Below are 56,474 nucleotides of genomic sequence, written 5' to 3'. Positions count from 1 at the left end.
GTATGCCAGACCGAAAAGTACCAGTCCGACGAGCCCCAGGGGCTGTCGAAACCTACGCGATGAAGTGGGTTGCGATGGGGAATGATGGGAGGGAGTATCGGCCACGTTTGTTATTGTATTCATTGCTGACTCCTGGAAATGGGCATGCAGGACGCCGCGGTATCCGATGAAATCGATACCGTTATCCGTTGAAAAGTGGGCTGCCCTATGTGCACGCAGGGCAATGTAACGATGCGGTTCTCCACCCCTTGCGCGGGGGTGGAAAACCGCTCACTTCACAGCTTTCCCGCGATCCGTGCGGTGCGGTCTACCGCGATACGGGTCTTGTCCACCAGTTCGTCGAGTTCCGCGCGCGTTGCTACCAGTGCCGGCGCCATGATCATGCGGCCGAGTGTCGAGCGAATGATCACACCCTCTTCAAAACCAAAGGTGCGGCACTGCCAGGCCAGGTCATTTTCATTGTCGAAGCGCTTGCGTGTGTCTTTGTCCTCGGCGAACTGCATGGCCGCGAGCAGACCGGTTCCCTGGATCTCGCCGATCATCGGATGGTTGCCAAACACTTCACGCAGGATCTGCTGCAAGTACGGCCCGGTATCTTCCTTCACCGTGCGAACAATGCCTTCATCACGCAACGCCTTGAGGTTGGCGAGTGCAACCGCCGCCGCGACCGGGTGCCCTGAATAGGTCAGGCCGTGGGCGAACACGCCGCCCCGCTCCACCAGCGCATCCGCAATGCGTTTGCTCAGCACCAGGCCGCCCATGGGGATATAGCCGGAGGTCAGGCCCTTGGCGATCGACAGGGTGTCGGGTTCGAAGCCGAAATACTCGTGGGCAAACCACTCGCCCGTGCGACCAAAACCGCCAATCACCTCATCGGCGCACAGCAGCACATCGTATTGACGGCAGATGCGCTGGATTTCCGGCCAGTAGCTTTGCGGCGGGAAAATCATCCCGCCTGCGCCCTGGAAGGGTTCGGCGATAAAGCCCGCAACATTTTCGGCGCCCAGTTCGAGAATCTTCTCTTCCAGTTGCAAGGCGCAGCGACGACCGAACTCGGCCGGAGTCAAGTCGCCGCCCTGTGCGTACCAGTAGGGCTCATCGATGTGCGCCACGTCAGGAATCATGCCGCCCATCTCGTGCATGAACTTCATGCCGCCCAGCGCAGAAGCCGCCAGGGTGGAGCCGTGATAGCCATTCCAGCGACCGATCATGATCTTTTTCTTGGGTTGGCCGACCACTTGCCAGTAGCGGCGAACGGTACGGATCAACACCTCGTTGGCTTCGGAGCCGGAGTTGGTATAGATCACGTGACTGTAGTGGCCCGGCAGCAGGCTGAACAGCAGCTCGGACAGCTCAATCACCGCCGGATGAGTGGTGTGGAAGAACATGTTGTAGTACGCCAACTGGTCCATCTGCGCGGCGGCGGCGGCGGTCAGGTCCTTTCGCCCATAACCGAGCTGGGTGCACCACAGACCCGACATGCCGTCCAGGTAGCGCTTACCTTCACTGTCCCACAGATACAGGCCCTCACCACGCACCATCACGCGTGGGCCTTCGGCATTCAGCGCCTTTTGATCCAGAAACGCATGGATGTGGTGGGCCGCGTCGGACTTCTGATAGTCCTGGGTCTGGCGTTTGGGTTCGAATGGCAGGTTCATGTTTTCTCTCTCTTGTTAGTCGTCATCCGCTCAGCGGATCTTGTTCATGTAGCTTTCAAGGGGGTCCTTGCTCAGCACGCCCTGTGCCTCGGCCAACGAATCGATGAACAGCGAAAACAGTTCCGATTGCGCACCGATATCGAGCTTGCTGTAGATGTTTTTGCGGTGGGATTTGATGGTGTCTTCCGATACACCCAGGCGCTCGGCAAGCGAGCGGGTGGAGTGCCCACGCAGGATCAATTGGGCGATACGACATTCGCGCTCGGTCAGGATCGACGAGCCAAAATTGTTCAGCGCCGAGTGAATACGCTGCTCCAGCAGGCTTTCAAAGCGCGAACCCTGCGCTTCCAGACCCACGAAGTGTTTGCCCAACACCGCCAGCACCCAGGGCGCTATACGCTTGAATTGTTGGGTGGTGGCCGCGTCCAGCTTCTGCGTAAATGCCAGTGATACCGCCAGACTCAACCCGTTATTGGACTGCAGGATGTAGTTCAACTCATCCTCCAGGTGCGAATGTCGGTAAAACGACTGGAAGTACTCGCTGAGCTCGAAATGATCGGGGGCGACATCGGCAAGGTCGTAACACCCGGAGCCGACACCCTCTACGCACGCGCCGTAAAACGGATCGAGCAAATAGAAGCCCGACAGGTACTGACGCACATTACCCTGCGGCAGCCATGGGCCTTCCAATTCAAACAATGCGCTGGGCATGCCACCGTGCGGATACAGGTAGAGCGTGGTGGCCTGGATCGGGCAGATACAACCGAGGGCCTCGAACAAAGTAGCGGCGAAGCCCGCTTGCCCGATGCTCTCGGTTACCTTGGCGATCTGTTCAAACCATTGCGCAGAAGAAAGCCGGTCGTTTTCCACTTTGAAGACTCGCTGTAAGAACGTTAGAGATGGTCCCACACCCGGGAAACCATCGAAATCACCCGATAGGGTGAGCCTGCATCCGATATTTATGCTCACTTCCCAGCTTAATAATATTTTATTAATAGCCCCCCTCCCCCTAGCCTTGAAGTCATGCACGAACTGAATCCAACTGCATTACGCAAGGACAGACACATGACTGAAGCAATAACAAAAACAGACACCCTGGTAGTGGGAGCCGGTCAGGCTGGCGTGGCCATGAGTGAGCACCTGAGCAAACAAGACGTGCCGCATCTGGTGCTGGAGCGCAGCCGCATTGCCGAGCGCTGGCGCACCGGGCGCTGGGATTCGTTGGTGGCTAACGGTCCGGCCTGGCATGACCGTTTTCCAGGCCTGGAATTCGATGACGTCGCCGCCGATGGCTTCGCCCCCAAAGAACGCGTCGCCGATTACTTTGAAGCTTATGCCCGCAAGTTCAATGCGCCGATCCGTACCGGCGTGGATGTACTCTCGGTGGTGCGTAATGTCGGCCGCCCAGGCTTTACCGTGCACACCAGCGAAGGCGTGATCGAAGCCAACCGCGTAGTGGCAGCCACCGGGCCGTTCCAGAAACCGGTGATTCCGCCGATTGCACCTGAAGACTGCGCGCTGCATCAGATCCACTCTGCCGATTATCGCAACCCTGCCCAACTGCCGGCCGGTGCCGTGCTAGTGGTAGGTGCAGGCTCTTCCGGTGTGCAGATCGCCGATGAGTTGCAACGTTCCGGACGCCAGGTGTACCTGTCGGTCGGCGCCCACGACCGCCCGCCCCGCGCCTATCGCAACCGGGATTTCTGCTGGTGGCTGGGGGTGTTGGGCGAGTGGGACCAAGCGGCGATGAAACCCGGCCGTGAGCACGTAACCATTGCAGTGAGCGGCGCACACGGCGGCAAGACAATCGATTTCCGTGAGCTGGCCCAGCAAGGCATGACCCTGGTTGGCCTCACGCAATCCTTCAGCGGCAACCTCGCCAGCTTCCAGCCCAACCTGGTGGAAAACCTGGCGCGTGGCGATGAAAACTACCTGGCCTTGCTGGATGCGGCCGACGCCTACGTGGAGCGCAACGGCCTGGACTTGCCGCTGGAGCCTGAAGCCCGTCGCGTGTTTCCCGACGCCGACTGTATCAAGAACCCGATTCTGGAACTGGACCTCGACAAAGCCGGCATCACCTCGATCATTTGGGCCACTGGGTTTGCCGTGGACTACAGCTGGCTGAAGGTCGATGCGTTTGACGCCGCCGGCAAGCCCCAGCATCAACGCGGCGTCTCCAGCGAATCCGGGATCTATTTCCTCGGTTTGCCGTGGCAGTCGCGCCGTGGCTCGTCGTTTATCTGGGGCGTGTGGCACGACGCCAAATACGTCGCCGACCATATCGCCATTCAGCGCCAATACCTTGAGTACCGCGACGCCGCCCCGGTGGTTCGTCAGTTCCCTGTCAACGACTGATCCCTTTTTTCCGGAGTTTTTTTGATGCCTACTCACACTCGTATCCGTATGTTCAACACCAAGGAAACCTACCCTAACCAAACCCTGGACAACGACCTGTGCCAAGCCGTACGCGCCGGTAATACCGTGTATGTGCGCGGCCAGGTGGGCACTGATTTCGAGGGCAACCTGATTGGCCTCGGCGACCCGCGCGCCCAGACCGAACAAGCGATGAAGAACGTCAAGCAACTGCTGGAAGAAGCCGGCAGCGACCTGAGCCATATCGTCAAAACCACCACCTACCTGATTGACCCGCGCTACCGCGAGCCGGTGTACCAGGAAGTCGGCAAATGGCTCAAGGGTGTGTTCCCGATCTCCACCGGGCTGGTGGTGTCGGCCCTGGGTCAGCCGCAGTGGTTGATGGAAATCGATGTAATCGCGGTTATCCCGGAGTAAGGAGGCTTCCCATGACCTTTTCAATCGTGGCCCGGTGTGCGGACACTGGCCAGCTGGGCATTGCCATCAGTTCATCAAGCATCGCCGTGGGTGCCCGTTGCCCATGGCTGCGCCCTGGTGTGGGCGCGGTGTCGACCCAGAACATCACCTTGCCGGCCCTGGGTCCTGAAGTGCTCGACCTGCTGGAACAGGGCCTCGCCCCGGCCGAAGCGCTCGACAAGGCCCTGACCAGCAATGGCTACAGCCAATACCGACAGCTGACGGCGATTGATCACCTGGGTCGCGCCGTCCATTTCAGCGGCAGCGAAACCCTCGGCACCCATAATGCGGTGTCGGGCGAGCAGTGCGTGGCGGCGGGCAACATGCTCGCTGACCGCGGGGTGATCGAGGCGATGGTCAGCACTTTCGAGCAAGGCGAAGGCCAGTTGGCCGATCGCCTGCTGGCCGCGATGCATGCGGCCATCGCTGCTGGCGGCGAGGCCGGTCCGGTGCACTCTGCTGCGCTGGTGGTGGTCGGTGAGCTGACATGGCCGATCATCAACCTGCGAGTGGATTGGGCCGACGAGAATCCTGTCGGTGACCTTCAACGTCTATGGGACGCCTACCGCCCGCAAGTCCAGGACTACATCGACCGCGCCCTCGCCCCCGATCGCTCCCCGGGCTACGGCGTGGCCGGTGATGACCGATGAGCAGCAGCCGCGAACTGCTGCAGACGCTGGTAGGGTTTGATACCACCAGCCGCGAATCCAACCTGCATCTGATCGAGTTTGTGCATGATTACTTGGCGGGTTTCGGTGTGACCAGCGATCTGGTCTACAACGAGGAGCGAAGCAAGGCCAATCTGTTTGCCAGCATCGGCCCGGTGGAGTTGCCGGGCATCGCACTTTCAGGGCATACCGATGTAGTGCCGGTGGATGGGCAGCCATGGACGGTACCGCCATTCGAGCTAACTGAGCGCGACGGCAAGCTGTTTGGCCGGGGCACGGCAGACATGAAGGGCTATATAGCCTGTGTGCTGGCGCTGGTGCCAGCATTGGTGAAGGCGCCGCTGCGGATCCCGGTGCATATCGCCCTGTCGTACGACGAAGAAGTCGGCTGCCTCGGTGTGCGTTCGTTGCTCAAGGTGCTTGAGCAGCGGCCGGTGAAGCCGATGCTGTGCATTATCGGTGAACCGACCGAGCTCAAGCCGGTACTCGGCCATAAGGGCAAGTTGGCCATGCGCTGTGATGTGCATGGCGAGGCATGTCACTCGGCCTATGCGCCGTATGGGGTGAACGCCATCGAGCATGCGGCGGAGTTGATTGGTGAATTGGGAAGAATCGGGCAACGCCTGCGGGACACCCAGGATGCGCGTTTCGATCCGCCATTCAGCACGGTGCAAACCGGGGTGATCAGTGGCGGCAAGGCGCTGAATATCGTGCCGGCAGATTGTCGGTTTGATTTTGAGATTCGTGCCTTGCCGTCGCTGGATCCGGGTGAGGTAGCTGAGGAGTTGCAGGCTTATGCCATGCAAAAAGTGCTGCCGCGCATGCAGGCAGTCAGTCGCCAGAGTGCGATTCGTTTTACCGAGTTGTCCGCTTACCCAGGCTTGGTCACCGACGAACGCAGCCAGGCGGCAGAATTGATCGCGGCGTTTTCCGGTTCGCGGGAATTTGGCACGGTAGCGTTTGGTACTGAGGGCGGGTTGTTCGATGCGGCGGGCATTCCCACGGTGGTGTGCGGGCCCGGGAGCATGGACCAGGGGCATAAGCCGGATGAGTTTGTGAGTGTGGCGCAATTAGCGGGGTGTGATGCGATGCTACTGCGGATGCTGGAATCAATCCGCGCCTGAGCCGCCTATCTACCAGACACCAAAAATCAAATGTGGGAGGGGGCTTGTCGGAACGCCGCACCGTCCCGATTGCAGTGGTTCAGTCGATGCATAAGTTGACTGTCACACTGTTATCGGGAGCAAGCCCCTCCCACATTTTTAATCCTGGGTTTAGCCCAATAGTTGCGCGAGTTCTTCGCGGCAGTAGTCGACAAATAACTGCACCGGTTTGGTCAGGGGCGAACGGCGCAACCACACCGCCGACAAACCTGAACCGGTGACGGTTTCGGCCAATGGCACACAGACGACTTTCTGCCCATCGTAGGTGTACTCGGTGAACGGTTTGGTCACCAATATCGAAAACCCAAACCCCCGCCCTACCATCCCCCGCACCATCTCGATCGACGGCGAGCTGAACACGATATTCGGCGTCAACCCGCGCTCTTCAAAGATGCTTACGAAGTAGGTCCGGCTGGGCAGAACGTCAAGCAAAATCATCGGTTCCAGCACCAGGTCCGCCAGCGACACCTTGGGCTGCTGTGCAAAACGGTGATCCGTCGGCAACAACGCATACGGCTGTTGCGGCGGCATCAATGGCGTGGTTTCAATGGTGCCGCCCAAGTCATGCTCGTACAGCATGGCCACATCGATACTGCCTGCCGTCAGCGCCTGTACCAGTTCCTGTTGCTCGCCATCGCGAATCCGAATCTCCACCCCCGGCCAACGCGTCTTGAAGCCGGCGATCAAGCGCGGCAAGTACAGCGGTGCCACGGTTTCAAAGCAGCCGATATCGATCTGCCCCGCCACCACGTCGTTGTCCGCCAGGGCGTTCTGCTCGAACTCATGGGCCACCCGCAACAGCTCCTGCGCCTTGCGATAAAACCGTGCACCACTGGGCGTCAACGACACGCCTTGAGCGTGATGGCGAATAAACAGCTGCACACCAAAGCTGTCTTCCAACTGCTTGATCGCGGTGGAGACCGACGGCTGCGCGATATACAGCTTGCGCGACGCCTCGGCGACGCTGCCGCACTCGGCCGTGGTAACAAAATATCTGAGTTGGCGCAGGTTGTAGGCAGCCATCGGAACCTCGTTAAACGTGGGATTTCGCCCCAAACACGTGCAAGAAAAAACTGTTTTCTTCAGCGATCACGGTGCATGCAACATACCGGAGCAAAAAGGCCGGCGAGATACTTTTTTTAAGGTCTATAGCAACAAACTTACTAATTTACCTGCCTGCCGCCATTGCAGATGATCACTCCAACAACAAAGCGCCGCGCAGGCGGCGCACTGCGAAGTACGTCCACGTACTCACCTTGCCTTGGAGTTCCTCATGGTCACCACTGCGACATCCTCCGCCCCGCTTATTGAAAAACACACGATTGGATACGTGCCCCCTGAAGATCGCCATGGAAAGGTAAGAGACCTGTTCACCCTGTGGTTCGGCGGCAACATCGCGCCATTGCCGATCGTGACCGGCGCACTGGGAGTGCAACTGTTCCACCTGAACCTGATCTGGGGCATCGTCGCCATCCTCGTCGGCCACCTGGTCGGCGGCGTGTTGATGGCGTTGCACTCGGCCCAGGGCTCGCAGATGGGCATCCCGCAAATGATCCAGAGCCGCGCCCAGTTCGGCTCCCTCGGCGCATTGCTGGTGGTGGTGATCGCCGGCGTCATGTACATCGGCTTCTTTGCCTCCAACATCGTGCTGGCGGGTAAATCCTTGCACGGTGTGGTCGACGCAGTGCCCGTGCCCGTGGGCATCGTGATCGGCGCCATCGGCTCCGGGATCATCGGCATCATCGGTTACCGCTTTATCCATGTGCTCAACCGCATCGGTACCTGGGTACTGGGCGCCGGGATCGTATTGGGGTTTGGCTATATCTTTACCCATATCCAGACCACGGACTTTCTGACCCGCGGTGAATTCAACATTTCCGGCTGGCTGGCTACCGTGTCTCTGGCTGCGCTGTGGCAGATCGCCTTCGCGCCCTACGTGTCGGATTACTCGCGCTACCTGCCGGCTGACGTTCCGGTCGCGTCCACTTTCTGGACCACTTACCTGGGCTCGGCACTGGGCTCCAGTCTGTCGTTCATCTTCGGCGCCGTCGCGGTACTTGCCACCCCGGTCGGCATGGACACGATGGACGCCGTCAAACTTGCCACCGGCTCTATCGGCCCGTTGATGTTGGTGCTGTTCCTGCTCAGCGTGATCAGCCATAACGCCCTCAATTTGTATGGCGCGGTGCTGTCGATCATCACCCTGGTGCAGACCTTTGCGTATCGCTGGATCCCCACCGCGAAAAGCCGAGCGGTGATCTCCATCCTCGTACTGGCAGCATGTGCGATTGCAGCAGTTTTCGCCTCAAAAGACTTTATCGGCCACTTCGTCGATATGGTGCTGGTGTTGTTGGTAGTGCTGGTGCCATGGACGGCAATCAACCTGATCGACTTCTACGCTATCCACAAAGGCAAGTACGACATTGCCTCGATCTTCCGCGTGGATGGCGGGATTTATGGGCGCTACAACCCGCAGGCCTTGCTGGCGTACGCGCTCGGTATTGCGGTGCAGATTCCTTTCATGAACACACCGTTGTATGTGGGCCCGATTTCAGAACACATCAACGGCGCGGACTTGTCCTGGGTGGTCGGGCTGGTGGTGACTTCGCCGTTGTATTTCTGGTTGGCAAATCGGGACAGTGCGTACAAGCGCAGGATGAATGAGGGGAAATTGGTCGGCAGTGTCTGACATTACAACGCCAGCGCTCGATCCTCGATCACTCGTTTCATCACGAGCATCGGGGTCAAGCGCTGAGCATTGGTTTACCGCACGGGTCATTCAGCGCCTGCCCTGGTATGACCCAAGTTACCAGGTTCGTTCAAGGGGCGGCCCAGGATCAGGAACAAACACAACCCCGTCCATTAGCAATCGGGCAGTGCGCATCAATCCGCAACGGGTCAATCGCCCATCCTGGAAGCGCAGTTCCACGGTGAACTCACCAGTAGGATGTTCAACCGAAAGCTGCATCGTGTCGCCCTCTCCCCTACACGCCAACTCTGCTGCCACGCTACCTTGGGGTACGTTGCGCAGGCTGACATCCCCCAGGGTAATACCTACCTGCATGATGTCCGGGCCGCTGCCGCTGTTTAGCTGGGTCAGCTGAGGAAAAGTTCTCAGGGCCAATGAAACCGGTCACTTCCTTACTTTGGAATACCCGGTTTTAACCTGCTTTACACGGTCAGTGGTACAAAAGGTGGTACAAGCTTCATTCCCTCCCTAGATGTCCTGTCTACCGTTCGTCACTTCCCAATACTGCTGCTGCGCTGAAGCCTCCATGGAGGAATCGCGATGCCAAACTCAGACCTGCTCCCTTCCCTGCTATTCAAGATCAACGAAAACCACCTCGCCCTGGAGGATGCCATCATGGAGCTCACGCTTTGGGTTGAGCAGCGCGGAGCGGCCGAGATCGGCGGCAATATCCGCGGCGCCCTTCAAACGATCGACAAGAACGAAGAGTTCATCAAGATGACGCTCGCGGTGATAATGGCGCCGGAATGACCGCGATCGGCGGCCACTCCAACACATCACCTGATCGACTGTTTTGTAGGAGAAAGCAGTCCCCCATGTTCCACTGCCAACATTGACCTGAACTGAGAAGTGATCTCTGAGGATAGCCCGGCACCTTCAAACACTGCGCAGGTGAAGCTAACGGGCGCGGGGCCTGGAGCAGTTATGATGCGGTCTGCAACCACAGCCACTGCACTGCTTCGATAATGTGTGTGCCCTTCATAACCTACGGCATTCTGTTGTAAGAAGTCTGCGCTGTTCGAGGTATGAGGAACCGTGTCGAGAAGCCCCGCCCTCGCAAGTGCCAGCGTTCCCCCACAGATACCGGCAATTGTCGCCCCACTTGAGCGACTGGCATGAAGAAAGTCTCGAATATCCGGTGCTTCTACGCGTTCCCAGCACATTCCACCAATGACGACAACGACGTCCGGTTTCCACTCCAGACATTGCTGCAAACTGCTATCGACAGTGACAGCCAATCCGCCCTGCGAGCGGAACTGCCCCGTAGCAGCAGCGAAGAACCTGACGTCGATCCCGTAAAACGGGGACGCAGTTCCAGCAATGAAAGCATATTCCCAGTCCGCAAAACCGGGTGTCAGTATCAAACCCACACGTGCCATCAGTCAGAATCCTCCATGAATGCCAATAACATATGGCGACAACAAACTGACATCAAGGGTAGTGATGCCGGCTTGCTCGCAGGCAAGGATTTCCAGCCCTTTGTAATAGCCTCGGTCGACCACCACCGTCAGCGATTCAGCCTCGATTTCTGCACGCGCCTGGTCCGCCATATTGCTCAGTTGCCCACGATCATTACCAACGTTGGTCACCTCATGGGCAATGATCAGATGGTGCTTGTCGTCGACCGCTGTTTGGACGTTGTAGCCAACCGTTCCGGTGCCACGACCGCTCGTGGTCATTGAGCATGCATCTGGATCGGTAAGAGAGATTTGTTGGTCTGGACTGTCGTGAAGCTGCGCCCCGATGTCCTTGCGAAAGTCGGCAATGGTTTTGAAGTCTGGAGCCAAACGTCCCGTCAGCCACATCAACTCGACGTTACGCTCGGCCTCACGCTCAAGCCGACCACGCGCACTGGGTTTTCTTCGGCTACGTAATCGTCCAGGCACTCAGGCAGCAACGTGACTTGCGTCCGAGCCTCACCTTCAATGAATCGCTTCATGATCGCCCCCAATACGATCTAGACGACCAGAAGGTTAGATAACCACTGGCGTTTTCACACAGCCTGGGTCGTTTTCTGCTTCTTGCGATGGGCAGTTTTGGATCGGTTGCCGTCCTTCGCGACAGGCAAAAAACGGCCAATACCCGACATTTCTCCCCTGGCTCGATAGCAGGCGTTTTCGGTCCATACACCGTCACAACCACCGCGTGAACATATCTATTTCTTCCCCGATCAATTGGGTGTCGAATTGGGCCAGAACCTGTTTGGCTGCCTACTGTTTTTCCAGTGCCAGGCGGACTTGGGTAATGCAGGCGTTCGCGATCACTCGGCTTCAGCCGACTGAATTGAAGGCACTGATTCACCGTGCGTGACAATCTGTCATGACATGTTATGACCTCCATCAGAATCGGACTTTGGCCAACAAATACGGGGTTTAAAGGACGAATGGTCGAAAGGCGTCAAGCGCGGGGAATTGCCGGGAGTTTGCAGCCACTACAGGCTTTGCAGGCAGGCGCGTTCGTCGCGGTGAAGTGAACTTCACTTTCACCACGTGTCACATTAAGTCCTTGTCAAGCGAACTTCAGTGGAGGTACAGCCTTATGAGCATGGCCACAATTGTCAGTGCCGTGATTTCCAGTCTCGCACCCAGTGTCTTCGACCAGAGCAGCCTGCAAGACCCCGGCGCGCATGTCTCAGCCGTCGAATACCACTACGGGATGGACATCGATGTGAAACGGGTACTGCAGCGCACCGATACATCCGACAAGACCGGCGTGGTACCGGTGACCCTGGTCTACGAAGACAGCGAGGGCGAGGTTCACAAGATCCGTTTCCTCGAATGGGGTGGAAGCCCCGCCGACCCCACCAACATTGCCTGATTCGCTCGTCGATCGGGTTCCGGGCCTCACCGCCCCCCCAGAAGCGGAAGTTAAACCTCCCATGCACTCAGTGCGATTGAGGTTTTTTGTTACCTGAAAATGGACATGATCGAATGACTAAAAGTTCATTCGAGAAACTCACTATTATCTTGGCGGCGTAATGTCGCAAGATTAATTGATAACAATTGCTGGATCTAAATGGCAGTCAGCAACGGTAAATTACAATCAAGCCGTGCCGAGAGCCAAGTTGATTCACTATTGAAACCAAGAGGTCACCATGGAACTTAGTATGTTTTCTTCGTCCACCGTGGAATATGTGCGTTTGGGCGTTGTATATTTTCATCTTATCGCCTGCTGTGTGGCAATCGGGCTGGTTTTGACCAGTGACATTGCAATGGTCAAGCAACTCCTGAAGGGAGATGCGTCAGGCCACCACGATGATGCGCACATGGAAAGCCTTCAAAAAACCGTAGGACTTGCACTTGTAGCGCTTTGGATTACGGGCATTGGTATCGTCGGGATCGATTATGCCGGCAAGGGGATGGAGTATTTCCTCAATCCAAAACTACAAGCCAAAATTGGCATAGTTGTGCTGTTGACCTTTAACGGCTTCCTGTTGCATAGCGCTGTAATGCCCGCTCTGAAAAAAGCCGGTTCGTTACTGAAACTCTCCTTCAGCCTGCGCATGCTGGCGCTGTTCTCGGGGGCGTTCTCTGGCGTGTCGTGGTTCTATGCCGCCATGCTGGGTGTTGGTCGTCCGCTGGCCTGGAAGTACTCGCTGGTGGAGTTGCTGGCAGCCTATCCGGTTCTCATCGTCGGCGGTTTCGGGATGATGGTACTGCTCACTGCCTGGGCAAAAGACAGAGACACCGAAGCGCGTATGGAGCAAGGCACCAGGACAGTAGGAAACGCCGCCTTGGCAGGATGGTGAAGCCAGGTTGAACGAGGAAATTCAGCTTTAGCCAATAAATCCCGCTGTTAGCAGTTCACAAAATTTCACTTGAGGATATCCCAATGAAATCCATGAAAGCCCTTTTCGTAGTCGCCACTCTGACCGCCTCTTCTCTGGCGATGGCCACAGGTGGTGGTGACAAGACGTTCAATCGCATGGAGTCGGCCCGGAAAGTCTCGATGGAAGCCTACCAGGTTGCACAGAAACAGAAGGCTGAAGCCGCTGTAGCTGAAAGCAAGGCCAAGGCGACCGATCACGCCAACAGCTGATCGGTGTAGCCTGTCCCCCGGCTGACAGAAATGAGCAGCCTCAAGCCTCGCTAGCAGCACCCAAGGTGCTGCTAGCGCCGGTTTAACCGTGATCCCGCCTGCACTAAATCCAGTGTGTTGAATCCGCCTCGAGCACCAGATCCTTTCGCTCATCCCAATCAATATTGCCGCGCGCCTGAAACTCGTCCGCTAACCTCAGAAGCAGGTCGTATTGTTCCCCGGCAGCCATTTCTGACTGCGCTAGCCGCCCTTCATCACGCGCAGACACGCTTCGAAGTTCGCTGCTGCGGCTGTTCAAATGCTGAGTTGAGCGCCTGACCGGCGGAGTATCCCTGCCGGCCGACGATAGTGAAATATCAATTACCCGCAGTCATCATGGCGATAGGCATCTATCGCTTCCCCTTCATACTGACTACGGAAAGATAAGCACCCCAAAGAACACTACACAGGGCAAGTATTAGCTCCGGATTGAAAATGTTCTGATCGACCGGCGCCACCAGGATTTCGCTATAAAGGCACAATGCGCCCGCGATCAACGCTAAAAAGTAGTTGGTTCGGGTTCTAGTCCGACGCAGCAACAGAACCTTTTTCAGACCCTCGTCTTTCCATTCTTTTAGGGGCATGCATTGGATCTCCTCCAGCAGCACCACACCCCACAGCAACGCGCACAACCAATAACCTATACCTATCATCATGACGTCCTCCAGTTAGAACATTGATTCAACACTGATTCAACACTGATTCAACATGAATGCAGCGCGCACTCCGCGCTCAACTTACGTATATCGATTCCAGAGTCTTTTCTGACCCGTGCAATTTGCTCTCACGCATATCCTGAAGCAGGCGAGAAGGTTCGAGCAGCTGGTAACAGGGACTTGGCCAAACGCTCCAACATGCGGCGCATGGCGGCAAGTTCATGGATCTTGTCGTAGGAGGCGTAGGCTCCTGCTTTTGTGAAGTACTTCCAATGTGTCGGATCAGCGCAATTGCTGGCCACTATGACTTTTGTCAGCGGATACTCAGCGGCGACCACACGCAATACTTCCATGCCATTACCGTCGCTGAGGTTGACGTCCAGCAAGACGACATCGGGTGGATCACGCCGGATGGCGGCGATAGCGGTCGATGCGCGGTGGAACGCCCCAGCAAGTGACAGGCCCGCGATCCGGGGCGACACCGTGCGCCACAGCGCTCGCACGACGTTCAAATCCTCAACGACAAACAGGCGCAGAGGGCCTGAATTTCTGGCTGGCATCAGTGCGGTCACTGGTTCTGTGTGGGTGACCTGCATGATTTGACCTCTCTTTTTTGACATGGCGGTACAAGACGCTGACGAAGACAACTCCATTCAGCGGACGAAATCTTGCAGAGCGGTAAATATGCTTGAGTGGAACGGATCCCACTATCGACGTTAGCAGGAGTTCTTTGTGGAGATATCGGCCTAGAGTTTGTAGTGATTCCACTACAAGCAGCTGGATCGGGTCACGCTTCGTTGAAGCCGGGCATGTACTGCGCATCATTCCTGCACAGTTGGTTAAACCGCAGCTGAAGTTCAATCAGGACGATTCGATGATGCCGAGGCATTTGCCGCAGAGAGTGGCGGATGCCTGGAACGCTTGAGTGGCTCGGCTGCGTCGGATGGCCGGGCGTTCTAAGTTAACAGGCCGTTTTCGAGTGCATAGCGGGCCAGTTTCGCGTTGCTGTCCATCCCTGTTTTTTCCAGGATGCGTGCCCGGTACGTCGTGACGGTACTCGGGCTTAAGTGCAATATCTCAGCGATGCGGACAATTCTCTCGCCTGAAGCGAGGAGCTTTAGTACTTCAAGTTCCCGATCGGATAGCGCTTCGTGGGGTGCCTCATCGCCTCTGCCGATAGCGTTGACCAGTTTTTCTGCCAGCTCAGGACTGACGTGCTTGCCGCCTGAGGCCACCTTGCGAACTGCCGTAACCAGGGTGGCTGCGGAAATATCTTTGGTGAGGTATCCCGCAGCGCCGAGCTTGATTGCACGTAACGCATAGGCCTCGACCGAATGCATGCTCAACATCAGAACGGCGAGCTTGGGCTTCTCCGCACGCATAAGCTTGAGGAGTTGGAGGCCGGTCTTATCGGGCAGCTGAATATCTACCAGTGCCACGTCGAAATCTTGCTCCCGGACCAGGAGCATTGCGTCTTGTGCCGTCTCTGCTTCACCCGTAACGTCGATCTCGTTGGCAGTCTCCAGCATGCGTCGCACGCCGTTACGCACGATGCTGTGATCATCCACCAGCAAGACTCTGATTTTGTGGTCAGTCATCTGTATTTTCCATTCGCACCCGCAAGGCCCTGGCCGTATCGTGTCTCGATGTACTGATGATGTTGAACCTGCCGGCACAGTGGCGCGCGCTCATGCATTCCCACACTAACCCTGCGGCCAGTGGCCGGCAAGGCATGCAGTCTGCTGCAGCAGCAGTTTGACGTTAGCAGGCAGGTAGCACATTTGCACTTTTGCCTCAGGCGTTAGCGGCGCCTAAGCTCTTAGGGTTATCTGCACGCCCATGGGTAATGCCTTGCCCGTGGCATCAATTTTGACTCGACAGAGGCATGGCCACAGTGACGACACCGATCGAAGTTTTCGACATGAAGACGTTGCTGGCAGCGCTGAAGTCGTTGCGCAGAGGTGACTTCACCACGCGTATGCCGGAAGACTGGACCGGCATGCCGGGCAAGATCGCCGACACGCTCAACGAGATCATCGACATGGCAGCCGACACCACCACCGAATTCGAACGCGTGGCGCGACTGATCGGCAAGCAGGGCAAGGTCGATGAGCGTATCGAATTGCCGATGATGAAAGGCTCATGGCAAAAGATCGTCAACTCGAGCAATGCGCTCACCAGCGACCTCATCAGCCCGATGAACGAGATCATTCGCGTTGTCGGTTCGGTTGCCGAGGGTAATCTGAGCCAGCAGGTACCGCCGGTACTCGACGGCCTGAAACTGCGGGGCCAGTTCCTCAAATCCGCCGAGATCGTGAACACCATGGTGACGCGACTGGGCTCCTTCGCTTCCGAGGTGACCCGCGTGGCGCGCGAAGTCGGCACTGAAGGGATTCTCGGTGGGCAGGCCAATGTCAAAGGGGTGTCCGGTACCTGGAAAGACCTGACCGACTCCGTCAACGACATGGCCGCCAATCTGACCACCCAGATGCGCAACATCGCTTACGTGACGACCGCGGTGGCCAAAGGCGATCTGGGCAAGACGATTACCGTCGAAGCCAAGGGTGAGATTCTCGAGCTGAAAAATACCATCAACACGATGGTCGGCCAGCTCTCGAGCTTCGCTGCGGAGGTGACCCGCGTGGCGCTGGAAGTCGGTACCGAAGGCAAGTTGGGCGGTCAGGCGGAAGTTCGCGACGTATCAGGCACCTGGCGCGACCTGACCGAATCGGTCAACGGCATGGCGGCCAACCTGACCACCCAGGTGCGCAACCTCGCACAGGTGACGACGGCGGTGGCGCGCGGCGACCTCGGCAAGAAAATCACGGTTGAAGCCAAGGGCGAGATTCTCGAACTGAAAAACACTATCAACACGATGGTCGACCAGCTCTCCAGCTTCGCCGCGGAGGTGACACGCGTCGCGCTGGAAGTCGGTACCGAAGGCAAACTGGGCGGACAGGCCGAAGTGACCGGTGTATCCGGTACCTGGAAGGACTTGACCAATTCGGTCAACGGCATGGCGGCCAACCTGACCACCCAGGTGCGCAACATTGCTGACGTGACGACGGCGGTGGCCAACGGCGACCTGTCGCGCAAGATCACCGCCGAAGCGAAAGGTGAAATTCTCCAACTCAAGGAAACCATCAACACGATGGTGGACCAGCTCTCGACCTTTGCCGACGAAGTGACGCGCATGGCACGCGAAGTGGGGACTGACGGCAAGCTCGGTGGCCAGGCCAAGGTGGCTGGCGTCGGTGGAACCTGGAAAGATTTGACCGACTCGGTCAACAGCATGGCGGCCAACCTGACCAATCAGGTCCGCAACATCGCCGACGTGACGACGGCGGTGGCCAAAGGCGACCTGGGGCGCAAGATTACCGTGGAAGCCAAGGGCGAAATCATGGAGCTGAAGAACACCATCAACACCATGGTGGACCAGCTCAATAGCTTTGCCGCCGAAGTGACGCGGGTGGCGCGCGAAGTCGGCACCGAAGGAAAGCTTGGGGGACAGGCACAGGTGCAAGGCGTGTCCGGCACCTGGAGGGATTTGACCGAAAACGTGAACTTCATGGCGGCCAACCTGACCAGCCAGGTGCGAGGCATCGCGAAAGTGGTGACCGCGGTAGCCAACGGCGACATGAAGAAGAAACTGACACTGGAAGCCAAGGGCGAGATCGCCGAGCTGGCCGACACCATCAACGGTATGACCGATACGCTGGCGCTGTTCTCCGATCAGGTGACCTCGGTGGCGCGTGAAGTGGGCGTCGAGGGCAAGCTGGGCGGCCAGGCCAACGTGCCGGGAGCTGCCGGCACCTGGCGCGATCTGACCGATAACGTGAACGGTCTGGCCGCCAACCTGACCAATCAGGTGCGCGCAATTGCCGACGTGGCGACTGCCGTGACCAAGGGCGATCTGACTCGTTACGTGGAGGTCGAAGCAAAGGGTGAAGTGGCGGAATTGAAGGACAACGTCAACGAGATGATCCGCAACCTGAGGGAAACCACGCGGCAAAACGCGGAACAGGATTGGCTCAAGACCAATCTCGCAAAATTTACCCGCCTGCTGCAGGGCCAGCGCGATCTGGCGGCAGTCTCCAAGATGGTGCTGTCAGAACTGGCTCCGCTGATCAACGCCCAGCACGGTGTGTTCTACATGATGAACGAGAACCCGCCCTACCCTCCGAAACTCAAACTGCTGTCGGCTTATGCGTACAAGGGAAACATCAATGTGAACGATGAGTGGCGGCTCGGCGAGGGCCTGGTCGGGCAATGCGCTTACGAGAAGCAGCGCATCCTGCTGACCGATGTACCCGCAAATTACGTCGCGATTTCATCGGGACTGGGTGCGGCCGCCCCGCTGAATATCATCGTGTTGCCGATCCTGTTCGAGAACAAGGTCAAGGCCGTCGTCGAAATGGCTTCGTTCACGCGCTACAGCATCATTCATCAAACCTTCCTTGATCAGCTTGCTGAATCGATTGGTATCGTGCTCAACACAATCGAAGCCAATATGCGTACAGAAGAACTGCTCAAGCAGTCGCAATCGCTGGCGCAGGAGCTGCAAAGGCAACAAGAAGAATTGAGACAGACCAACGAGGAACTGGAGGACAAGGCTGGACTGCTGGCCGAGCAGAAAACCGAAGTCGAGCGCAAGAACCGCGAAGTCGAAATCACCAAGCTGTCGCTGGAGGAGAAAGCGGAGCAGCTGATGCTGACCTCGAAGTACAAGTCCGAATTCCTCTCCAGTATGTCCCATGAGCTCAGAACGCCATTGAACAGCTTGCTGATCCTGGCCCAGCAACTCAGCGACAACGCGGAACACAATCTCACTCCCAGGCAGGTCCAATATGCCAAGACCATCCGTAGCGCGGGCAAAGACCTGCTGGAGCTGATCGACGAGATTCTCTATCTGTCCAAGATCGAGTCGGGGACGGTCACACTGGATCTGAATGAAGCGCTGTTCGCCGATCTGCACGACCAGATCGAACGCACCTTCCGGCCGGTCGCCGAAAGCCGGGGCCTCACCTTCACGATTGAACTGGCGCCTACCCTGCCCCCCGTCATCTGGACCGACGAAAAGCGCCTGTTGCAGGTGGTCAAGAACCTGCTGTCCAATGCCTTCAAGTTCACCGAGCAAGGCAGCGTCAATATCAGCATCGCGCCCGCTGTGTCCGGGTGGAGCGTGGATCACAGCGAACTGAATCGCGCCGATGCGGTGGTTGCCTTCGTGGTTACCGACACCGGCATTGGCGTATCTGCCGGCAAGCAGAAGCTCATCTTCGAGGCGTTCCAGCAAGCAGATACCGGAACCTCACGAAAATACGGCGGCACCGGCCTCGGCCTGTCGATCAGCCGCGAGCTCGCACACCGGCTGGGCGGTGAGCTGCGGCTGATCCCCGGTGAGATCGGCAAGGGCAGTACTTTCGCGCTGTACGTGCCCTTGCGTACACAGGATGCCCAGCGTCAGACGCTAGACGAATCAGCGACAGAGACAGTACCTGGCCAAGTCAAGCGCGACCTGATGTCAGACCCGTCTGCACAGATACTGGACGACCGCGAGTCTGTCCAACCCGGGGACCAAGTGCTGCTGATGCTCGAAGGCGATGCCCGATTCGCCAGCATTCTGCTCGAGGCCGCGCACCAGAAGGGATTCAGGGCTATCGTCACGACCCGTGGCGCGGATGCACTGGAGCTTGTCGAGCGCTTCAAACCCGCCGCGATCACGCTAGACCCGAGCCTGACGGACATCGATGGCTGGTTGCTACTCGAACAGTTGAAGCGAAATTTCGCCACGCGTCACATCCCGGTCCAGATCATCTCGATCGCCGACGACCGCACACGCGGGCTGCGCTATGGCGCTTTCGACTATCTGCTCAAGCCGGTCACAGCCGACGAGATTCAAAATGCGCTGGTCGGCATCGTGGCATTCGCACGGCGCAAGACCAGGAGTCTGCTGCTCTTCGACGGCGACGAAGGGAGCCGCGCCCGCATCCTCGATCTACTCGGCAACACCGACGTGAAGATCACGACGACCGACAGCGGCGCTGAAGCCTTGAAGAAACTGGCAAAGAAACGCTACGACTGCATGGCAATCAATCTCAAACTGCCCGACGCATCCGGCATCAGGTTTCTCGAGGCGTTGCAGGAAGACCGCGCAATGCGTGAATTGCCGATCGTCGTCTATGGTGCAGATACACTGACCAAGCCGGAACACGAGCTTTTCAGAACACTGCTCGGCAAGGGCGTCATCAAGGCAGTTCAATCCCCCGAGCGCATACTCGACGAAACCGCGCTGTTTCTACACCGCGTCGTAGCCAGGCTGCCGCAGACCCAGCGCAGGATGCTGGAAAAACTCTATGAGGGTTCGGACAGTCTCGAGGGTAAAAAGGCCCTGGTGGTCGACGATGACGTGCGCAATATTTTTGCCCTGACCAGCGTGCTTGAGTGCAACAAAATGCTGGTGGCCACGGCCGAAAACGGCCGAACCGCCATAGAACTGCTGCAGCAGCAGCCCGATACCGACATCGTCCTGATGGACATCATGATGCCCGAGATGGATGGCTTTGAAACCATGCGCCAGATCCGTACATTCAAAAGATTTGAAACCCTGCCCATGATTGCGCTGACGGCCAAGGCGATGATGGGTGACCGTGAAAAGTGCCTCGAAGCAGGAGCATCGGACTATGTCAGCAAGCCGGTGGATACCGACCAGCTGCTGTCACTGATGCGCAAATGGCTCTATCGATGACTCTGTACCGCGCTCATTGCGCGACAGCAAAGGTGGCAATGTGCGCAAGGCCGGCTCGATTTTACCGGTGCTGGCGTTACGGCCAGAGGCGCTAGCGCAATCCGAGTGGCATGAATATGCAGCAGGAACCCCCGGTATTCAAAGACAGAGCCCAGGTGCGGCAACCGCTCCCGCCTGATGGCGTGCCAGCATCAGTGTTGCTGGTGGATGACAATCCCGCCAAGCTTACGGCGCTTGCCGCGGTGATTGCCGACATGAGCCTCGATATTGCCACGGCGACTTCCGGGCGCGAGGCGCTGCGCCTGCTATTGCAGCGCGACTTCGCAGTCATTCTGCTCGACGTGAAAATGCCGGTGATGGACGGTTTTGAAACCGCGGCACTCATTCACGGCCGCCCGAAGTCGGCCCACACGCCCATTATCTTCGTAACAGCTGAGGCCGATACGGATTCCGAGCGTTTCCGCGGTTATACGTCCGGCGCAGTGGATTACATCTTCTCGCCGATTGTGGCCGAGGTTCTTCGCGCCAAGATCCGGGTGTTTGTCGACCTGTTCTACCTGCAGCGCAAACTGACGATACAGGCCGAAGAATTGCTGCAATCGAAGCTGCTGCTGCGTGAACTGGCCTCCTATCAGGAGCACATCAAGGAAGAAGAGCGAAAGCGGATCGCACGCGACATCCATGACGAACTGGGACAGAGTCTGCTGGCGTTGCGAATCGATGTCTCCATGTTGCAGGCGCGCACCAGTACCATGCACCCCAAGCTCAACGAAAAGGCCAGCGATGCTCTGAATCACCTCGATACAGCCATCCGCAGTGTCCGCAGTATCATCAATGATCTTCGACCACCCGTACTCGATCTGGGATTGCAGGCAGCGATCGAGTGGCAACTTGAAGAGTTCCGGCAGCGCAGCGCGATCGATTGCACGATGTCGGCGAAAGACGAAAATTTCCGTTGCGATTTGAATGAAAAGTCCGCCACGACTTTGTTCCGCATCGTGCAGGAATCGCTGTCGAATATTGCCCGGCACGCGCAAGCGACACAGGTGCATATCGAACTCTCCAGGGAGGGTCGCCGGCTTTACCTGAAGATCAAAGACAATGGCGTAGGCATGACGGATCGCAAAAAATTGAAATCGTTCGGGTTGGTGGGAATGAAGGAACGCATCAGCATGCTGGGCGGGGAATTCACGATCGACAGCGCACCGGATAAAGGAACGAGATTAACGATATCGTTGCCACTCGACTGACCCGGATGGCACTGAAAGGCTATGGCCCGTACCCGTCGGGCGGGCCAACCAGACTGCGATTACGACAATGGCTTCGAGGTTGGCGAGATCGCCAGGATCGCTGCACAGCAAGGACGCATTGTGCTAACCCGCGACCGCGAACTGCTCAAGCGGCGGATCATCAGCCACGGCTGTTACGTGCATGCCCTGAAACCGTCACTGCAGCTGCGCGAATTGAATGAGCGCCTCGACCTGGCGCGCAGCGCGTCGATTTATACCCGTCGCGACAGGCAGAAATCGGCCAGAAGCGGACGGTGGTGAGCCGAATTTGGGCCGGACTACCAGAAAGCTCCTGGGTCAATCATTGTTGACCTGGAGTTCCTGCAGAAGAAACCCAAGTGAATCCGGGGCTGAGCGATGACTTTTTTCCGAGCGTTGTTCATCCCATGGCATAGCGTCATCGGTGCAGAAATCTCCAACACACTCCATGCTCAGTTCACCATCTAGAAGTCCAAGCGGAATCCAGAAGTAAGGCGTCTCGCGAAGAGCATTAGGCACGGTCGAGCCACATCGTGAGCAAAAGTCATTTCTGTACCCGCTGGGTTTGCGCCAACTTGTGATCGCACCTTGCCCTTCTTCCCATCGAAAGTCACGAGCTTTGACCAGTGTGGCGAGATTATGGCCGACCCCGGTTTGCTTGCGGCATAGGGTGCAATGGCATCGATAAAAAAATCGTGGTTCAACCCCTAGGGAAAAGCGTACAGCCCCGCAAAGACATTGCCCTGATGCCATGGATATCTCCTTGAAGAACGATTCATCGGTATTTTACCGGTTCGAGCGTTGGTATCGGAAAGGGGTGGCCGTTATAGTACTGGCCTTTCATTGCCATGGATAATGCCGTACTCAGCAGCCCCATTATTGTGGCGCGGGTCATAGAGGCCGACGGTGTAGACGTTCCTACACGGTTAAATCCACAGTTGATTGCATCCCTTCCTGACAGGCAACAACCGGCCCAGAGTGTGTAAAAACGCCTTCGCGAACCCTTGTTATGATTTCTGAGGATTTCATCGCAGGGATCGCCCATGAAGCGCTTTATCCAAGGTGAACATCGAGGCCAAGGCACCTTACTTCCCGAGAGCCTCGACGACTACGTCAGCGATACCAATCCGGTGTGTGTAGTCGACGTCTTCGTCGACGAACTCGACCTGGTCAATCTGGGTTTTGGAGGTGCGATCCCAGCCGATACTGGCCGGCCTGCTTACCACCCGGCGATCTTGCTGAAGATCTATATCTACGGCTATCTCAACCGCATCCAGTCGAGCCGACGTTTGGAGCGAGAAGCTCAACGCAACGTCGAGCTGATGTGGTTGACCGGGCGTTTGATGCCGGATTTCAAGACCATCGCCAACTTCCGAAAAGACAACAGCAAGGCCATCCGAGGCGTCTGTCGCCAGTTCGTCGTGCTGTGTCAGCAGTTGGGACTGTTCGGAGAACATCTGGTCGCCATCGATGGCAGCAAATTCAAAGCAGTCAACAATCGCGACCGCAATTTCACCAGCGCCAAACTGAAGCTGCGAATGGAAGAAATTGAATCGAGCATCAACCGTTACCTGACGGCACTCGATGCTGCCGATCGGCAAGAACCCACAGCTTCCGTGTCCAGTGCCGTGCGGCTGGAAGAGAAAATCGCCAAGCTCAAAACTCAAATGAAGGAGCTTCAAGCGATCGAAATCCAGCTCAATGAATCGCAGGATAAACAGGTCTCACTGACCGATCCAGACGCCCGTTCCATGATGACGCACGGCACGGGAATCGTTGGCTACAACGTGCAGACAGCGGTCGATACCCAGAACCATTTGATCGTTGCGCACGAGGTGACCAACGTCGGTTCTGACCGCGATCAACTCAGTTCAATGGCCAAGCAGGCCCGCGAGGCGATAGCGTCAGAAACGTTGTCGGTGGTGGCGGACCGAGGTTTTTTCAAAAGCGAACAAATCCTGGCTTGTCACGATGCCGGCATCACCGCCTATGTGCCCAAGCCGATGACCTCTGGAGCCAAAGCCGACGGTCGTTTCAACAACGATGTCTTTAGCTATGACGCGGCAAAAAACGAATACATTTGTCCAGCTGGCGAGGCGCTGATCTGGCACTACTCCTACGTTGAAAAAGGCCTGAAGTTGCATCGTTACTGGAGTTCGAAATGCCAGGGCTGCGTGTTGAAGTCGCAATGCACACCGAGCACGGAACGACGAGTTCGACGCTAGGAGCATGAAGCCGTATTGGAGGAAATGCAGCTTCGGTTGGGCAAAGCACCGGAGATGATGCGAGTCCGAAAACGGACGGTTGAGCATCCCTTCGGGACGCTCAAACAATGGATGGGTGCGACGCACTTCCTGACGCGAAAGCTGGCCGGGGTGAGCTCGGAGATGAGCTTGAATGTGCTCGCCTACAACTTGAAACGGGTCACGAAAATCATCGGTGCCAACGATTTAATGAAGGCGCTGTCGGCCTGAAAAAGGCTGGTTTTGGCCCATCCCAGAGGCTGTAAAAACAGCGTCACGTGTTCCAAGTCGCGACCGATGCGACTCGAAGCATTGACCGTGCGATCGCTCAACCAACGAACGTCAATGACCCAAGACGATCAGGTTATGAGCGTTTTTACACACTCTGGGCCGCTTTTTGCCTGTCGCGAAAGACAGAAATCGGCCATAAAACAGTCATTCCGTTGTGTCTACGAAACAGGGGCGATTCAGTTCGACAACGTCTGAAAGCCCCCAGATCTTCTACCCGTGATACCGGCCTCATCAGTGTAACCGTCCGGGCATCCCGTCTGGACTGGCCCCGCCAAGCTAAGAGATGGTGTCCACCTATTCAAGTGGACAAATTTCGGAAACCATAGACAACAAAAAGCCCGCTCTAGGCGTAATGCTGTTCACTTAAGCATTTGAGTCCAAGCCGGGCTTATCCGAAAATCCGATGCCAGACCTCTGGTATCGGATTTTTTATGTCTGTTCAACAGGACCTGCTCGACCTTGGCGACCTTTTCTACTTCTGCGACCTGAGCACCTTTACCCAAAACATCCCCATAAAGTGGGTAGCGTCTGCGCTGGCTCTATCCAGTCAGGCCACTATTCGCCGACGTCGCCTACCCGCTGATCAAGTGCTTTGGCTGGTGCTCGGGATGGCGCTGTTTCGTGACGAGCCGGTCCACGAGGTGGCGAGACGATTGAACATTTGTGCCCAAGGCCTGGCCTCCGACCACCTGTTGGCCCGCAGCGGTGTAACCGAAGCTCGAAAGCGGCTCGGCGCCGATCCCGTTGAGTGGTTGTTCCGCAAGACCGGCACCCAATGGGGCGCGGAGCGCAATGACGGTGATGCCTGGCACGATCTTCAGGTACTCGCGGTGGACGGCGCGCTCTTGCGCACCCCGGATACGGCCGAGCTTCGCGATCACTTCGGGTCGGGAAACACCTCGACCGACCGCCAGACGCCGTTTCCCATGATGCGCCTGGTGGCGTTGATGAATGTGCGTTCGCATTTGATCCTGGATGCGCAATTGAGCCCATACCGACGTAGTGAAATGCACTTGACCGACGAGTTTTTGCAGCAGATCCCCGACCACTCGGTGACGCTGTTCGACAAAGGGTTCTGGGGCGCTGAAATGCTGTCGGGCCTGAGCAAAGCCGGGACCAACCGTCATTGGTTGATCCCGACAAAAAAGGGACTGGTCTGCGAGGAAGTGACTCGTTACGGCCAGCACGACCGTTTGGTGCGCATGAAAGTCTCGCCGCAGGCCAGAAAGCGAAACCCGACTCTTCCAACGCACTGGGAGGCTCGCGAAGTCAGCTATGAAATTCAGGGCAAGCTAAAACCGGCACGCCCTTACGAGCGGGGGATTTTAAGTCAATTAGATATCTTCATATAATTCAACAGCTTACACGAATATTTTTGCCTCAATTCTTTCCGAGGCACACCGCCACAAGCCTTATACCCAGTGGTTTTAGATTTTTTTGCGGCATCTTTTCGGGGTCGTGCCGAGATATGGTAAAAATTAGGACTTACGTTCTGTAACACGATGAATTACAAGGTGATTTTTAGGTTCTTACTTTCTGGTCATCCACCGTCTGGCTAGAAGTCTACTTCAGCGCCAAGGCCAGGCCGGGGTCCATGGCGCACTATAATTTAGTGTAGGGGGACCGTCGGAGGTGGCGCTATGCGTATCTTCAAGCAGCTCTTGCTCTTGGTCGCGGGTCTTCTGGCAAGCAGCCTCTCCCTGGAGGCAATCAGCGGTGGCGGCCTCGGTCAAAATCCTCACCCGGCCGTTCTGGTCAGTGGGCAGCCACAGCAATGCGGGCAATTCCACCATTTCCACAGGGGCCCGTTTCATATGGAAAACCGGCATTTCGTGCCAATGAACAACCGGCATTTCGTACCAATGATCAACCGGCATTTCGTGCCAATGGACAACCGGCATTTCGTACCAATCGATAACCGGCATTTCGTACCAATTGATAACCGGCACTTCATACCGATCCACCGGATGAACAGCTTCGAGGTGATCAGAGGGCCCGGGGTCAGCGATCAGCCTTTCGGTTCCAGGCACGTTCACTTTGTGCGCCACTTCGATCCGCGGACGGGGCAGTTTCTGAGTCAACCGACAACATCCGGGAGGCAATGAACCAGCTTGGTCATACCTCCGTAGTGATGACTGAGCAATACATCCGCAACTGCAAAGGGAAGAAGGTGACGCCTACAAAATAGGAATTGCGGCAATAAAAAACAAAGGGCCTGCATGAGGTATCTCATGCAGGCCCTTGATATTCATGGTGCCCGAAGCCGGAATCGAACCGGCACGCCCTTACGAGCGGGGGATTTTAAGTCCCAAGGGAAAATCAATCAGGCCGCACCTTTCAATAGTTTTTCCGGTTCGCAATCACGCCTTTTTGGCTGCCATCCAGGCCAATGTTTCCGCATACCTTTCAGAGATTGCGGACCGGAAAAATCACCCATTTCAGAGTCAAAGTATGTTCTCGCTCCGAAGCGACCTACACCACAGATATGCCGATCACGCATACCATAGCGTTTCGCTGTGTGGTTCTCGGCCCCTAGCACCCCATACTGGGGACTGTAGCGACTTAACCTATTGTTTTTAAAGGAATATTAAGCTTTTCCATAGTGGCAAAACACCTTCTTTTTTGTGCTTATGCAAACGGTAAACCGTGGCATCCAGAGGAGGTTTTGCGCACAACCTTTCTGGCGGTCTGCCGGCCAAGTCTCCACTTTGCTTTGCGACTCCTACGCTGACCTCTTCACGGAGGAATCGCGATGCCAAACTCAGACCTGCTCCCTTCCCTGCTGTCCAAGATCAACGAAAACCTGCTGGCCCTAGAAGCAGCGATCATGGAGCTAACGCTCTGGGTTGAGCAGCGCGGAGCGACCGAGGTCGGAGACAATGTTCGCGGCGCCCTGCAAACGCTCGACAAGAATGAAGAGTTCATCAAGATGATACTCGCCGTACTCATGACACCAGACTTGATCACTCACAGGCAGAAATCGGCCATTTTCTGCCTCTCACGACGGGCAGAAAACGGCCATGAAGCGTCGTTCGTCCTCGCACCGCTCAGACATTTGGACGACCGTTCCCCCTTGCATGCGGCCATACGATTGCGGAAAAGCGAACTACGCTTCGTCTTGCGGTGGATTCAGGCGCCTGCCCGCACGCGCCCCGGCTACATATTAGAGATAGCAGGCCTACGGCAGTCAGGCGCGCCTTAGTGCAGTTAAGAGGAGGGACATCTCCCGTTCGAAACCAACTGCGTCCGTGTGCGGATCGGGAACGACAGCGGCGACACGTGATTTCAGCTGATCGAGGTCTAACTTGGCCGGGCGAAATTCATCACTGAACAAATGATCGTCAATGGCCAATGGGATGAGGATTTCACTGCCCCCTTCTCTCGCCTCGCGCTCCAGAACACGCTCAATTTCGTTAAGAACACCATTCCGCGACAGCGAGTTCTTCGAGCAGACGACCAGCACACGATCGTGCGTCTTCACTCCCTCTGACATCATCCGGTGCAGCTTTTGCCCCGGGAGCTTGTTGACTGGGAAATACCAAGTCTTGACACCGCGTGACACGAGGAATTGGTTTATACGATCGACTACGGGCTGATCGGGACCGCCATACGATATAAAAACCGTTTGATGCTGTTCGTCTTCGGACAGTATGTCGACGCTCATTCCTACCTCATCGAATTTTCGAACGATCTCTTCTGAGCTGATCGCCAGCCGGTCTGTGTAGAGCGTAAGGACAGGCGCCACCGCAAAGTCTTTCGTCTTTCTCCGTTGGCCTTTGGGAGGAAGCATTTCGATCAGAAGCTCGTTCTTTGCCATATGGATGATCTCGGGGTGGATCATCATCAACCATTCGAGCTCGTTCAAGGCGTTCCCGCCAAGTTTCGGGACTGCGATAAAGAGATGAAAAACACTCGTAGCTAAATCCGCAGCAACAATTGTGTGAGCTGTTAGTCCCGGCGGTATCGACAACTGGTCCGAAGTAATCTGCACCGCCTTAGGGAACTGCCGGGTGACGTGCGCGGCTAGGTTTTCTTTGAGCGTGCCTATGATCTTTCCCTCATCACGATTGTTCAACGAATAACCCAAAACTAAAAGGCCTGGTTTGGGAATTTATTTTTTGCTGGCGGAGTTCACCAACTCACACGGGGATAGCAGAAAACGGCACACCCTTTGTTCGTCCTGGTATTGGGTGATGTTGCAAGAGCCTTATGGCGCTTGGTGGGCTGGGTGGTTTGTGGACCCAGGCCTCACACACCAAGCAACGCGGTGCCAATCGTTGCAAGTCGCTTTACACGTCCCCCCGCCCCTGAGTGCTATTTTTCGTCAGCGGATTCTACTGCACCGCCATCCTTAACTTTACGTTTGGCGCAAGCACGTCCGGCCGTTGACGACCCCACTGCCGGCGATCGTGCTGTCTCGGGTTCCACAGCGGGTAATTGGGTGGTGCGGTCATCCAAGCCAGCTCCCTGCGGGCAGCGGTTCGGCCTTATGGAAAGCTTTGCATAAGGCTGAACTCCTGCCTCCCTATGCGAGTCGACGAACGGCCGTTGTACCTTGAAAGCGGCCGTAGATGTCGCGCTGGGTCGATGGGCCGCAATGGGTCGAATGCTGCCCTCACCATGGGCGGCAATCGACCAAAAGGAGACGGTCTTGAAAACCGTCGACTGTAACAGGTCCATGAGTTCGAATCCCATCGCCTCCGCCATCTTTATACGACAAAGCCCTGATTTTTCAGGGCTTTGTCGTTTCTGGGGTTTGGGCTGAGAACCTCGGCGCGCAAGGTGTTCCATTACTATTATGGAAGTGTTCCAGAACTCAGGCTGTTTTCACTCCCTCTCCCGATGTTTTGCCGGCTGATCATCACAGCGTGATCAGGGGCATGATTTACCGGTGACCTTGATTATCAGCAAGCCTCAGCGCACTAACACCCCCAGCTGGGGACCTGTAGCGTCCTAACCTATTGTTTTTAAACTAATACAACCACTTCTAGCGGTGGTAAAACACCCGCTTTTTTGTGCTTATGCAAACGGAAACTCGCGGCCTCCAGAGGAGGTTTTGCGCAAAACCTTCACGGCGTCCTGCCGACCGAACACAATCCACCTTTCGCAGTAGTGAACCAGCAATGCATCACTGGTAGTCTCGCCGTAACCACCCGGCGAAGTCACCTAGTCGGGTGTCGCAAATGGATTAATTGAGTATTGAGAGCGGTCGAAGCTGCTGAGCCGCCACCTGAGGAATTGGACTTGGAAAGCACCAAGCGTATTACCGACCTAGAGGTTATGGCTTTAATCTCGGCCGAACACCGAAATGCATACCATCGGGCCTTGGGGGTTCTGACCCTTTATCCGGACTACGCCATGGCGAGTTTTCGGAAGCTCCTGGAGCAGATCGTGATTCTGGTCGGGGATAAACTTCAGCTTACCTTTAGCAGCCCAGATCTCTACGAACGGATCAATTACCTGCACGAATGTCAGTTGATAGGACACGGTGTTAAGGGTGATCTGCATAAGCTTCGCTTGTGGGGCAACCAGGCCGTGCATGCGCCATCACAGGCATCGAATCAGCCGGATCCGAACCAACCATCGGCACTATCTGCGGAGGTTGAGAAGGCTCGGAAGGCTCGACAGATATTCATGGCAGTGCTCGCGGATTTTCATCGACTGCTGATCAATAACGATTTAAGGCTAGAAATCGTTCCCGCCGATGTCCCGGATTTGGTATCGGGACAGGTCATCGGGAATGCTATCGCAAGTGAAAGCTCCTTTGATGCAAAGATGCAAGCAGGCCTGGTGCTTGAAGCGGAATGGATGAGAGCCCTCAACCGAGGCGGCGTCATTTCGACGCGGGTAAGTGCAGAACACGCTAAAGCACTCAAGTCTATGGCGATTGAAATGTATCGCTGTGCTTGCGAGATCAGTGCCCGGTTGGACTCGCTGTCCTTGACTTACATCCACCTGAATGGCGGTTCTGAAGCTTTGTGGCTCCAACGTGCAGATACTGAGGCTCTTTACCGATTTGGGAGCCTGACTTACGCCACTGAACCCAGTAGTGAGTTGGAGCGGCTTGCCACAGCAGCCATAAAGGAAGCGGCGAGCCGGCAGCATGTCCAAGCCAGCGCGCACTATGGGGATTACTTGCGCCAGATCGGAGAGTTCATAAAGGCGGAGGAAATGCTCACCTTTGCTGCGGGCTTGGATGAATCCCAAGCCTACCTTGGGCTGTATTTTCTATACAGCACAAAGGAGTCTCCTTGCTTTTGTCCAGCGAAAGCCATCGGAATCCTTGAACAAGGTGTTTCTCGGGATGATCCGAACTGCAAGTTTCAGCTCGGTGTCGTGTTCCATCAGGGAGAACTGGTGGGTGAGGATAAGACCCGGGCTCGACAACTTCTTACCGAAGCGTCAGATCAGGGGGAAAAGAGAGCCGCGCTTTATCTTCGCCTCGTTGTTGACGAAAGGTTTCAGCAGCAACTCCAAATGGTTGGTCTTGCGCTGATGGCAGCCCCCAATGCAGAGCGCGAGAAGTACAAGGCATTGGCGCTTGGCCGAAATGATTCGTGCCCGTGCAACTCGGGCAAAAAATACAAGAAGTGTCATGGGCAGTGAGGTGCGTTGACCGGACGCTTACGTCTCGCCGCCACGTTCGTACGACATTAAGGGATGTAGGCGAGAATAGAAGCCCCGGAGCCGCGAACCTTCGGGGCTTTGCATTTCTGCACTGGAACAGAATTACACCGCGATTCTAAAGGGGTAAGGCAAAGTACTCAGGGCCAATGAAACCGGGCACTTCCTTACTTTGGAGTACCCGGCTTACACCCTGATTACACGGTCAGTGGTACAAAAATTGGTACGAGCTTCATTCCCTCCCTAGACGTCCTGTCTACCGTTCGTCACTTCCTAATACTGGTGCTACGCTGAAGCCTCCATGGAGGAATCGCGATGCCAAACTCAGACCTGCTCCCTTCTCTGCTGTTCAAGATCAACGAAAATCAACTTGCGCTCGAAGCCGCGATCATGGAGCTGACGCTTTGGGTTGAACAAAGCGGATCAGCGGAAGTAGCAGGCAACGTTCGTGGCGCCCTTCAAACGATCGACAAGAACGAAGAGTTCATCAAGATGACGCTCGCGGTGATGATGGCGCCGGAATGACCGCGATCGCCACTAGCGGACGTAACCATGATGCCTTGATATTCTGTTTGACCGATCGACGAAGGACGCCAACGCAAATGGAAATTGCACCACAATTCATCATTCATGAAACCGATCATTGGATACTCAATCATCACATGTCATCCACGCTCCCTGGTTATTTGATGCTGGGTTCGCGGACTCACGCCAACTCGCTGGCCGACCTTCCGGGCTGTGCCCTGGCGGAGTTGGGTGGTCTGCTCGCAGCAGTTCAGAAAGCCATTGAATCGCGACTAAAGCCGAAGTGGATCTACATCAGTCGATTCGGCCATGTTCCTGGCTATCCCATTCATTTCCATTTCATCCCTGTGTATCACTGGGTCGAAGAACTGCTCTGGAAGGATGTGAGATACAGACTCTTGGAGACCTTCGCTACAGCTGAAAACGCTCAATCACTGACTGACGGAGCAGAACTGACACTGTTCATCTGGCGCGAATTTGGGGAGAGCCCGGAGCCACCAGCCACCCAAGGACCTTCCATCAACCAAGTCATTAATGATTTTCGCGGATCATTAAAATAGGACGACGAGTCTGTCCGCTGCGGGTCGACTTCTGCCGGTCACGACAGGCAGAAACCGGCCATTTGAAGTCATTAGTAGTTGCCACGTAACCAGCATAAAAAGGGACAGACCACGATTTCAGGTAAATGCCGAGCCGTCGTGATCTGTTCCCTGTTTCCGCGCGGCCGTTTTCTATGTCTGGCACAACTACCCTGACATCGGTGGGCCTATACTTTAACGATCGGCACACTCGATGTGGCATGCAGTCGTGTTTGATGTATGGGGGACGCGTCGAGCGATCGTTCACGCAGGTCACGGCCTGCCTTCGTCGTAGGGAGGAAAACATTCATGGCGCGTAAATACATCGACTGCCGCGAGTTTCCGAGCGATTCCCACTGCTCAATCGCACTGTCCGCAGACTCTGAAAACGAACTGCTCGAGGCCGCCGCGCAGCATGCGGTCAGTGTTCACAAGCACACCGACTCACCAGAACTGCGTGCTCAACTGAAGACGATGTTTCACGACGGAACCCCGCCTGTTGAAGCACCGCGTCCTGCTTAGCACCCAGGGGTTTCAGAGGAGTGATTGTCATCGATAAGCACCTACGAGGCTCATTTCGATGAGTTCCGCAGGCCTGAGGGTAGTTTTTTATGCCTGGCACAATCTGAACGACGAAAGAGATCCCCAAGGAGCTGCCGATGGCTGCTCCTTGGGGGTGCTTTGGAGAGCTTGTTTAATGTGGCTGCGTGTTCAATCAAGCTAAGCTCAAGCTGATTCGACAGACTGCTATCGGCCGATTCTGTTGAAAAAGTCGGCCATGGTTTCCACGGCAGAAAAATACGCGCCTGAGATTGAAATCTTTACTTTGGGCAGAGGCTTCCGAGCTCAGATTTCACGTAGCAGCGTGTAAAAAAGGCGTTTTCACCAGTCAATATTCCGGCCATTTGGGCGAACCGACTTTTTCAACAGAATCGGCCAAAAGTGGACATTCCGCTCCAACGTTACCCCCAAACGCCATAGCACGTTTATCAAAGAGTTGCACACAATCATCTGAGCGACTAAGAAACTAGGGGCGGATAGCTGTCGTTATAGGGGTAATGTGATGCTACTGGTGACTAAAAGGCGCTTCGTTTACCTGTACACAGACTGGGTGATTAGCAGACATTCGCTAAAGTGCTCTTTCGAACAGTAGTGAACTTCCGGCTTATAACTATGCGATCAAAAGTCAACGCTCATTGAAAATTACCGCTAAGAGCATCCACTCATGTTCTGCAAAATAATTAAAAATTAGTCAGGCGTTGACAACTTTCCAAGAGCCAGAATCAACGCATGACTTTCAGACAAAACTGGCGCCTCGAAAGTTAAATGGAGGTGCGATCATGAAAGCACTCTGCACCAAACTTAAGAGAAAGTAATTTCCTTGCTTCGCCCTAGGAAGTCAATAAGGCAGTCTGGAGTACGTACATACTGTGCCAGCGAGGAAAGCACATGGTCGGCCATTGATGGGTTTTCCAGCTTTAGCTTATGGCCGAATTGGATGAAGACATTTTTTGATAGCGAGCTATCCTCTTTCAAGAGTTTAATGAACTCTCTGAGAAATAAGATCTCTTGCTTTCCTCTAAACAACATTTCAGGACTACGTAAAATTTCTTTAAGCTGAGGACTTTGAACCAAAAACTCCCTAAACTTTGTTTTTTCTGCAAGCCTCACAGCTTTATATTCGCTTTTCCGGGAGAGCTTAACTATCAGATTTTCGTCTGCTATTTTTACTTCTATTTTCAAAACTTTATCAAGACTGATTTTTTTAGCATGCATCTCCTTTCTAACGTAGAGAAAAACTGAATTTGCAATAATTAGTTTCTTGCTTCGATGAAATATTGCTCGCAACCTTTCATATTCTTGAACGACAAAAGTTATTATATCCAAGCGCCGTTGAATCTTATAATTACTTAAGCCACACTCGCCAACTATAAGATTTCTAATCGTAGTTGGATCACAATATATATTTTCAATGGAATACGATGGCGTGGTATAAATATCCGCGCCTAATATTCTCGTATCAAAATCCCTATCCATCAGAAAAAAAACTTTGTCTGTTTTGTATGAGGGGTGATTTCTAATTGACATTCTCAATTCAAGAACTTTGGATTTACCCCCCACGGAAACAGCATCCCAAAGGTCACCAAGTATAGTTGAGATTTTTGACGTGTAAAATTTAGGGTCGTCCTTCCCTTCGATAATGAAAATCGCCTTCCCATGCGAACGAATTCGAGAGTATTCTAAAAAGAAAACTTCCGTATCATCTAGGCTCTCCAGCAAAGTATCTACACGTGAGCTCATCAATCCAGCTCCTTAAAAAAATAAGATTGGAGATCTGACGTATATTGGGTTAGTCCTGAGAATATGAATGGGCTATGAGTCATAGCAAGCAACATCGAGCAACTATCACAACTTATTACATCTTTGACTAACAACTTTTGCCACTCTACCGACAATGATAGTTCTGGTTCATCAAACAAAATAAAGTACTGATTATCTCGTTCTAAAACCAGTTTTGAGAACAGTGAGACAATCTGCTTTTCACCTGATGAAAGGTCTCCAAATTTAATTGGCTGGTCGCTATCAGGACATGTAATAACCACACTGATCGATGTTGCATCATACTTCATAGTTTTGTTCTTGAAATATTTCGTGCATATTTCAGAGAACCTAGTCAAAGCTTTATCCTTCTCCCGCTGCTCGAAGAAAGCGCTATACATCTTGGAGAGAAAGTAAACGAGCGTGTCGTTTTTCTTCTTTGCCACTTCAGCCTTGTTTTTTACTAATGAAATTATTTTTGACTTATCTGAAGGCGTCAAGGATCTTCCGAATCGATTTAGCACCAACTCGATGGAATCGGAATTACTTGTAATTATGGATCTATCCTCATCATTGACCGTTAAGCCATTGACAAGCCGAGTTAAAATCTCACTATTTATTCGAGACATTGAATCGTTGGACGAGGTCAAAATCTCTTTTTTAATAGACTCTAACTTTTCTTCGACGTCTGTCAAACCAAACTGAATATAATCTTGCCCCTGCTTCTCCTTATCAATATTCAAAGAAGACAATAAATCTTCAACCCTTCGATACGTTGGCAAATAGAGCGTCTTAAGTTTAAAATGTTCTTCAATCTGTTGAAAGAACTCCATCTTCCTTAGATCTAGCAAGAGCGACTCTTTTTCATCAAAAAGGTCTCTGATTGCCATAGAACTGAAAGGATATCTTGAATCTATATGATTTGACTTAGACCTTGACAATGATGTCTGCGGCTCAAAGAGCTGGCTAACTTTCCTGCGTACCGTATCAAACTTACTCTCCCCCATCACTACATCTATAATCTTTGAAAGCTCTTCACTGGAGACCCTTCCCGAAATGTGCTTGTATGCCTTTGACTCCCAATCATACTCCAACTCTGTCTTCATGATGGAAATAGGGGCTGCCGCACTCGAAAATTTAATTTCAATACCGCCAAAACTTATATCACGGAGTTTCCTAATATTCCCATTTAGAGTTGCATCGATTATTTTTAGAATGGTTGTTTTTCCTTCACCATTCTCTGATAGCAGAATTTTATATAGCTCATCAAACTCGAGCCTAACGTTTTTGTATCCGTGCAGTTTTGTTATCGAGAAATATTCTATAATTGGAGCCATGAATTCTTCCTTAGCAATGGCTAACCGGTAAATACTAGGGATATAACCTAGCGTCTATAATTACTTGCAATAAGTTCGGTGCACTGTTTTTTTGTAACCCCCACTATCACGTATTAAGCATCAACAATGCCTGGATGATCCATATTCGCTGGGCTCCTGCCCGTACGTGGTCACATGATGGCTTAACAATATTGCGCTGGGAATAGCTCGTCAGCTCTTTTATGCAGCACGGTACGTGTCAAGGTACCTGTCGCCTTGCTCCTACAGTTGTTAGCCCGTTGCTCCCTTAATTTCAGGGCGTTCTGGGTTTAAATACACCGCTTCTGGCCGATTACTGCCCGTCACGACGGGCAGCAGACGACCTAGGCTGTCACGTCAAAATAGTCCTCCCAACGCCGCTGGCTCCCAGTTCATGATCACCAGTTCGCCACTGACCTCAGCCTTGCCTTGCCGCTGGTTAGTCGTGGTGTAACGAATATCCAGCGTCTCAAAATGAAAGCCTTCGAACACCCGGCGGATGTCCGGGTGGTCGTTGATGCTGACCATCACCCTACCCTTGCAGCGGCGCATGAAGTCGGCCATACGCTCGTAATTCTCAAACGGAAAATCCACCCCATAGCCTGCGGTTTGCCAGTACGGCGGGTCCATGTAGTGGAAGGTGTGGACCCGGTCATAACGTTCGGCGCAGTCGAGCCAGGGCAAATTTTCCACGTAGGTGCCCGACAGACGTTGCCAGGCGGCCGAGAGGTTTTCTTCGATGCGCAGCAGGTTGATCGCCGGGCCAGTGGTGGCGGTACCGAAGGTCTGCCCGGTGACCTTACCGGCGAAGGCATGGTGCTGCAGGTAGAAAAATCGAGCCGCGCGCTGAATGTCGGTGAGGGTTTCCGGGCGGGTCATTTTCTGCCACTCGAACACCTGGCGCGAACTGAGTGCCCACTTGAACTGGCGCACAAACTCTTCGAGGTGGTTCTGCACCACGCGGTACAACGTCACCAGGTCACCGTTGATGTCGTTGAGCACTTCCACCGGCGCCGCCTGGGGGCGCATGAAGTACAGCGCAGCGCCGCCGGCAAAAACTTCGACGTAGCATTCGTGCGGTGGAAACAGGGGAATCAGGCGATCGGCCAGACGGCGTTTGCCGCCCATCCAAGGAATGATTGGGGTAGACATGGATAGCAAGACCTTTACTGTATAAATAAACAGGTGCCAGGCTCGCTCCGCTTTGTGCACAGAGCAGGAGCCTTGGCGGGACTTGCAGGGACAATCTGCGGGGACGGTGGCCAGGCGGGATGTTGACGCATCCAGACTGGCCGCTCCTTTTACTTTGATTTTTGAAACTTCTGACTCGGGACGACTCTTGCGCCCGGGCGATCAACCTGGCACTTCAAGCACGACTTTCTGCGGCTTGCCCGAGGCTTTGGCCTTGCCCTCCTTGCCACCATTGCACTCCACCGACACCGTCCACCCGGACGGGGTGAAGGTGTGATCCACCGACTCCACCAGGTATTCGCCATCGAGCCCGCGCTTGAAGCCTTGCGCCTTGATCGTGCTTTCGGCGAACAGATCGGTCCGGCCCGGCAGGTCGAGACGTACCGAGGCGGTGGATCGGTTGAACGCGGCCAGACGCGCCTTCGCCGCCTCATCGGCCGCCGTGCGGTCCGGGTAGAGATGGCGATCGGTGTGTACCGGCGGCAGGCCCTCGGGCACGTTGGGATTGTCCAGGTGCGAGACCAACAATTCCCCGCTGGCCGGATCCTGGTACTGGGTACTGACGCCCTGATGGGTACTGCGGTCGCTCAAGCGAAACTGCCAGCGGGTCACGTCGGCGCGCTGCAGGGTGATGACAGCCAAGGTCTTGCCACTGGCGCTCTGCCCGCCCTGACGCGGCAGGACCAGCAACTTGCCGTCGGCCACCTTGGCGGTGCAGTCGTGTTTCTTGGCCAGGCGGGTGATAAAGTTGAAGTCGGATTCATTCAGCTGATCCATGCGCGGCACGCGGGTGTCCACCGGGCACGACGGCTGCCAGCCATTGCGCGCCGCCACATCGCCGACGATCTGCGCCAGGCTCACGTCCTCCCAACTGCCGCTGCGGGTGGTCTTGCCGCTGCCGCGCATGTCGCTGGCCTTGCCGCTGATCACCAGTGTGTCCGGCGGGCCAGAAACCGCCACTTCGTCCACGGTGTAGCGGCCCATGCGCGTCAGGTCGGCGCCGGCATAACCCAGGTAGACCTCGATGCTCGCGCCACGCACGGGCAGCGACACCGCGCCGTCGCGGTCATCAATGCGCAGCTCAAACGAATCTGAGGCCATGCCGGGCCGATCGGAGAGCTGCAGCGACACCAGCCGATCATTGATCAAGGTGGTGATGTCGGCACCGTCGGCGACGATACGAAACAACGGTTGCATGTCGGTACTCCAGACAAGAAAAAGCCCGCACGCGGCGGGCTCGGTAACGGGATCACTCCCACAACGAAATGACGCTGTCCGTCTCCACCACCAAGTCTGGCAGCGTGATCAGCACGCCGGCCCGGAACGGTTGCGGTTCATCGGCCAGACCCTGATTGGCCGCCAACACCGCCTCGACGCTGCGGTTCAAGTGGCCGTAATAGTGGTGGCACAGGGTGTCGAGCAGATCCCCATCAGCTGTTCTGCAAGTCATCGCCATAACGGACAAACTCCAATGAAAAGCCTTGCTTGCGCGGAATGGCGCCAGGCAGCAAGGCGCTTTGCTCCTCGTCGATAGTGGTCAGGCACCAGTTGCCCAGCACCTCGCCGTACCCGGTGGTCAGGTTCAGTGGCAGCAACTTGGCGCCGATGCTGCGCAGCCTATCCAGTTGCTTCAGGCCGCCTTTGTAGCTCGGGTAGATCGCACCCTTGATGGTGATTTTCTCCTCCCCCAGCCCCACCGCCTGTTGCGCCGGGCGCCGGGTCAGGCGTTCCTGCGCGGCCCAGCGAAACGTGGTCTGCCGCCGCAGCTCATCGAAGGCCGCGGTGTCCAGGTTGAAGTAATACGGCCGCTCATTCGCCTTGAGCGGGTAGAGGATCAGCAGGTGCGGAAACGGCTTCACCGCGTCGGATATTGGCGTCATGTCGCCGGCAAACCATTCGGTGGGGAAGATGTTGTCCAGCGCGGCATTGGCCTTGCCGGCGACCTTGTTGAACGCCGCGCCAAAGCGGCCAATCTGCTCAGTTAACGCGGAAAAGTGCTCCTCAAACTGCGCCAGGGCCCGCTGCGTTTGGTTATAGAAACTGGCCACCTTGCCGATCTTGGCCTGCGCCGAGTTGATCGCACTCTGCAGACGTCGGGTCTTGTCGCTCAACTCGTCGCTGATAAAGGGCAAACCTTCCAGCGCATCGGCCGCCCCGCTGATTTCATTGAGCGCGCCATTCATGGGCCCGGTCATCGACTCCAGGTCAGTGCGGCCAGCTTCACCGGCGTCGACCATGTACTTCAGCCCACCCTGCAAGTGTTGCAGGTAGGTCTTTTCATCCGTCATAACACTTCCTTAGCCCACGTGGGGCGCATCAAACAACTGGCGGGCGCGCACCTCCCGGGCAAAATCCTCTAAATGACGGCTCAGGTACGGCATCAGCTCCTGCGCCAACCGCGCCGGATCTTTCACATCGCCCTGCACCTGAATCACCGGTGCCGGGGCGAAAGTGAATTGCTGCTCGACCTTCGGCCATTCGGGTGTTTTTGCCGCCGTGGTCGCCATCAATGCCGCCGCCGTCACGGGCGCGGCGGGAGCGTTTTCCATCGAGCGTACGACCGCGCCAACGCCCTGACCGGCGGCCATGGGCAAGATGCCGATCGGCGCTTTGGCAGGCGTGTCCGGCCCGCCAAACAACGCCTTGCCCATGGTCGCGCCTAACTTGCCCCCGCCCCACGCCCCGACCATGCCGCCGATAATCCCGCCAATGGCGGTACCGATCACGGGGACGATCGAGCCTAAAGCCGCACCGACTGCCGCGCCACCGAGCACGCCCCCCACGAGCCCGCCCGCAGCCTCGCCGTAACCTTCGGCCTTTTCATCGCGGGTGGTGGCGTTGAGGTAAGTGTCCACCACCTGGAAGCCGGCATCGGCCACCGCCAGTGAGCCGCCCACTTTCCCGCCACGGGACATCCCGCTTGCAGGGCCTTTGCCCTTTCCGCCCTTCCCTTCTTTGCCGTGATCCAGCCCGTCGTCATCGCCGTCATTCGCGTTGGTCACGAATACCCGCTGCACGATGTTGGACCGGTCGCCGGCTGAACCGCGCGCGATGTTCACCAACCCCCGCCCGATCTTCAGCGCGGCCCAGGCCTTGCCCAGCACCAATGCTCCAGCAGTGAGTGCCGCCAGGCCCAGCACCACCTTGGGCGTTTCCTCGGACAACGCGGTCAAGCCCCGCGCCGCACCGCCGATTCCGGTGGCCAGCGCATCCGTCGCAGGACGCAGGGCATCACCGATGGCCCGCAGCGAATCGTTGAACGCCTGCCCGGTTTCGGCCCAACGTTGCGACGAGCTCTCGCGACGTTCGTTCAAGTTCTTGTCGAGAATGTCCTTGCGCGGGCCGTTGGGGTCCGAGGCGCCTTTTTTCAGCTCCGCGTAGAATTTTTTGTTCTGGGTGTACGCCATCAGGGCCGTCTTGACCTGCATGTCGGCAAACAGATCGCCGGTACGCAACGTGGCGGCCAAGGCATCGGCCATCGCTTGCGCCTTGGCCGGGTCCGTCTCCTGGCTGATCTGGGTCAGCCCCTGATCCAGCTGCTTGGCCTTTTTCGGATCGGTCTTTTCCACATACCGGCGCGCCAGTTCGAAGCTGGCCTCGAAGGTCGACAAGCCCTTGGCAATGGCGGCATTCATCGACCCCTGATAGTCAATCCCGGCATCGGCATACCCTTTGACCGTTTCCTCCGAGCCGATTTTCGAGACCCAGTTTTTCAGGTTGTTCGCCGCTTCATCCGCACTGCCGGCGCTCTTGATCTGCACCTGCAGCATCGCCCCCAGTTGCGTGACCGCCTCCTGGCCGGTGATGCCGGTGCTGGCCATCTGCGCCAACAGCTCCGGAAACCACTTGGCCATGTCGGCCGCCTCGAAGCTGCCTTGCTGGCCCAGCAGAGCGACCGAAGCCAAGGCCTGTTCCATTTTCTTGGGGTCGGTGATCTTGGCGTTGTTCTGCATCGCCAGAATCATCTTCGCCGTATCCGCGCCCGAAGCCCCCTGCCCGACCGCAAACTTGGCAGCCACCGGGGCATATGTCAGCGCTTCGGTCAGCTCCATGCCGCCACCAACCAGTTGGTTCACCAGTTCGGCCACCTGGGTATTGGCCATGCCGGTGTCCTTGGAGGTCTGGACGATATCCCGGGCGGTGTCCACTTCCTGCTGGGTATTGGCGGTACCGGACTTGATCGCGATGTCGCGAATGATCGCCTGAAAATCCGCGCTGACCTTGGTCGGCACGGCGGCCAGGGTAGTGCCGGCCACCGCCGTACCGAATCCACTGCGCAGGCTTTCCTGCCCATCCTGCACTTGGCCCATGCCTTTGGCCTTGAACTCGGCACTGCGCACCACCTTGCCCAGCGCCATGTATTCTTTTGTCAGGCGCCCGACTTCAATGCCCTGTTTGCGCAGGCTGCTGTTGTTAGCCTCCAGCTTTTTGAGCAGCGCGCCGGCATTGGCCGCGCCGCTGTCGTGGGCTTTTTTCCATTCCTCGCGCAGACGCATGGTCTCGCCGATGACTTTCTGCAAGCCTTTGGCGCGGGTGGTTTGCGCCTCGAGCTTTTTCATTTCGCCGCTGACGTTCTTGAAGGCGGCGCCGAGTGAAGAATCGACGGCGCCGCCAATCACCAGCCCGAGCGAGAGTTTGTTCGCCATGCAGGTACCTGTGTGCAAAGGGGGATGGGCTCAGTCCGTGAGCCACCAGACCATCTCGGAAAACGACAGGCCCTGGATCTCGGCCGCCGAAAAGTTCAGCTCGACGGCCAAGCGTTTGGCCAGGGCTTTTTGCAGCTTGGGGTTAAACCCCGTCGTCTGCTCCCAGACGAAAATAGGCGGTCTGCAGACGACGGTAATCCCGCATCAGCAGCCCCTCCAGATCGCCCCGGCCGATGCTCGCCAGGCTGCAGAACAAGACCATCTCCTGTTCTTCTTCATTGCTCCCGCCCTGCAAGGTGGCGGCGCGCATCTCGCGCACCGTCGGTTCACGCAGGGTGAGCTTGTCGACCTTGATGCCGTTGGCCTCGCTCGCTTTGGATAACATGACAGTGGCAATGCCATCGCCCAGTTGCAGCCATTTCGGCAGGATGGCGTCTTTTGCGTTACTCATGGTGTGGCTCCTTACATGCCCAGGGCCGACCGCACGGCGGCCAGTTGGTCGACGCCGTCGATGACGCGGATCGAGTTGAGAGGATCGATTTCAAACATCACGGCGCCGTCGATCTCCAGCTTGTAATAGGTCACGGCGATGGCGTACTTGAACTCGGCTTTGTCGCCCGGTTTCCAGTCCCCCGGATCGACTTCCTTGAGGCTGCCCCGCAGGGTAGCGACCACCGCCTTGACCGAACCTTTCTGGCCCTTGAAGGCGCCCCGGAACGACGCGTTGAACGCAGTCAGATCAGCCTGACCGAAGAACTTCAGCACCTCGCGACGCACGCCGTTGGTGATGAAGCTGGCCTCCAGCTTTTCCATCCCCATGTCGAGTTCGACCGCCGCGTCCATGCCGCCGGCACGGTATTCGTCGGTCTTGAGCGACAGCTTGGGCAGGGTCAGGCTCGGCACATCACCTTGCAGACTCATGCCGTCGGCCCAAACGCCGCCAATGATTGCGGACAGCTGCTCCGCTGGGTCTTCCAGTACCGGTACGCCGACGGCGACAATCACCGCCTTGGACCGCTTGAAAATGGCCTTGCAGTCCTGGGTGATCGCCGCGTCCGGACCCCAGGCGGCAACCGCTTCGCTTTCGCGGGTGATCAGCAGCAGTTCGTTGGCAGCGGCGGTGGCCGGCGGTGCCACGGTGAAGGTGTTGCACAGGCCGATGATCGACGCGGACGGGGTGGCGATATGCCGGGCCCCGGTGTCCACCAGGGTCACGGTGACGCCGTGAAAGAAACTCATAGATGATGCTCCAGAAACGAAAAAGCCCCGCATAAGCGAGGCTGTGAGTGACGTGACGCGTAACGGAAAAGAAAACGCCCCGGCAATGCGGGGCGTCAGGGGGTCTGCTGAACCGGTGTGACCGGCCACTCCATCGTCCGTGGCCAACCGGCTTGCTGCGGCACTTCACTCAGCTCGATGCGGTAGAACTTCCACGCACTCAAGTCCTCGACCTGCTCGGCAGTGGCCACGCCCAGATCGAGCGCGTCCTGCAGCGGCGCCACCGCCAGGCCAGCTTCGTGCATCAGCCGTTGCTGCTGAGCCCGTGCAGCAGGCAACAAGGCCGCGTCCGATGGCGGCTCATACGCAGCGATCTCGCCATACTCACCGGCTACCACACGCTCGTAGATCTCCGGGCCGTAACTGGTCGAGTCATCGGGTGTGGCCGTGAAGGGAATAGCGCCCAGCTCTTTGGTGACCAGCACCAGGTTGATGGCCGTGTGGGCCACATCAGCCCATTGCGGGGTCAACACATTGGTGTAGTTCATCATGCAATCCTCTTGCAAACGGTCGTTGAATAGGAAGCGCCGTCGCCACTATTCGCCGAGGCCCCCTGCAACACCCAAGTACCGGCGGGAGCGCCATAGTTCATCCCCGCAGTATTCGCCCAGCCCAGAGAGCCACCTGCCAAAATAGTCCCCGGCCCCATCGCGACGCCACCGCCTCCGACGACAACAAACAGTCCATAGGTGCCCACTTCGCCCGCGCCAAAACCGGCAATGGCACCGCGCACTTTTTCTGCACCAATGGCGTCAGTCCACATCGCGCCCATATCAGAAGCGTCGACAGTCACGTTGATCGCATTTAAAGCCGTCCAACCCAGCTTTATCACGTTCGTTAGCTGTCCAGCTCCCGTGCCCTGTTGAACGGGGGTAAAGCCTAACGAAGGCTGATACGCGGCGGGATCAAAATTGCTTTCGGTCCAGAGCCTCCCGAAATCCTGCGCATCAACCTGTATTTTTATTTCGCCCGAGGCGTTTTCATAGCCAATGTAGATTTTATTGGGGTCCTGACCCGCCCCCCCGCCTTGCTGCACGGGAGTGAAACCCAGTGCCGCCTGGTACGCAGCAGGGTCAAAGTTACTAGTGTCCCAACTCGTTACCCACGCACTGAATACGAAACCATCTAGGGTCTGAACACCGCCACGGGTATAAGTTGCGCCGCTGCTATAGCCGATGATTTGTTGCCAGAGGGTGTCTTGACTGACCGCTACCAGCATGGGGGAAAATTCACCACCAGCTGGAATGTTCAGACCACTGTTCACCCGGTAAATACCCGCGGCGGTGATTGTGTTTAGATCGGTGCCTTCGGGAAGGACAATCCCTCCCTGGCCCCAGCCATACGCCCCCGCGAGCAGTACGTGGCCTGCGGTGTCATCTTGGGGAGAGGTTTGTTTAACCAGATTGCTGGTATCCCAATTGTGATGCCACTCCGTCCAGGTGCCTGTTGCAAAGTCTTCAATACGATAGCGATAGCACATCGCATTGTCCTTCGCGTGAACCTCCTGGTACGCCAAATTTCCAAAAGACCGCTCCATATGGGTGACGAAGCCATGGGTGCTGCCGTTGGGGAAATCGGGCCTATTCAAAAAGTCAGCGGCGTACGTGTAAGTCCCGCCGACCTGAGCGGCGTTGAAGTCTTTAGCAGGTAACTCGGGCGCCCTGGCACCGACGCCAAACGCGCCGGTGAGCAGCACACGACCCGGCAAGCAATGCGCCCCGCCCCTCCGGCGGCAATAGGACGGACAGCATCACTGCTGCACCTTGGCGATAGGGTGCATCGGGATGACAACTCAGACTTAAGGATTAGCCATGCATCCAGCATTTCAAGAGCGCATTGATGAACTCGGTGAGCTGCTGCAACGAACAAAGGCCGCCCGAGCAGGGTTTTACGGCCGTATTGATCAACCAGCGCCAGCCAAACCGGTGCGCTACCAAATCGCCGGGCGAAGCGTCGGCATGTACCAGATTAAAGACCGTACCACCAACAAGACCCGCGCCTTCCGTGACGACTACAAAGCCGCTCTCGAACTTGCCATACAGTTTGAAGCAAAGGCCAATCGCCAGATTGCGGCGACACGATGAAAAAGCGAAAACCTAACAACATGCGCGCTCGAATGGAGCGTGTGAGCCGGGCAGAGCTTAAGGTCAATCACGTCGCGGTGATCCACATAGACCCCAGCGGCCGCCAAGGGATGATCAACTGGAAGACGTGTAGGAGCATCCCGACAGGACAGCGCATAGCCGAAGCAGTTTGCGACATTGCTCACCGCTGGACGATCTATGCCAGCGTCCAGTGTCGCGACCAGCGCGGCCACCGCTACACCAAATCGGTCGAGGTTGCGCCCCAAGGCAATTATCTGGCCGCCCACCTCGAGGACGTGATCGAGGACACCTACAAAACCCTCGTCGCCGAGAGCAATCCGAATCATCGGGTCGCTTCGGGCTGGATAGCCATTCCCGCCGAGGTATCGCTGATTGAAGAACAGGCCGCCCGGATGTTCGACGCCGTGGGCGTCTGGAACCAGCAGATAGCAGCATGAGGCGTGTCAGCAGCCAGATGCGCCAGCGCCGACGACAGACATGGCTGGATCTACTGGCCCACGGGATTGAAGAGGCAAGCCATGGCCAAGACTGGACAAGATCGATCGGCCAAAGCAGCACTGAAGCGGATCGAGTACGACGAAAAGGAATTGCGCCATTGATGCCGGCTTGGCACCCGCAACATCCTTGAGGAGATCATGGCGTGGCTTGAGGACACTGAGCAGGCTTCGGTGATTGAAGGCTGCCTGCGCTATGGACATTCGCTTGGGCCTGAAGGCGCAAAAGTTGCGTTAAAAGCGCGCCACGAAATCGTTATTAGTGAAAACGTGGCGCGTGATTTTCTCAATCAAAGCATCGCTGAGCTGAAGCGTGATCCGGGTGGTGAAATCATTGACCCCGAGCAAAACTCTATCATCTCATGCAAGCCCATGATCACATCCATGCTGTCCCTGTTCAAAAGTCCACGCGAATGAAGATCCTTTTCCAGATAATTTTGATGGTAAAAATAAGTTAACGAAAATAATCCAAAAACTCATTGACGTCCGATACCGATCTACGAACATCTCCGAAAAGTTCGCGCAATAAAGGATCATTCCCTTCATAATCCCAAACTACTCTTCCCTCATTGTCCACGATCCCAACAACTAGATACTCGCTCCAGTATTCTCTATCTTCTATATAGCTTCTGGCTCTTGTCTCATAAACACAAACATTCTTACCTTTGTAAGATGTCTGAAAATACAAAGGAAAATAATCATCATTTCCACGCGTAATAGAGTTAGGAGCATCAAGCACTCTCCACGTTAGCCTTCCAGTTGACGTTTCCTCCATCAGACGAGCGACCATTTTTTTCGTAGTAGAGTCCATCATAATCTCGACGCCTCATTATCTTTATGTAAACCATTGAGCATTACTTCAAATTCAGTCATTCGCCTAGAAACATACCAAGCATCACCCTGCGTCATTTCTCGACGGGTTGAAGAATACCATTTCGCATCAAAAGACATAAGCCCCACAAGAACATCAGCCAATGCCTTTTCCTTATCCCCAAGACTAGGTCGAATATTGTTTATATGCCCTTTTAACTGATAAAGTATATGCATAACTTCTTCCTTAGAGTTCTCCCAATCCCTCAACCCCTTCCTATACTCAGGCATTAACTTAACAATATCGTCATGCACAGCTGGAAGCCTGTGCTTTACGATTAAAATCTTCCTAACCTTTCTGACATAAGTAAAGGTGAGGATTGTTAAAATAGTACCAATTATTGTACAAATCACGCCAAATTGGTTCAACCAATTCCAAAATTCCGCACTACCCCACATCGCAGCTCCTTGGCACCAAAGAAAACCCTGTGCCAATTCTATCTTTGCTTCACCGATTACACAAAATTGATCAACAACAGCACTGTCGCATTCGGTCACGGAGGGCAGCGCCCGACTGGAGTATCACCATGAAAAAGGTCATTGAGATCAAAGACGGTTTGGCCCAAGCGCTGGCCGATGCTCACCAGCAGATGGTTGAGCAAAATTGCCAGGGCTTCGACTACAAGATTGGCGAGTTCCGCGGGCTCAAAGTGCGCATCGTCGCGGAGCAGGAAGGATTGGGCGTCATGGACACGCTGGAAATCGACGGCGAGCTGAATTTCAAAGCGTTTTGCGAAGCCTGACCCACCCTCACCTATCGCTCTGAAGGCTCTGTAAGTCGGTCAATCGCATTCCTGTAGGCCGCAAGATCAATGATCTGCCGCAAGCAAATGACGACTTCCAGCTTTTGCTTGTCGTCGGGAATCCCCAATCGCTTCAGCATCATTTGAGCGTCTTCCTCGATTGCCGCGAGTGCATCGATATCGCTTTGCAATCTCATGTCGGTCTCCCGTCAGTGAATTCGACATAGATAAATAAACCACAAACTCACTTCACGCCAGCCGGCGAGGACACTCTATGAATATTTATCGGCATACGTTTGCTGCCATATGCCCGGCCGACAGCGAGACGATCATTTATCGACTGGAGATCCGGTCGCCGGTGATGATTCATGTCGAGCACATCAAGACGGCCACCGCGCTGATCAAGAAGGACTGGCACGAACAGATCGCTGATCGCTTGGCTGAATCCTTAGGCGGTGATCAAACAATCATCGCCACACACCAGGGCGTCGAGATCGAAACCGTGAGGCTAAGCGGATGATTGCGTACCACGGCACACCGGTCGGCGGCACTCGACAAGATGGCGCTCGCTTCCTTGCCGGTCGGCATGCACTGGTTCCGTTCCCGCGCCAAGACGACATTGGCATCGTTGCTGATGTTTGCCAGTCGTTTGTCTTCGACAATGGAGCCTTCTCGATCTGGAACAAGGGCGGAACCTTGGATGTCGACGGCTACACTCGCTGGGTCGAGCAGTGGCACCGGCACCCGGGCTTTGACTGGGCACTGATCCCTGATGTGATTGACGACAATGAGGCCGCAAACGATGCGCTCCTGTCAGCCTGGCCAAGTGAGTTGCGCGGCGTGCCCGTCTGGCATCTGCACGAATCGCTCGAGCGCCTTCAAAGACTCGCCGCAGACTGGCATACAGTCGCTATTGGCAGTTCCGGCCAATGGTCCAGTCCAGGCACCAACCCATGGTGGAAGCGCATCGGCGCAGCGATGGATGCCATCTGCGACGATCACGGCCGACCAATGTGCCGACTCCACGGCCTGCGCATGCTTGATCCTGCGATATTCCAGCTATTGCCGCTGGCCTCTGCCGACTCCACGAACGCTGCAGTGAACGGTGGTAGCATTAGTCGCTTCGGCATGTATGCACCACCGACTGCCGGCCAGCGCGCCAACGTCATTGCTGATCGGATCGAGTCGCACAACAGTTCACCGATCTGGCAGCGCGAAGCGCAGTCAGAAATGGCGATCTAACCCACCCTCACCTATGGCGCTGAACGCCAGCGACTTAAACCCGAGGCAGAGGTTTAACCAGGCTGGTTACGTGGTTCCTCATGCGCGTAACAAGGTACGACACGTAATATTTCTCGAAAGTTTGTTCAGGATCGGCTGGGCTTACCCACTGAAAGAACTCCAGGTGGTCTTGAAGTGTTGTCCCGAATATTTCGTTCAAAATTGCCTCACCCTCACAGTATGAGGAGGCTGAGAAATCGTCGAAGTTGTGCGCGACAAATTTGTTCCGAAGCCTGACCAGGCTTTTGTCCTGAACATAACTCATAAATTGCTTAACTTGCTCGCGTATATCCTCTGGAAAGCTACGTATCTCCTTGCCGTAGTTTTTATTGACGTCATGAAACTTGGTCATCGCAAGAATGGTTGAAATTTTGCACATCCGGATAATTCCTAGGAACTGCCCGGTTCCTGGATGAAAATCTGTCTGAGCAACATAGTCCCTCAGCACCTTTGGCGGTGTTACCAAATCATAAATCAAGTCATTCAACAGCCACGCAAGATGCTCTAACCGATCCATAACGCATTCCTATCTGGTCGCCGACTGAGCGACTTAACGCGAGCAATATACCTACGAGGTGACGCTGTGCCCATCACCTACGGAAGCATTTGCAGCGGCATCGAAGCCGCGACCGTGGTATGGCATCCACCGGCTAGCCTTTGAAAACGTGAGCCCTATGGTAACGAAGAAAAACCTGCTGCTCTCTGGTGAATGCCCCCACGTTGGTGACACCGCTCAGGCCCCACGAAGAGGTGACAACCTTAGCGCTCTGTTCAACTAATACGTCTCCGTTGTCCTCAAAGGAAATCCAGCCGCGATCGAAAAGTTTATCTACGTGGGGCGCCAACATCAGACCGTTATGACCATCAAGACGCTCGTTATTGTCGCCGCTCTTCCAAGGCTTGATATGACTGGCTACCAGGAATCGAGCATCGGCAATGCCAGTGAGCCTGCATGTTTTCTCGATCGACTGCACACGCAGGCGAAATAGCCCCTGTCCGACTCTAGCCTTAGTGAGTTGCTCTCGCTCAGTCGGGGATATGCTCTGGTCCAGTTCAATAGCTTTTTGCTGGACATCCTCAAGAGAACAGTCTTCAAGCTCCTGTATGCGATCGATAGAAACAGGGCTGGCCTGACGCGCAAGGTCGAGTACTAGTTCCCCAAGATCGACAGAAACACTTGCCAAATAACAACTTTGGTTACCGTTTCCGTTGCTCTGCAGGGGCGAGTTTTTGGGAGGGAGCAACGGAGCGATAGCAGCCAAGTGGAATTTCGGTGATATCGGCATGTCGAGTACCACCCACTCAACTGGTACAAGCCAGCCATCGGCTGACCAATGACCACCCGTCAAACCGAACTCCTCAGGCTTTGGCTGCTCTTGATGTTCAGCCGTTACTACACCGACTGCCCGAATCTCGGCTCCTGCGTAAGAAAATACAATGTCGCCAGGCCGCACTAAGGTGAGGTTCAGATAGGTCTGATTCCGAGCGCCATTGCTATTTGCTTTAGGTGACCAGACATAACCACCCTCGATCTCTGAACGGTAGGTTTGCTTGTGGTTTACCCACCAATATTGTACTGCCGCTTCACGACTAGACCTCTCTGATTGTTGGGAAGTCAACGGCAGCTTTTGCCCCTTGTAAAAAGCGACTCGCATTGCCCCATTATTCTTGGTGTTTGTACTGTCAGGCGGCAGCATTCTGATTTTGCCATTTTCGTCGAATCGCCCGTCCTCGATCAACGCAATCAACTCTTCAGCGGACGCAGGGATGAAATCCTTGTTGTGGGTTTCGAAGCTGTAGCTGAACTTTCCTTTCTGCTTCCTAACAGTGTGTTTGTAAGGATGGCAGTGAGTGCCGTCATCATTAACTCCCACTACATCTTCCAAAAACTCAAATCTACTCATTTAGTGTGGCCTCCCGGATCCAAGATTGCTCGAATGATGAAGCACGCCCCCTGAAATTGAAATCCGGCTCTACCAGTAAGATTCAACCCTCCTCCCCTTCAAAGTCAGCCGCTATAGCGGCAACGGAAAGGTATCGCAACTCATGAGCATCCAGTTTCTGTCCCACGAGGAGGTTTGCGAGCTCACCGGCGCGCGGACCAAGGCAGGTCAAATCCTCAATCTGAAAAAGAACGGCGTCAGACACACCATCAAGGTGAATGGCTGGCCAAGCGTGACGGCCATGGCCGTGACTGCGGTCGGTATGTTTGAAGCAGAAAAACCCGCATGGAAACCACGCAAGGCTGGCTGATATGGGACGAAGACCAAGTAAACCCGGCTCAATAGCCCGGCTGCGAGAACGCAAGAAAGCAAGCGGCCGGGTTTTCTATTACTACGAGATGGGCGGCAAGGACCGCAAAGAAATTGCACTGGGCAGCGATTACGGCCTGGCGATCATGGAGTACGCCAAACTGGAGCGCGACCGTACCGCGACAGACCTGGTCGCCAAGGTGATCACGTTTCGGTACGTGGCTGAGAAGTATATGCGCGACGTCGTGCCGTCGAAAAAACCAGCTACCCAGAAGGACAACATCCGCGAGCTGAAAAACCTGATGTCATTTTTCGACGATCCGCCGGCGCCCCTTGAGACAATCCAGCCGCTACACGTTCGACAGTATCTGACCTGGCGCAAGACGGCGCCTGTTCGGGCAAACCGCGAGAAGGCCTTGCTCAGTGCAATCTGGAACTTTGCGAGGGATGTTGGATACACAGCCTTGGCCAACCCATGCGCAGGGATCAAGGGCAACAAGGAGACAGGTCGGGACATCTACATTGAGGATGCATTGTTCAAGCGCGTGTACGAAAAAGCCGATGTCGGCCTTCGGGACGCGATGGACCTTGCTTATCTGACTGGCCAACGTGTGACCGATACCCGATTACTGGACGAGCGGGATGTCCGCGACGGTCAAATTTGGGTGCTGCAGGGCAAGACGAATGCAAAACGTCGGATCGAGATAACTGGTGAGCTGAAGGATTTGATCGATCGAATTATGTCCAGGAAGGCAGGACACAAGATCCGCTCGACGCGGATGATCGTTACGGAGGATGGCACACCGATGTCGGTGGCGATGTTGCGGGGAAGATTTGACTTGGCCAGAGAGGCGGCCGGTGTCGCGAAGTCCGAGTTTCAGATGCGTGATTTACGCGCTAAAGCTGGTACGGACAAAGCCGAATCAAGCGGGGACATCATGCAGGCGAGAGATCAACTTGGGCATACTACCGTCGTTATGACCGAGCAATACATCCGCAATCGGAAAGGAAAGAAAGTCTCGCCCACTAAGTGAATTGCGACCCAACCCTAATTTTGCGACCCAGAAACGAACAAGGGTTTGCATCAGCTTTCGCCCGCAAACCCTTGATTTTAAATGGTGCCCGAAGCCGGAATCGAACCGGCACGCCCTTACGAGCGGGGGATTTTAAGTCCCATGCGTCTACCAGTTTCGCCATTCGGGCGGTAGCGCGGTGAAGCAGTCTTAAAACTGACAGATGACAACCTGGCAGTTCTGACGCTTGTGCAGCAGAGGGGGAAATATATACACCCCGCCCCGGCGAAGCAAGTTCGCAGATGACCTTTTCAAGACAAAATCTTGCAGGGCTGCGGAAATAAAAAAAGCTCCGTAAATCATAGATCTACGGAGCTTGTTTATAGTGGAGGCCGAGGTCGGAATCGAACCGGCGTAGGTGGATTTGCAATCCACTGCATAACCATTTTGCTACTCGGCCTCAAACATTTGCTGTCAGTAGCACAACAACAAATGCGTACAAACTTGGAGCGGGAAACGAGACTCGAACTCGCGACCCCGACCTTGGCAAGGTCGTGCTCTACCAACTGAGCTATTCCCGCGTCTTGGTGTGGCGCATTCTATAGAATCCAGAAGCCCCGTCAACCCCTTGATTCAAAAAAGTTTTATTTCTTTTCAACGTCGGTCTTCAGATGCGGCCAGGCAGCCCGCAAGTACTGGACCATGGACCACAATGTCAGGCCCGCAGACACCAGCAGCAAGGCATAACCGATCAAGACCCAGAAGGAAAAGTCTGACGGATTGGCCAGCAGGATGACCAGTGCGAGCATTTGCGCGGCGGTTTTCCATTTGCCCAGGTTCGACACCGCCACATGAGCACGGGCGCCGAGTTCGGCCATCCATTCGCGCAATGCCGAAACGACAATTTCGCGACCGATGATGACAGCGGCCGGCAGCGTGAGCCACAGGTTGCCGTGTTCTTGCACCAGCAAGACCAGCGCGACGGCGACCATCAGCTTGTCCGCCACGGGATCGAGGAAAGCCCCGAACGGGGTACTTTGCTCCAGGCGTCGGGCCAGATAACCATCCAGCCAGTCTGTAGCGGCGGCAAATGCGAAGACCGAGGCAGACGCCAGGTAGCTCCAGTGGTAAGGCAGGTAGAACAATAAAATGAAGATCGGGATGAGCAGGACGCGTAGAACGGTAATCAGATTAGGGATATTCATCGGCACAACTGGCTACGAGGTGAGTTGGGCATTCTACTCGCTGTGCAGATTTGCATAAATCAACTCTGCGAGCTTTTTACTGATCCCGGGTGCTTTGGCGATCTCCTCGATGCTGGCACGAGACAGCTCCTGCAATCCACCAAAATGTTTTAATAAATCGCGACGCCGTGTCGGCCCCACGCCGGCCACACCTTCAAGCGTGGACGTGCGGCGGGTTTTCCCACGACGTGCGCGGTGCCCGGTAATCGCAAATCGGTGAGCTTCGTCGCGTATTTGCTGAATCAAATGTAGCGCAGGGGAATCGCCGCGCAAGGTGAACTCGTGGGCAGCATCGTTGAGGTACAAGGTTTCGAAACCGGCCTTTCGCGTCGCCCCTTTGGCCACGCCCAACAGAATCAAGTCGGGCACCGCCAGTTCATTGAGTACGTCACGCGCCATGGACAGCTGACCCTTGCCACCGTCCACCAGCAGAATATCCGGTAGCTTGCCCTCACCGTCCTTCAACTTGCTGAAGCGGCGGGTCAAGGCCTGATGCATTGCGGCGTAGTCATCCCCCGCCGTCACGCCTTCGATGTTGTAGCGGCGATAATCGGATTTGATCGGGCCTTCCGGGCCAAACACCACGCAAGACGCCACAGTGGCTTCGCCGCTGGAATGGCTGATGTCGTAGCACTCCAGACGCTGCGGCGGCTCGTCCAGGTTCAACACTTCTGCCAACGCATCGAAACGTGCCGCGACGTGCTGACGGTTCGCCAGACGCGCGCCCAAGGCCTGCTCGGCGTTGGTGACCGCCAATTGCTGCCAGCGCGCTCGCGTACCGCGTACCCGATGACTGATCGTCAGCTCGCGACCACGCAGGGCTTCGATGGCCTCGATCAGCGTCGGGAAATCTTCATGAACGACGTTGACTATCAGCTCGCTCGGCAAGTCGCGCTCGGGGCTGGTGATGAAGTATTGGCCGAGAAAGGCCGCCATGACTTCGGACACATCTTCGTCGATGCCGGTTTGCGGGAAGAAGTTCTTGCTGCCCAGCACCCGACCGCCGCGCACGCTGATCAAGTGAACGCAGGCACCGCCCGGATTGACGAAGGCGGCAATCACATCGATATCGCCGGTGCCACCTTCCATGCTTTGCTGGTCCTGGACTCGACGCAACAATGAAATCTGGTCGCGCAACTCGGCGGCGCGCTCGAATTCAAGATTGATCGCCGCCTCCTCCATGCCCGCGGACAACTCGTCCGTCAGCGCATTGCTGCGCCCCTCAAGGAACATCACCGAGTGTCGAACGTCTTCGGCGTACACCTCAGGCTCGACCAACCCCACACACGGTGCCTTGCAACGTTTGATCTGATATTGCAGGCAAGGTCGCGTGCGGTTCTTGTAATAGCTGTCTTCGCATTGACGGACAAAAAAGGTCTTTTGCAAAAGGCTCAGGCTTTCGCGAATCGCGCCGGCGCTCGGGTACGGGCCAAAATACTTGCCCTTGGCCTTCTTCGCACCGCGATGGATGCTCAAGCGAGGGAACTGGCCATCCGAGAGAAAAACGTAGGGGTACGATTTGTCATCGCGCAGCAGGATGTTATACGGCGGGCGCCATTCCTTGATCAGCGTCTGCTCAAGCAGCAGGGCTTCGGTTTCATTGGCGGTGATGGTGGTTTCGACTTGAGCGATGCGGGCCACCAGCGCCGCCGTCTTGGGCGACAGGCCGGATTTGCGGAAGTAGCTCGACAGACGATTTTTCAGGTTCTTGGCTTTGCCGACATACAACAGGCGCGCATCGCTATCGAACATGCGATACACACCGGGACGCCCACTGACCGTCGACAGAAAAGCGCTGGGATCGAAGACTTCAGTCATTGTCAGAGGCTGGCATCGACCATGCCGTGACGAACCGCCAACAGCGTCAGCTCGACATCACTGCTGATCGAAAGCTTCTCGAAAATGCGGTAACGGTAAGTGTTGACCGTTTTGGGCGACAGGCAAAGTTTGTCGGAAATAATCTGTACTTTCTGACAGCCGACAATCATCAGCGCGATCTGGATCTCGCGCTCGGACAACGCATCGAAGGGCGAATCGTTGGTCGGCTGGAAGGATTTGATCGCCAGTTGCTGGGCAATCTGCGGGCTGATGTAGCGTTGCCCGGCAAACACCAGGCGAATGGCCTGAACCATTTCCGGCAGCCCGGCGCCCTTGGTCAGGTAACCTGCGGCACCGGCCTGCAACAATCGCGTCGGAAACGGATCCTCCTCACACACGGTAACCGCGACGACTTTGATATCCGGGTGACTGCGCAACAGTTTGCGCGTGGCTTCAAGACCGCCGATCCCGGGCATCTTGACGTCCATCAACACCACATCGGGTTTCAGCTCACGCGCTTTCAGCAGGGATTCTTCCCCTGACTCAGCCTGGCCGACTACTTGTAGGCCATCGATGTCAGCCAGCATTCGTGTAATGCCTGTACGAACGAGATCATGGTCATCGACTACTAGCACCCTAATCAAGCAGACACCTCGCGATTTGGTCTTATTGGGTTGCCGGACACCTTAGCAAAAAGCAACTGGCAGACCTAGCGGCAAGCGTCATATAAAAAGTATCAATTCGTCTTGAAAGGCTTGTTGCAAGCGTGTTTCAGCGATGTACCCCACCGGCATCACGCTGCATTTTCAGGAAACACTCGTCTTTGCCGACCACCGTCAGCCCTTTTCTCTCGTAAAGATTTTTTGCCGGATTGTTTTCAAAAACGGTCAGGCGTAACGCCTGGCGACGTTCCTTGCACGCCAGTGCGAATACCTGATCGATCGCCCAGGAACCCGCGCCCTGCCCCTGGAACGCTTCGACAATGTGCAGCTCGCGGATGTACAAGGCGCTCGCATCGCGACTCAAGCTGACAAAACCCAGCAGCGCATCATCGCGCACAATCATGCGGTTCTCCCGCCCCGCCCACGCGATATCAAACGCCTCATCCAGCCAAAGCAGGTCGTGCTGAATGTAATAGCGCAGCATGTTGTCGCAGGTCAGCTTCCGGGCGAAGTCGAGATCCTGGGGTGTCGCCGGACGCCATTGGAAACCCATTCAAGCCACCGCAACGTCGACAACATGCCCGCGCCAGTCACCCGCTTCGCGGCGAGCCACTACCATCACATTCCCCGTACCGTTCGCCGCGGCAATGAGCGAACCATCTGACGCCCAGATAGCACTGCGCCCTGCTGACTCCCAACCTCCGGTTACTCCGCCGTGGTTGGCCATCAGCACCGCCATTGAATGAGTGCCAGCGTAGCCTTGCAGAAGCGCAGTGTCCGGGGCATAGCCGTTTTCCGTGATCAACACACCGGCGGCATACAGGTCGGCACCCTGCTCCGCCGCTGCGGCTGCGTGACTGGCGTGAGAAAAATCGGCACACACCGCTAGCGCGACGGCATCGGCACCGATCGTCAACATCGAACCACCTGCGCCCGGGGCAAACGCGACTTCCTCGCCCGGGTGCAGATGCTGCTTGCTGTAAACCCCGAGCGAACCATCTGCGCCGAACACCAATGCGCCAATCAGTACCGGCGATCCGTCCGACAGCCGAATCGGCATTCCGACGACGCTCGTCACACCGACTACCTGGGCGAAATCTCGCAACGGCCGCAACACTTCGGCATC

General features: G+C 55.8%; 54 protein-coding genes, 4 tRNA genes and 7 pseudogenes (2 of these 65 cut by a window edge). 27 read left to right on the top strand and 38 right to left on the bottom strand.

Annotated elements, in window-relative coordinates:
• The 3 genes from KGB06_RS07495 to KGB06_RS07485 form a co-directional block, all read right to left on the bottom strand.
• Positions 1–123, bottom strand: partial view of an APC family permease gene (locus KGB06_RS07495; RefSeq protein WP_223513361.1) — the 5' end (the start) only. 1,257 nt of this gene lie to the left of the window's left edge; the window shows 123 of its 1,380 coding nt (coding positions 1–123); it begins with the start codon at positions 121–123; its stop codon lies beyond the left edge, outside the window.
• Between the two features lie 152 nt (positions 124–275).
• A complete protein-coding gene (locus KGB06_RS07490) occupies positions 276–1,658 on the bottom strand; it encodes an aspartate aminotransferase family protein (protein ID WP_223513358.1) in 1,383 nt (460 codons plus the stop codon).
• A 30-nt stretch (positions 1,659–1,688) separates the two neighbouring features.
• On the bottom strand, positions 1,689–2,528 hold the full coding sequence (locus KGB06_RS07485) for a helix-turn-helix domain-containing protein (protein WP_223513343.1): 840 nt from the start codon (positions 2,526–2,528) through the stop codon (positions 1,689–1,691).
• 153 nt (positions 2,529–2,681) lie between these two features.
• On the opposite strand from KGB06_RS07485, the gene KGB06_RS07480 reads away from it, so the two are divergent.
• The 4 genes from KGB06_RS07480 to argE are packed head-to-tail and all read left to right on the top strand — an operon-like array spanning position 2,682 to position 6,279.
• Entirely contained in the window at positions 2,682–4,013 is a 1,332-nt protein-coding gene (locus KGB06_RS07480) for a flavin-containing monooxygenase (RefSeq protein WP_411741835.1), read from the top strand.
• Between the two features lie 24 nt (positions 4,014–4,037).
• Positions 4,038–4,448, top strand: coding sequence for a RidA family protein (locus KGB06_RS07475; RefSeq protein WP_223513339.1), 411 nt, complete (start codon positions 4,038–4,040; stop codon positions 4,446–4,448).
• 11 nt (positions 4,449–4,459) lie between these two features.
• On the top strand, positions 4,460–5,137 hold the full coding sequence (locus KGB06_RS07470; RefSeq protein WP_223513337.1) for a DUF1028 domain-containing protein: 678 nt from the start codon (positions 4,460–4,462) through the stop codon (positions 5,135–5,137).
• Entirely contained in the window at positions 5,134–6,279 is a 1,146-nt protein-coding gene (argE, locus tag KGB06_RS07465) for an acetylornithine deacetylase (RefSeq protein ID WP_223513335.1), read from the top strand. Before KGB06_RS07470 ends, argE begins: the two co-directional genes overlap by 4 nt.
• Before the next feature lie 150 nt (positions 6,280–6,429).
• On the opposite strand, the gene KGB06_RS07460 is transcribed toward argE, so the two are convergent.
• The gene (locus KGB06_RS07460) at positions 6,430–7,341 is read right to left on the bottom strand and encodes a LysR substrate-binding domain-containing protein (RefSeq protein WP_223513333.1); all 912 of its coding nucleotides are present in this window, start codon (positions 7,339–7,341) and stop codon (positions 6,430–6,432) included.
• A gap of 250 nt (positions 7,342–7,591) precedes the next feature.
• Between KGB06_RS07460 and KGB06_RS07455 the strand changes: the two genes are divergently transcribed.
• Positions 7,592–9,007, top strand: a complete 1,416-nt coding sequence (locus tag KGB06_RS07455) for a purine-cytosine permease family protein (protein ID WP_223513331.1) — start codon at positions 7,592–7,594, stop codon at positions 9,005–9,007.
• A 117-nt stretch (positions 9,008–9,124) separates the two neighbouring features.
• Here the strand turns inward: KGB06_RS07455 and KGB06_RS07450 are convergent.
• Positions 9,125–9,334: pseudogene (locus KGB06_RS07450) on the bottom strand (hypothetical protein); the annotation flags it as partial.
• Positions 9,335–9,607: 273 nt separating this feature from the next.
• Between KGB06_RS07450 and KGB06_RS07445 the strand changes: the two are divergent.
• Positions 9,608–9,817, top strand: coding sequence for a hypothetical protein (locus KGB06_RS07445; protein ID WP_223513328.1), 210 nt, complete (start codon positions 9,608–9,610; stop codon positions 9,815–9,817).
• A 26-nt stretch (positions 9,818–9,843) separates the two neighbouring features.
• On the opposite strand, the gene KGB06_RS07440 is transcribed toward KGB06_RS07445, so the two are convergent.
• Together KGB06_RS07440 and KGB06_RS07435 are read right to left on the bottom strand one after the other, a co-directional pair.
• Positions 9,844–10,446, bottom strand: a complete 603-nt coding sequence (locus tag KGB06_RS07440; RefSeq protein ID WP_223513326.1) for a DJ-1/PfpI family protein — start codon at positions 10,444–10,446, stop codon at positions 9,844–9,846.
• 60 nt (positions 10,447–10,506) lie between these two features.
• Positions 10,507–11,006 (bottom strand): annotated as a pseudogene (locus KGB06_RS07435) (transposase); the annotation flags it as partial.
• 599 nt (positions 11,007–11,605) lie between these two features.
• Between KGB06_RS07435 and KGB06_RS07430 the strand changes: the two are divergent.
• From KGB06_RS07430 to KGB06_RS07420, 3 genes are all read left to right on the top strand, one after another.
• Positions 11,606–11,884, top strand: coding sequence for a DUF2790 domain-containing protein (locus KGB06_RS07430; protein WP_223513323.1), 279 nt, complete (start codon positions 11,606–11,608; stop codon positions 11,882–11,884).
• Positions 11,885–12,161: 277 nt separating this feature from the next.
• Positions 12,162–12,815, top strand: a complete 654-nt coding sequence (locus tag KGB06_RS07425; protein ID WP_223513321.1) for a hypothetical protein — start codon at positions 12,162–12,164, stop codon at positions 12,813–12,815.
• Positions 12,816–12,898: 83 nt separating this feature from the next.
• Positions 12,899–13,105, top strand: a complete 207-nt coding sequence (locus KGB06_RS07420) for a co-regulatory protein PtrA N-terminal domain-containing protein (RefSeq protein WP_223513318.1) — start codon at positions 12,899–12,901, stop codon at positions 13,103–13,105.
• A 389-nt stretch (positions 13,106–13,494) separates the two neighbouring features.
• Here KGB06_RS07420 and KGB06_RS07415 read toward each other — a convergent pair whose 3' ends face one another.
• From KGB06_RS07415 to KGB06_RS07405, 3 genes are all read right to left on the bottom strand, one after another.
• A complete protein-coding gene (locus tag KGB06_RS07415; RefSeq protein WP_223513316.1) occupies positions 13,495–13,800 on the bottom strand; it encodes a hypothetical protein in 306 nt (101 codons plus the stop codon).
• 128 nt (positions 13,801–13,928) lie between these two features.
• Positions 13,929–14,396 carry a response regulator gene (locus KGB06_RS07410; protein WP_223513314.1) on the bottom strand — a complete coding sequence of 156 codons (468 nt, stop codon included), beginning with the start codon at positions 14,394–14,396 and terminating at the stop codon, positions 13,929–13,931.
• A 360-nt stretch (positions 14,397–14,756) separates the two neighbouring features.
• Positions 14,757–15,398 carry a response regulator transcription factor gene (locus tag KGB06_RS07405; RefSeq protein ID WP_223513311.1) on the bottom strand — a complete coding sequence of 214 codons (642 nt, stop codon included), beginning with the start codon at positions 15,396–15,398 and terminating at the stop codon, positions 14,757–14,759.
• 323 nt (positions 15,399–15,721) lie between these two features.
• Between KGB06_RS07405 and KGB06_RS07400 the strand changes: the two genes are divergently transcribed.
• From KGB06_RS07400 to KGB06_RS07390, 3 genes and pseudogenes are all read left to right on the top strand, one after another.
• The gene (locus KGB06_RS07400; RefSeq protein ID WP_223513308.1) at positions 15,722–20,548 is read left to right on the top strand and encodes a HAMP domain-containing protein; all 4,827 of its coding nucleotides are present in this window, start codon (positions 15,722–15,724) and stop codon (positions 20,546–20,548) included.
• Positions 20,549–20,658: 110 nt separating this feature from the next.
• Positions 20,659–21,798: a response regulator gene (locus KGB06_RS07395; protein ID WP_223513305.1), complete on the top strand. Its 1,140-nt coding sequence runs from the start codon at positions 20,659–20,661 to the stop codon at positions 21,796–21,798.
• 21 nt (positions 21,799–21,819) lie between these two features.
• Positions 21,820–22,044, top strand: a pseudogene (locus KGB06_RS07390) (Mut7-C RNAse domain-containing protein); the annotation flags it as partial.
• Between the two features lie 90 nt (positions 22,045–22,134).
• Here KGB06_RS07390 and KGB06_RS07385 read toward each other — a convergent pair.
• Positions 22,135–22,569, bottom strand: coding sequence for a GFA family protein (locus KGB06_RS07385; protein ID WP_223513303.1), 435 nt, complete (start codon positions 22,567–22,569; stop codon positions 22,135–22,137).
• 290 nt (positions 22,570–22,859) lie between these two features.
• Here KGB06_RS07385 and KGB06_RS07380 point away from each other — a divergent pair.
• Together KGB06_RS07380 and KGB06_RS07375 are read left to right on the top strand one after the other, a co-directional pair.
• A pseudogene (locus KGB06_RS07380) lies at positions 22,860–24,290 on the top strand (IS1182 family transposase).
• 491 nt (positions 24,291–24,781) lie between these two features.
• Positions 24,782–25,639, top strand: a pseudogene (locus tag KGB06_RS07375) (IS4 family transposase); the annotation flags it as partial.
• Between the two features lie 279 nt (positions 25,640–25,918).
• On the opposite strand, the gene KGB06_RS07370 reads toward KGB06_RS07375, so the two are convergent.
• Both KGB06_RS07370 and KGB06_RS07360 read right to left on the bottom strand, forming a co-directional pair.
• Positions 25,919–26,431 carry a hypothetical protein gene (locus tag KGB06_RS07370; protein WP_223513300.1) on the bottom strand — a complete coding sequence of 171 codons (513 nt, stop codon included), beginning with the start codon at positions 26,429–26,431 and terminating at the stop codon, positions 25,919–25,921.
• Between the two features lie 170 nt (positions 26,432–26,601).
• Positions 26,602–26,679: transfer RNA gene (locus tag KGB06_RS07360), tRNA-OTHER, on the bottom strand.
• 423 nt (positions 26,680–27,102) lie between these two features.
• Here KGB06_RS07360 and KGB06_RS07355 point away from each other — a divergent pair.
• Positions 27,103–27,309 (top strand): annotated as a pseudogene (locus KGB06_RS07355) (hypothetical protein); the annotation flags it as partial.
• 228 nt (positions 27,310–27,537) lie between these two features.
• On the opposite strand, the gene KGB06_RS07350 reads toward KGB06_RS07355, so the two are convergent.
• Positions 27,538–28,425, bottom strand: a complete 888-nt coding sequence (locus tag KGB06_RS07350) for a toll/interleukin-1 receptor domain-containing protein (RefSeq protein ID WP_223513298.1) — start codon at positions 28,423–28,425, stop codon at positions 27,538–27,540.
• A 1,169-nt stretch (positions 28,426–29,594) separates the two neighbouring features.
• Here KGB06_RS07350 and KGB06_RS07345 point away from each other — a divergent pair.
• From KGB06_RS07345 to KGB06_RS07330, 4 genes are all read left to right on the top strand, one after another.
• A complete protein-coding gene (locus KGB06_RS07345; protein WP_223513296.1) occupies positions 29,595–30,956 on the top strand; it encodes an SEC-C domain-containing protein in 1,362 nt (453 codons plus the stop codon).
• 333 nt (positions 30,957–31,289) lie between these two features.
• Positions 31,290–31,499: a hypothetical protein gene (locus tag KGB06_RS07340; RefSeq protein WP_223513293.1), complete on the top strand. Its 210-nt coding sequence runs from the start codon at positions 31,290–31,292 to the stop codon at positions 31,497–31,499.
• 77 nt (positions 31,500–31,576) lie between these two features.
• A complete protein-coding gene (locus KGB06_RS07335; protein ID WP_223513878.1) occupies positions 31,577–32,059 on the top strand; it encodes an HIT family protein in 483 nt (160 codons plus the stop codon).
• 327 nt (positions 32,060–32,386) lie between these two features.
• Positions 32,387–32,599, top strand: a complete 213-nt coding sequence (locus KGB06_RS07330) for a DUF1059 domain-containing protein (RefSeq protein WP_008001113.1) — start codon at positions 32,387–32,389, stop codon at positions 32,597–32,599.
• Positions 32,600–33,439: 840 nt separating this feature from the next.
• Here KGB06_RS07330 and KGB06_RS07325 read toward each other — a convergent pair.
• From KGB06_RS07325 to KGB06_RS07275, 11 genes are all read right to left on the bottom strand, one after another.
• A complete protein-coding gene (locus KGB06_RS07325; RefSeq protein ID WP_223513290.1) occupies positions 33,440–34,378 on the bottom strand; it encodes a DUF4435 domain-containing protein in 939 nt (312 codons plus the stop codon).
• On the bottom strand, positions 34,378–35,733 hold the full coding sequence (locus KGB06_RS07320) for an AAA family ATPase (protein WP_223513287.1): 1,356 nt from the start codon (positions 35,731–35,733) through the stop codon (positions 34,378–34,380). The genes KGB06_RS07325 and KGB06_RS07320 overlap by 1 nt, the downstream gene beginning before the upstream one ends.
• Before the next feature lie 375 nt (positions 35,734–36,108).
• Positions 36,109–36,903: a DNA adenine methylase gene (locus KGB06_RS07315; RefSeq protein ID WP_223513284.1), complete on the bottom strand. Its 795-nt coding sequence runs from the start codon at positions 36,901–36,903 to the stop codon at positions 36,109–36,111.
• A 201-nt stretch (positions 36,904–37,104) separates the two neighbouring features.
• The gene (locus KGB06_RS07310; RefSeq protein WP_223513281.1) at positions 37,105–38,139 is read right to left on the bottom strand and encodes a phage late control D family protein; all 1,035 of its coding nucleotides are present in this window, start codon (positions 38,137–38,139) and stop codon (positions 37,105–37,107) included.
• Positions 38,140–38,191: 52 nt separating this feature from the next.
• The gene (locus KGB06_RS07305; RefSeq protein ID WP_223513278.1) at positions 38,192–38,398 is read right to left on the bottom strand and encodes a tail protein X; all 207 of its coding nucleotides are present in this window, start codon (positions 38,396–38,398) and stop codon (positions 38,192–38,194) included.
• A complete protein-coding gene (locus tag KGB06_RS07300) occupies positions 38,373–39,230 on the bottom strand; it encodes a phage tail protein (RefSeq protein WP_223513275.1) in 858 nt (285 codons plus the stop codon). Before KGB06_RS07300 ends, KGB06_RS07305 begins: the two co-directional genes overlap by 26 nt.
• A gap of 9 nt (positions 39,231–39,239) precedes the next feature.
• Entirely contained in the window at positions 39,240–41,588 is a 2,349-nt protein-coding gene (locus tag KGB06_RS07295) for a phage tail tape measure protein (protein ID WP_223513273.1), read from the bottom strand.
• Between the two features lie 142 nt (positions 41,589–41,730).
• On the bottom strand, positions 41,731–42,039 hold the full coding sequence (locus KGB06_RS07290; protein ID WP_223513270.1) for a phage tail assembly protein: 309 nt from the start codon (positions 42,037–42,039) through the stop codon (positions 41,731–41,733).
• A gap of 11 nt (positions 42,040–42,050) precedes the next feature.
• Positions 42,051–42,545 (bottom strand): phage major tail tube protein, encoded by a 495-nt coding sequence (locus KGB06_RS07285; RefSeq protein ID WP_263288204.1) that lies wholly within the window; start codon positions 42,543–42,545, stop codon positions 42,051–42,053.
• Positions 42,546–42,922: 377 nt separating this feature from the next.
• Complete coding sequence (locus tag KGB06_RS07280) at positions 42,923–43,357, bottom strand: tail fiber assembly protein (RefSeq protein ID WP_223513267.1); 435 nt, start codon at positions 43,355–43,357, stop codon at positions 42,923–42,925.
• Positions 43,354–44,574: a pyocin knob domain-containing protein gene (locus KGB06_RS07275; RefSeq protein ID WP_223513265.1), complete on the bottom strand. Its 1,221-nt coding sequence runs from the start codon at positions 44,572–44,574 to the stop codon at positions 43,354–43,356. The genes KGB06_RS07280 and KGB06_RS07275 overlap by 4 nt, the downstream gene beginning before the upstream one ends.
• A 103-nt stretch (positions 44,575–44,677) precedes the next feature.
• Here KGB06_RS07275 and KGB06_RS07270 point away from each other — a divergent pair, with 103 nt between their 5' ends.
• The 3 genes and pseudogenes from KGB06_RS07270 to KGB06_RS07260 all read left to right on the top strand — a co-directional run bounded on the left by KGB06_RS07270 (position 44,678) and on the right by KGB06_RS07260 (position 45,882).
• The gene (locus KGB06_RS07270) at positions 44,678–44,950 is read left to right on the top strand and encodes a hypothetical protein (RefSeq protein WP_223511122.1); all 273 of its coding nucleotides are present in this window, start codon (positions 44,678–44,680) and stop codon (positions 44,948–44,950) included.
• Positions 44,947–45,408 (top strand): hypothetical protein, encoded by a 462-nt coding sequence (locus KGB06_RS07265; protein WP_223513263.1) that lies wholly within the window; start codon positions 44,947–44,949, stop codon positions 45,406–45,408. The genes KGB06_RS07270 and KGB06_RS07265 overlap by 4 nt, the downstream gene beginning before the upstream one ends.
• Before the next feature lie 81 nt (positions 45,409–45,489).
• Positions 45,490–45,882 (top strand): annotated as a pseudogene (locus KGB06_RS07260) (hypothetical protein).
• A gap of 37 nt (positions 45,883–45,919) precedes the next feature.
• Here the strand turns inward: KGB06_RS07260 and KGB06_RS07255 are convergent.
• Positions 45,920–46,279 carry a hypothetical protein gene (locus tag KGB06_RS07255; protein ID WP_223513259.1) on the bottom strand — a complete coding sequence of 120 codons (360 nt, stop codon included), beginning with the start codon at positions 46,277–46,279 and terminating at the stop codon, positions 45,920–45,922.
• Positions 46,276–46,833: a hypothetical protein gene (locus KGB06_RS07250; protein WP_223513257.1), complete on the bottom strand. Its 558-nt coding sequence runs from the start codon at positions 46,831–46,833 to the stop codon at positions 46,276–46,278. Before KGB06_RS07250 ends, KGB06_RS07255 begins: the two co-directional genes overlap by 4 nt.
• A gap of 29 nt (positions 46,834–46,862) precedes the next feature.
• Here KGB06_RS07250 and KGB06_RS07245 point away from each other — a divergent pair, with 29 nt between their 5' ends.
• Positions 46,863–47,078 carry a hypothetical protein gene (locus tag KGB06_RS07245; RefSeq protein ID WP_223513255.1) on the top strand — a complete coding sequence of 72 codons (216 nt, stop codon included), beginning with the start codon at positions 46,863–46,865 and terminating at the stop codon, positions 47,076–47,078.
• A gap of 11 nt (positions 47,079–47,089) precedes the next feature.
• On the opposite strand, the gene KGB06_RS07240 is transcribed toward KGB06_RS07245, so the two are convergent.
• The gene (locus tag KGB06_RS07240; RefSeq protein WP_223513253.1) at positions 47,090–47,275 is read right to left on the bottom strand and encodes a hypothetical protein; all 186 of its coding nucleotides are present in this window, start codon (positions 47,273–47,275) and stop codon (positions 47,090–47,092) included.
• A gap of 77 nt (positions 47,276–47,352) precedes the next feature.
• Between KGB06_RS07240 and KGB06_RS07235 the strand changes: the two genes are divergently transcribed.
• On the top strand, positions 47,353–47,598 hold the full coding sequence (locus KGB06_RS07235; RefSeq protein ID WP_223513250.1) for a hypothetical protein: 246 nt from the start codon (positions 47,353–47,355) through the stop codon (positions 47,596–47,598).
• On the top strand, positions 47,595–48,320 hold the full coding sequence (locus tag KGB06_RS07230) for a hypothetical protein (protein ID WP_223513247.1): 726 nt from the start codon (positions 47,595–47,597) through the stop codon (positions 48,318–48,320). The genes KGB06_RS07235 and KGB06_RS07230 overlap by 4 nt, the downstream gene beginning before the upstream one ends.
• Before the next feature lie 34 nt (positions 48,321–48,354).
• On the opposite strand, the gene KGB06_RS07225 is transcribed toward KGB06_RS07230, so the two are convergent.
• Together KGB06_RS07225 and KGB06_RS07220 are read right to left on the bottom strand one after the other, a co-directional pair.
• Entirely contained in the window at positions 48,355–48,876 is a 522-nt protein-coding gene (locus tag KGB06_RS07225; protein WP_223513244.1) for a hypothetical protein, read from the bottom strand.
• Positions 48,877–49,009: 133 nt separating this feature from the next.
• On the bottom strand, positions 49,010–50,263 hold the full coding sequence (locus KGB06_RS07220; protein ID WP_223513242.1) for an HNH endonuclease: 1,254 nt from the start codon (positions 50,261–50,263) through the stop codon (positions 49,010–49,012).
• A gap of 142 nt (positions 50,264–50,405) precedes the next feature.
• On the opposite strand from KGB06_RS07220, the gene KGB06_RS07215 reads away from it, so the two are divergent.
• Positions 50,406–50,612 carry a DUF4224 domain-containing protein gene (locus tag KGB06_RS07215; protein WP_223513240.1) on the top strand — a complete coding sequence of 69 codons (207 nt, stop codon included), beginning with the start codon at positions 50,406–50,408 and terminating at the stop codon, positions 50,610–50,612.
• Between the two features lies 1 nt (position 50,613).
• Complete coding sequence (locus KGB06_RS07210; RefSeq protein WP_223513874.1) at positions 50,614–51,645, top strand: tyrosine-type recombinase/integrase; 1,032 nt, start codon at positions 50,614–50,616, stop codon at positions 51,643–51,645.
• Between the two features lie 82 nt (positions 51,646–51,727).
• Here the strand turns inward: KGB06_RS07210 and KGB06_RS07205 are convergent.
• The 8 genes from KGB06_RS07205 to KGB06_RS07170 form a co-directional block, all read right to left on the bottom strand.
• A tRNA-Leu gene (locus KGB06_RS07205) sits at positions 51,728–51,814 on the bottom strand.
• Positions 51,815–52,010: 196 nt separating this feature from the next.
• Positions 52,011–52,084, bottom strand: a tRNA-Cys gene (locus KGB06_RS07200).
• Between the two features lie 45 nt (positions 52,085–52,129).
• Positions 52,130–52,205: transfer RNA gene (locus KGB06_RS07195), tRNA-Gly, on the bottom strand.
• Positions 52,206–52,268: 63 nt separating this feature from the next.
• Positions 52,269–52,829, bottom strand: coding sequence for a CDP-diacylglycerol--glycerol-3-phosphate 3-phosphatidyltransferase (gene pgsA, locus KGB06_RS07190; RefSeq protein WP_223513238.1), 561 nt, complete (start codon positions 52,827–52,829; stop codon positions 52,269–52,271).
• A 33-nt stretch (positions 52,830–52,862) separates the two neighbouring features.
• Complete coding sequence (gene uvrC / locus KGB06_RS07185) at positions 52,863–54,686, bottom strand: excinuclease ABC subunit UvrC (RefSeq protein ID WP_223513236.1); 1,824 nt, start codon at positions 54,684–54,686, stop codon at positions 52,863–52,865.
• Between the two features lie 2 nt (positions 54,687–54,688).
• Positions 54,689–55,330: a UvrY/SirA/GacA family response regulator transcription factor gene (uvrY, locus tag KGB06_RS07180; RefSeq protein WP_008015884.1), complete on the bottom strand. Its 642-nt coding sequence runs from the start codon at positions 55,328–55,330 to the stop codon at positions 54,689–54,691.
• A gap of 127 nt (positions 55,331–55,457) precedes the next feature.
• Positions 55,458–55,901 (bottom strand): GNAT family N-acetyltransferase, encoded by a 444-nt coding sequence (locus tag KGB06_RS07175; RefSeq protein ID WP_223513234.1) that lies wholly within the window; start codon positions 55,899–55,901, stop codon positions 55,458–55,460.
• Positions 55,902–56,474, bottom strand: the 3' portion of a protein-coding gene (locus KGB06_RS07170) for a carbon-nitrogen hydrolase family protein (RefSeq protein ID WP_223513233.1). Its footprint extends 186 nt past the window's final position; the window shows 573 of its 759 coding nt (coding positions 187–759); the start codon falls outside the window, past its right edge; the stop codon is at positions 55,902–55,904.

This window comes from Pseudomonas sp. GL-B-19 (assembly GCF_019956415.1).
GTDB lineage: Bacteria > Pseudomonadota > Gammaproteobacteria > Pseudomonadales > Pseudomonadaceae > Aquipseudomonas.
Note: the sequence above shows the minus strand (reverse complement) of the source record. Positions and strands in the feature narration are given on the sequence as shown.

What these genes read in the sequence shown, in the direction of transcription:
- KGB06_RS07270 (WP_223511122.1), top strand. Translation starts at nt 44,678, where the DNA reads ATGCATCCAGCATTTCAAGAGCGCATTGATGAACTCGGTGAGCTGCTG.
- KGB06_RS07255 (WP_223513259.1), bottom strand. Translation starts at nt 46,279, where the DNA reads ATGATGGACTCTACTACGAAAAAAATGGTCGCTCGTCTGATGGAGGAA.
- KGB06_RS07305 (WP_223513278.1), bottom strand. Translation starts at nt 38,398, where the DNA reads ATGGCGATGACTTGCAGAACAGCTGATGGGGATCTGCTCGACACCCTG.
- KGB06_RS07405 (WP_223513311.1), bottom strand. Translation starts at nt 15,398, where the DNA reads ATGACTGACCACAAAATCAGAGTCTTGCTGGTGGATGATCACAGCATC.
- KGB06_RS07440 (WP_223513326.1), bottom strand. Translation starts at nt 10,446, where the DNA reads ATGGCACGTGTGGGTTTGATACTGACACCCGGTTTTGCGGACTGGGAA.
- KGB06_RS07470 (WP_223513337.1), top strand. Translation starts at nt 4,460, where the DNA reads ATGACCTTTTCAATCGTGGCCCGGTGTGCGGACACTGGCCAGCTGGGC.
- argE (WP_223513335.1), top strand. Translation starts at nt 5,134, where the DNA reads ATGAGCAGCAGCCGCGAACTGCTGCAGACGCTGGTAGGGTTTGATACC.
- KGB06_RS07175 (WP_223513234.1), bottom strand. Translation starts at nt 55,901, where the DNA reads ATGGGTTTCCAATGGCGTCCGGCGACACCCCAGGATCTCGACTTCGCC.
- KGB06_RS07300 (WP_223513275.1), bottom strand. Translation starts at nt 39,230, where the DNA reads ATGACGGATGAAAAGACCTACCTGCAACACTTGCAGGGTGGGCTGAAG.
- KGB06_RS07460 (WP_223513333.1), bottom strand. Translation starts at nt 7,341, where the DNA reads ATGGCTGCCTACAACCTGCGCCAACTCAGATATTTTGTTACCACGGCC.
- KGB06_RS07385 (WP_223513303.1), bottom strand. Translation starts at nt 22,569, where the DNA reads ATGGCATCAGGGCAATGTCTTTGCGGGGCTGTACGCTTTTCCCTAGGG.
- KGB06_RS07480 (WP_411741835.1), top strand. Translation starts at nt 2,682, where the DNA reads ATGCACGAACTGAATCCAACTGCATTACGCAAGGACAGACACATGACT.
- KGB06_RS07335 (WP_223513878.1), top strand. Translation starts at nt 31,577, where the DNA reads ATGGAAATTGCACCACAATTCATCATTCATGAAACCGATCATTGGATA.
- KGB06_RS07280 (WP_223513267.1), bottom strand. Translation starts at nt 43,357, where the DNA reads ATGATGAACTACACCAATGTGTTGACCCCGCAATGGGCTGATGTGGCC.
- KGB06_RS07340 (WP_223513293.1), top strand. Translation starts at nt 31,290, where the DNA reads ATGCCAAACTCAGACCTGCTCCCTTCTCTGCTGTTCAAGATCAACGAA.
- KGB06_RS07430 (WP_223513323.1), top strand. Translation starts at nt 11,606, where the DNA reads ATGAGCATGGCCACAATTGTCAGTGCCGTGATTTCCAGTCTCGCACCC.
- KGB06_RS07240 (WP_223513253.1), bottom strand. Translation starts at nt 47,275, where the DNA reads ATGAGATTGCAAAGCGATATCGATGCACTCGCGGCAATCGAGGAAGAC.
- pgsA (WP_223513238.1), bottom strand. Translation starts at nt 52,829, where the DNA reads ATGAATATCCCTAATCTGATTACCGTTCTACGCGTCCTGCTCATCCCG.
- KGB06_RS07455 (WP_223513331.1), top strand. Translation starts at nt 7,592, where the DNA reads ATGGTCACCACTGCGACATCCTCCGCCCCGCTTATTGAAAAACACACG.
- KGB06_RS07310 (WP_223513281.1), bottom strand. Translation starts at nt 38,139, where the DNA reads ATGCAACCGTTGTTTCGTATCGTCGCCGACGGTGCCGACATCACCACC.
- KGB06_RS07395 (WP_223513305.1), top strand. Translation starts at nt 20,659, where the DNA reads ATGAATATGCAGCAGGAACCCCCGGTATTCAAAGACAGAGCCCAGGTG.
- KGB06_RS07425 (WP_223513321.1), top strand. Translation starts at nt 12,162, where the DNA reads ATGGAACTTAGTATGTTTTCTTCGTCCACCGTGGAATATGTGCGTTTG.
- KGB06_RS07325 (WP_223513290.1), bottom strand. Translation starts at nt 34,378, where the DNA reads ATGAGCTCACGTGTAGATACTTTGCTGGAGAGCCTAGATGATACGGAA.
- KGB06_RS07225 (WP_223513244.1), bottom strand. Translation starts at nt 48,876, where the DNA reads ATGGATCGGTTAGAGCATCTTGCGTGGCTGTTGAATGACTTGATTTAT.
- KGB06_RS07490 (WP_223513358.1), bottom strand. Translation starts at nt 1,658, where the DNA reads ATGAACCTGCCATTCGAACCCAAACGCCAGACCCAGGACTATCAGAAG.
- KGB06_RS07230 (WP_223513247.1), top strand. Translation starts at nt 47,595, where the DNA reads ATGATTGCGTACCACGGCACACCGGTCGGCGGCACTCGACAAGATGGC.
- KGB06_RS07215 (WP_223513240.1), top strand. Translation starts at nt 50,406, where the DNA reads ATGAGCATCCAGTTTCTGTCCCACGAGGAGGTTTGCGAGCTCACCGGC.
- KGB06_RS07265 (WP_223513263.1), top strand. Translation starts at nt 44,947, where the DNA reads ATGAAAAAGCGAAAACCTAACAACATGCGCGCTCGAATGGAGCGTGTG.
- KGB06_RS07330 (WP_008001113.1), top strand. Translation starts at nt 32,387, where the DNA reads ATGGCGCGTAAATACATCGACTGCCGCGAGTTTCCGAGCGATTCCCAC.
- KGB06_RS07420 (WP_223513318.1), top strand. Translation starts at nt 12,899, where the DNA reads ATGAAATCCATGAAAGCCCTTTTCGTAGTCGCCACTCTGACCGCCTCT.
- KGB06_RS07235 (WP_223513250.1), top strand. Translation starts at nt 47,353, where the DNA reads ATGAATATTTATCGGCATACGTTTGCTGCCATATGCCCGGCCGACAGC.
- KGB06_RS07220 (WP_223513242.1), bottom strand. Translation starts at nt 50,263, where the DNA reads ATGAGTAGATTTGAGTTTTTGGAAGATGTAGTGGGAGTTAATGATGAC.
- KGB06_RS07295 (WP_223513273.1), bottom strand. Translation starts at nt 41,588, where the DNA reads ATGGCGAACAAACTCTCGCTCGGGCTGGTGATTGGCGGCGCCGTCGAT.
- KGB06_RS07290 (WP_223513270.1), bottom strand. Translation starts at nt 42,039, where the DNA reads ATGAGTAACGCAAAAGACGCCATCCTGCCGAAATGGCTGCAACTGGGC.
- KGB06_RS07415 (WP_223513316.1), bottom strand. Translation starts at nt 13,800, where the DNA reads ATGATGATAGGTATAGGTTATTGGTTGTGCGCGTTGCTGTGGGGTGTG.
- KGB06_RS07475 (WP_223513339.1), top strand. Translation starts at nt 4,038, where the DNA reads ATGCCTACTCACACTCGTATCCGTATGTTCAACACCAAGGAAACCTAC.
- KGB06_RS07245 (WP_223513255.1), top strand. Translation starts at nt 46,863, where the DNA reads ATGAAAAAGGTCATTGAGATCAAAGACGGTTTGGCCCAAGCGCTGGCC.
- KGB06_RS07410 (WP_223513314.1), bottom strand. Translation starts at nt 14,396, where the DNA reads ATGCAGGTCACCCACACAGAACCAGTGACCGCACTGATGCCAGCCAGA.
- KGB06_RS07400 (WP_223513308.1), top strand. Translation starts at nt 15,722, where the DNA reads ATGAAGACGTTGCTGGCAGCGCTGAAGTCGTTGCGCAGAGGTGACTTC.
- KGB06_RS07445 (WP_223513328.1), top strand. Translation starts at nt 9,608, where the DNA reads ATGCCAAACTCAGACCTGCTCCCTTCCCTGCTATTCAAGATCAACGAA.
- KGB06_RS07315 (WP_223513284.1), bottom strand. Translation starts at nt 36,903, where the DNA reads ATGTCTACCCCAATCATTCCTTGGATGGGCGGCAAACGCCGTCTGGCC.
- KGB06_RS07320 (WP_223513287.1), bottom strand. Translation starts at nt 35,733, where the DNA reads ATGGCTCCAATTATAGAATATTTCTCGATAACAAAACTGCACGGATAC.
- KGB06_RS07210 (WP_223513874.1), top strand. Translation starts at nt 50,614, where the DNA reads ATGGGACGAAGACCAAGTAAACCCGGCTCAATAGCCCGGCTGCGAGAA.
- uvrC (WP_223513236.1), bottom strand. Translation starts at nt 54,686, where the DNA reads ATGACTGAAGTCTTCGATCCCAGCGCTTTTCTGTCGACGGTCAGTGGG.